The 57671-nt window shown below is 26.5% G+C and carries 64 protein-coding genes, 1 other RNA gene and 1 pseudogene; 7 read left to right on the top strand and 59 right to left on the bottom strand.

Going from position 1 to position 57671, the window contains the following annotated elements; translation table 11 throughout:
* Positions 1 to 37 precede the first annotated feature (37 nt).
* From A6P36_RS00820 to A6P36_RS00770, 12 genes are all read right to left on the bottom strand, one after another.
* On the bottom strand, positions 38 to 721 hold the full coding sequence (locus A6P36_RS00820; protein WP_066760308.1) for a zinc metallopeptidase: 684 nt from the start codon (positions 719 to 721) through the stop codon (positions 38 to 40).
* A 12-nt stretch (positions 722 to 733) separates the two neighbouring features.
* Positions 734 to 1687 carry a methionyl-tRNA formyltransferase gene (gene fmt / locus A6P36_RS00815; protein WP_066760307.1) on the bottom strand — a complete coding sequence of 318 codons (954 nt, stop codon included), beginning with the start codon at positions 1685 to 1687 and terminating at the stop codon, positions 734 to 736.
* An 11-nt stretch (positions 1688 to 1698) separates the two neighbouring features.
* Complete coding sequence (gene def, locus A6P36_RS00810; RefSeq protein ID WP_066760306.1) at positions 1699 to 2148, bottom strand: peptide deformylase; 450 nt, start codon at positions 2146 to 2148, stop codon at positions 1699 to 1701.
* Positions 2149 to 2165: 17 nt separating this feature from the next.
* Positions 2166 to 4388 carry a replication restart helicase PriA gene (gene priA, locus A6P36_RS00805; RefSeq protein ID WP_066760305.1) on the bottom strand — a complete coding sequence of 741 codons (2223 nt, stop codon included), beginning with the start codon at positions 4386 to 4388 and terminating at the stop codon, positions 2166 to 2168.
* Between the two features lie 84 nt (positions 4389 to 4472).
* Entirely contained in the window at positions 4473 to 4685 is a 213-nt protein-coding gene (gene rpoZ, locus A6P36_RS00800) for a DNA-directed RNA polymerase subunit omega (RefSeq protein WP_066760304.1), read from the bottom strand.
* 20 nt (positions 4686 to 4705) lie between these two features.
* Positions 4706 to 5323, bottom strand: a complete 618-nt coding sequence (gene gmk, locus A6P36_RS00795; protein WP_066760303.1) for a guanylate kinase — start codon at positions 5321 to 5323, stop codon at positions 4706 to 4708.
* 6 nt (positions 5324 to 5329) lie between these two features.
* A complete protein-coding gene (remA, locus tag A6P36_RS00790) occupies positions 5330 to 5614 on the bottom strand; it encodes an extracellular matrix/biofilm regulator RemA (protein WP_066760302.1) in 285 nt (94 codons plus the stop codon).
* Positions 5615 to 5796: 182 nt separating this feature from the next.
* Positions 5797 to 5955 carry a hypothetical protein gene (locus A6P36_RS08165; protein ID WP_191336400.1) on the bottom strand — a complete coding sequence of 53 codons (159 nt, stop codon included), beginning with the start codon at positions 5953 to 5955 and terminating at the stop codon, positions 5797 to 5799.
* A gap of 62 nt (positions 5956 to 6017) precedes the next feature.
* Positions 6018 to 6467 carry a ribose 5-phosphate isomerase B gene (rpiB, locus tag A6P36_RS00785; RefSeq protein WP_066760301.1) on the bottom strand — a complete coding sequence of 150 codons (450 nt, stop codon included), beginning with the start codon at positions 6465 to 6467 and terminating at the stop codon, positions 6018 to 6020.
* Between the two features lie 135 nt (positions 6468 to 6602).
* Positions 6603 to 6947, bottom strand: a complete 345-nt coding sequence (locus A6P36_RS00780; protein WP_066760300.1) for a hypothetical protein — start codon at positions 6945 to 6947, stop codon at positions 6603 to 6605.
* Positions 6948 to 7210: 263 nt separating this feature from the next.
* On the bottom strand, positions 7211 to 7618 hold the full coding sequence (gene ytfJ, locus A6P36_RS00775; RefSeq protein ID WP_066760299.1) for a GerW family sporulation protein: 408 nt from the start codon (positions 7616 to 7618) through the stop codon (positions 7211 to 7213).
* Entirely contained in the window at positions 7599 to 8159 is a 561-nt protein-coding gene (locus A6P36_RS00770; protein ID WP_242861590.1) for a DUF2953 domain-containing protein, read from the bottom strand. The genes ytfJ and A6P36_RS00770 overlap by 20 nt, the downstream gene beginning before the upstream one ends.
* A gap of 155 nt (positions 8160 to 8314) precedes the next feature.
* Between A6P36_RS00770 and A6P36_RS00765 the strand changes: the two genes are divergently transcribed.
* Together A6P36_RS00765 and A6P36_RS07890 are read left to right on the top strand one after the other, a co-directional pair.
* Positions 8315 to 9391: a D-alanyl-D-alanine carboxypeptidase family protein gene (locus A6P36_RS00765; RefSeq protein WP_066760313.1), complete on the top strand. Its 1077-nt coding sequence runs from the start codon at positions 8315 to 8317 to the stop codon at positions 9389 to 9391.
* A 68-nt stretch (positions 9392 to 9459) separates the two neighbouring features.
* Positions 9460 to 9645, top strand: coding sequence for a hypothetical protein (locus tag A6P36_RS07890; protein ID WP_082917510.1), 186 nt, complete (start codon positions 9460 to 9462; stop codon positions 9643 to 9645).
* A gap of 43 nt (positions 9646 to 9688) precedes the next feature.
* Here A6P36_RS07890 and A6P36_RS00760 read toward each other — a convergent pair whose 3' ends face one another.
* The 32 genes and pseudogenes from A6P36_RS00760 to mnmH all read right to left on the bottom strand — a co-directional run bounded on the left by A6P36_RS00760 (position 9689) and on the right by mnmH (position 38824).
* Complete coding sequence (locus A6P36_RS00760) at positions 9689 to 10243, bottom strand: hypothetical protein (RefSeq protein ID WP_066760312.1); 555 nt, start codon at positions 10241 to 10243, stop codon at positions 9689 to 9691.
* A gap of 136 nt (positions 10244 to 10379) precedes the next feature.
* Positions 10380 to 11375, bottom strand: a complete 996-nt coding sequence (locus A6P36_RS00755) for a flagellar hook-basal body complex protein (RefSeq protein WP_066760298.1) — start codon at positions 11373 to 11375, stop codon at positions 10380 to 10382.
* A 77-nt stretch (positions 11376 to 11452) separates the two neighbouring features.
* The gene (locus A6P36_RS00750) at positions 11453 to 11791 is read right to left on the bottom strand and encodes a hypothetical protein (RefSeq protein ID WP_066760297.1); all 339 of its coding nucleotides are present in this window, start codon (positions 11789 to 11791) and stop codon (positions 11453 to 11455) included.
* A 46-nt stretch (positions 11792 to 11837) separates the two neighbouring features.
* Positions 11838 to 14228 carry a flagellar filament capping protein FliD gene (fliD, locus tag A6P36_RS00745; RefSeq protein ID WP_066760296.1) on the bottom strand — a complete coding sequence of 797 codons (2391 nt, stop codon included), beginning with the start codon at positions 14226 to 14228 and terminating at the stop codon, positions 11838 to 11840.
* Between the two features lie 18 nt (positions 14229 to 14246).
* Complete coding sequence (fliS, locus tag A6P36_RS00740) at positions 14247 to 14627, bottom strand: flagellar export chaperone FliS (protein WP_066760295.1); 381 nt, start codon at positions 14625 to 14627, stop codon at positions 14247 to 14249.
* A 41-nt stretch (positions 14628 to 14668) separates the two neighbouring features.
* Entirely contained in the window at positions 14669 to 14896 is a 228-nt protein-coding gene (csrA, locus tag A6P36_RS00735; protein ID WP_066760294.1) for a carbon storage regulator CsrA, read from the bottom strand.
* A 7-nt stretch (positions 14897 to 14903) separates the two neighbouring features.
* The gene (locus tag A6P36_RS00730; RefSeq protein WP_066760293.1) at positions 14904 to 15311 is read right to left on the bottom strand and encodes a flagellar assembly protein FliW; all 408 of its coding nucleotides are present in this window, start codon (positions 15309 to 15311) and stop codon (positions 14904 to 14906) included.
* A 99-nt stretch (positions 15312 to 15410) separates the two neighbouring features.
* Complete coding sequence (locus tag A6P36_RS08285; protein WP_242861588.1) at positions 15411 to 15596, bottom strand: flagellin; 186 nt, start codon at positions 15594 to 15596, stop codon at positions 15411 to 15413.
* Between the two features lie 50 nt (positions 15597 to 15646).
* Positions 15647 to 16429: flagellar hook-associated protein FlgL (gene flgL / locus A6P36_RS00725; RefSeq protein WP_242861587.1), on the bottom strand; the 783-nt coding region annotated here is incomplete at its 3' end.
* A gap of 17 nt (positions 16430 to 16446) precedes the next feature.
* Positions 16447 to 18249 (bottom strand): flagellar hook-associated protein FlgK, encoded by a 1803-nt coding sequence (gene flgK / locus A6P36_RS00720; RefSeq protein WP_066760292.1) that lies wholly within the window; start codon positions 18247 to 18249, stop codon positions 16447 to 16449.
* 34 nt (positions 18250 to 18283) lie between these two features.
* Positions 18284 to 18694, bottom strand: a complete 411-nt coding sequence (locus A6P36_RS00715) for a flagellar protein FlgN (protein WP_066760291.1) — start codon at positions 18692 to 18694, stop codon at positions 18284 to 18286.
* Positions 18695 to 18750: 56 nt separating this feature from the next.
* Positions 18751 to 19845 (bottom strand): flagellar motor switch phosphatase FliY, encoded by a 1095-nt coding sequence (fliY, locus tag A6P36_RS00710; protein WP_066760290.1) that lies wholly within the window; start codon positions 19843 to 19845, stop codon positions 18751 to 18753.
* Positions 19835 to 20839: a flagellar motor switch protein FliM gene (fliM, locus tag A6P36_RS00705; protein WP_066760289.1), complete on the bottom strand. Its 1005-nt coding sequence runs from the start codon at positions 20837 to 20839 to the stop codon at positions 19835 to 19837. Before fliM ends, fliY begins: the two co-directional genes overlap by 11 nt.
* Positions 20840 to 20853: 14 nt before the next feature.
* Positions 20854 to 21270 (bottom strand): chemotaxis protein CheW, encoded by a 417-nt coding sequence (locus A6P36_RS00700; protein ID WP_066760288.1) that lies wholly within the window; start codon positions 21268 to 21270, stop codon positions 20854 to 20856.
* A 10-nt stretch (positions 21271 to 21280) separates the two neighbouring features.
* Positions 21281 to 21640 (bottom strand): response regulator, encoded by a 360-nt coding sequence (locus A6P36_RS00695; protein WP_066760287.1) that lies wholly within the window; start codon positions 21638 to 21640, stop codon positions 21281 to 21283.
* A gap of 31 nt (positions 21641 to 21671) precedes the next feature.
* Complete coding sequence (locus tag A6P36_RS00690; protein WP_066760286.1) at positions 21672 to 22262, bottom strand: chemotaxis protein CheC; 591 nt, start codon at positions 22260 to 22262, stop codon at positions 21672 to 21674.
* A gap of 27 nt (positions 22263 to 22289) precedes the next feature.
* Positions 22290 to 24416, bottom strand: a complete 2127-nt coding sequence (locus tag A6P36_RS00685) for a chemotaxis protein CheA (RefSeq protein WP_066760285.1) — start codon at positions 24414 to 24416, stop codon at positions 22290 to 22292.
* Positions 24417 to 25187, bottom strand: a complete 771-nt coding sequence (locus A6P36_RS00680; protein WP_066760284.1) for a CheR family methyltransferase — start codon at positions 25185 to 25187, stop codon at positions 24417 to 24419.
* A gap of 23 nt (positions 25188 to 25210) precedes the next feature.
* Positions 25211 to 26206 (bottom strand): chemotaxis protein CheB, encoded by a 996-nt coding sequence (locus A6P36_RS00675; RefSeq protein ID WP_066760283.1) that lies wholly within the window; start codon positions 26204 to 26206, stop codon positions 25211 to 25213.
* A 4-nt stretch (positions 26207 to 26210) separates the two neighbouring features.
* Positions 26211 to 26702, bottom strand: a complete 492-nt coding sequence (locus tag A6P36_RS00670) for a chemotaxis protein CheD (RefSeq protein ID WP_066760282.1) — start codon at positions 26700 to 26702, stop codon at positions 26211 to 26213.
* Between the two features lie 2 nt (positions 26703 to 26704).
* The gene (locus tag A6P36_RS00665) at positions 26705 to 27157 is read right to left on the bottom strand and encodes a chemotaxis protein CheW (RefSeq protein WP_066760281.1); all 453 of its coding nucleotides are present in this window, start codon (positions 27155 to 27157) and stop codon (positions 26705 to 26707) included.
* Positions 27158 to 27279: 122 nt separating this feature from the next.
* Positions 27280 to 28071: an aminotransferase class IV gene (locus tag A6P36_RS00660; RefSeq protein WP_066760280.1), complete on the bottom strand. Its 792-nt coding sequence runs from the start codon at positions 28069 to 28071 to the stop codon at positions 27280 to 27282.
* Between the two features lie 4 nt (positions 28072 to 28075).
* Complete coding sequence (locus A6P36_RS00655; protein WP_066760279.1) at positions 28076 to 28720, bottom strand: HAD-IB family hydrolase; 645 nt, start codon at positions 28718 to 28720, stop codon at positions 28076 to 28078.
* A gap of 61 nt (positions 28721 to 28781) precedes the next feature.
* Positions 28782 to 29069 carry a DUF1292 domain-containing protein gene (locus A6P36_RS00650; protein WP_242861586.1) on the bottom strand — a complete coding sequence of 96 codons (288 nt, stop codon included), beginning with the start codon at positions 29067 to 29069 and terminating at the stop codon, positions 28782 to 28784.
* 84 nt (positions 29070 to 29153) lie between these two features.
* The gene (locus tag A6P36_RS00645) at positions 29154 to 29363 is read right to left on the bottom strand and encodes a DUF1450 domain-containing protein (RefSeq protein ID WP_066760277.1); all 210 of its coding nucleotides are present in this window, start codon (positions 29361 to 29363) and stop codon (positions 29154 to 29156) included.
* 170 nt (positions 29364 to 29533) lie between these two features.
* Positions 29534 to 30118, bottom strand: coding sequence for a hypothetical protein (locus A6P36_RS00640; protein WP_066760276.1), 585 nt, complete (start codon positions 30116 to 30118; stop codon positions 29534 to 29536).
* Positions 30119 to 30200: 82 nt separating this feature from the next.
* Positions 30201 to 30814: pseudogene (locus A6P36_RS08280) on the bottom strand (glycoside hydrolase family 3 N-terminal domain-containing protein); the annotation flags it as partial.
* Between the two features lie 2 nt (positions 30815 to 30816).
* The coding region (locus tag A6P36_RS08470) for a glycoside hydrolase family 3 N-terminal domain-containing protein (protein WP_369815399.1) at positions 30817 to 31252 on the bottom strand (436 nt) is incomplete at its 3' end.
* Positions 31253 to 31460: 208 nt separating this feature from the next.
* Complete coding sequence (gene nifJ, locus A6P36_RS00630) at positions 31461 to 35015, bottom strand: pyruvate:ferredoxin (flavodoxin) oxidoreductase (protein WP_066760275.1); 3555 nt, start codon at positions 35013 to 35015, stop codon at positions 31461 to 31463.
* A gap of 151 nt (positions 35016 to 35166) precedes the next feature.
* Positions 35167 to 36501, bottom strand: a complete 1335-nt coding sequence (locus A6P36_RS00625; RefSeq protein ID WP_066760274.1) for an MBL fold metallo-hydrolase RNA specificity domain-containing protein — start codon at positions 36499 to 36501, stop codon at positions 35167 to 35169.
* An 88-nt stretch (positions 36502 to 36589) separates the two neighbouring features.
* Entirely contained in the window at positions 36590 to 37657 is a 1068-nt protein-coding gene (locus A6P36_RS00620; RefSeq protein WP_066760273.1) for a hypothetical protein, read from the bottom strand.
* An 84-nt stretch (positions 37658 to 37741) separates the two neighbouring features.
* Positions 37742 to 38824 carry a tRNA 2-selenouridine(34) synthase MnmH gene (gene mnmH, locus A6P36_RS00615; protein ID WP_082917508.1) on the bottom strand — a complete coding sequence of 361 codons (1083 nt, stop codon included), beginning with the start codon at positions 38822 to 38824 and terminating at the stop codon, positions 37742 to 37744.
* A 159-nt stretch (positions 38825 to 38983) separates the two neighbouring features.
* Between mnmH and A6P36_RS00610 the strand changes: the two genes are divergently transcribed.
* Both A6P36_RS00610 and A6P36_RS00605 read left to right on the top strand, forming a co-directional pair.
* Positions 38984 to 39523, top strand: a complete 540-nt coding sequence (locus tag A6P36_RS00610; protein ID WP_066760271.1) for a hypothetical protein — start codon at positions 38984 to 38986, stop codon at positions 39521 to 39523.
* Between the two features lie 262 nt (positions 39524 to 39785).
* Entirely contained in the window at positions 39786 to 41336 is a 1551-nt protein-coding gene (locus A6P36_RS00605; RefSeq protein ID WP_066760270.1) for a DUF4214 domain-containing protein, read from the top strand.
* Between the two features lie 15 nt (positions 41337 to 41351).
* On the opposite strand, the gene A6P36_RS00600 is transcribed toward A6P36_RS00605, so the two are convergent.
* The 3 genes from A6P36_RS00600 to A6P36_RS00590 all read right to left on the bottom strand — a co-directional run bounded on the left by A6P36_RS00600 (position 41352) and on the right by A6P36_RS00590 (position 43938).
* Positions 41352 to 42713 (bottom strand): APC family permease, encoded by a 1362-nt coding sequence (locus A6P36_RS00600; protein ID WP_082917506.1) that lies wholly within the window; start codon positions 42711 to 42713, stop codon positions 41352 to 41354.
* A gap of 105 nt (positions 42714 to 42818) precedes the next feature.
* Positions 42819 to 43424 carry a hypothetical protein gene (locus A6P36_RS00595; RefSeq protein WP_066760269.1) on the bottom strand — a complete coding sequence of 202 codons (606 nt, stop codon included), beginning with the start codon at positions 43422 to 43424 and terminating at the stop codon, positions 42819 to 42821.
* Positions 43417 to 43938 (bottom strand): RNA polymerase sigma factor, encoded by a 522-nt coding sequence (locus A6P36_RS00590; RefSeq protein WP_066760268.1) that lies wholly within the window; start codon positions 43936 to 43938, stop codon positions 43417 to 43419. Before A6P36_RS00590 ends, A6P36_RS00595 begins: the two co-directional genes overlap by 8 nt.
* Positions 43939 to 44111: 173 nt before the next feature.
* Here A6P36_RS00590 and A6P36_RS08025 point away from each other — a divergent pair, with 173 nt between their 5' ends.
* Complete coding sequence (locus A6P36_RS08025) at positions 44112 to 44429, top strand: hypothetical protein (protein ID WP_156507945.1); 318 nt, start codon at positions 44112 to 44114, stop codon at positions 44427 to 44429.
* An 81-nt stretch (positions 44430 to 44510) separates the two neighbouring features.
* Here A6P36_RS08025 and ilvE read toward each other — a convergent pair whose 3' ends face one another.
* Together ilvE and A6P36_RS00575 are read right to left on the bottom strand one after the other, a co-directional pair.
* Positions 44511 to 45383, bottom strand: a complete 873-nt coding sequence (ilvE, locus tag A6P36_RS00580) for a branched-chain-amino-acid transaminase (protein WP_066760266.1) — start codon at positions 45381 to 45383, stop codon at positions 44511 to 44513.
* 124 nt (positions 45384 to 45507) lie between these two features.
* Positions 45508 to 47430 carry an ATP-dependent helicase gene (locus A6P36_RS00575; RefSeq protein ID WP_066760265.1) on the bottom strand — a complete coding sequence of 641 codons (1923 nt, stop codon included), beginning with the start codon at positions 47428 to 47430 and terminating at the stop codon, positions 45508 to 45510.
* A 152-nt stretch (positions 47431 to 47582) separates the two neighbouring features.
* Between A6P36_RS00575 and A6P36_RS00570 the strand changes: the two genes are divergently transcribed.
* Positions 47583 to 49037, top strand: coding sequence for a nicotinate phosphoribosyltransferase (locus A6P36_RS00570; protein ID WP_066760264.1), 1455 nt, complete (start codon positions 47583 to 47585; stop codon positions 49035 to 49037).
* 52 nt (positions 49038 to 49089) lie between these two features.
* On the opposite strand, the gene A6P36_RS00565 is transcribed toward A6P36_RS00570, so the two are convergent.
* Positions 49090 to 49536 (bottom strand): hypothetical protein, encoded by a 447-nt coding sequence (locus A6P36_RS00565; RefSeq protein WP_066760263.1) that lies wholly within the window; start codon positions 49534 to 49536, stop codon positions 49090 to 49092.
* 152 nt (positions 49537 to 49688) lie between these two features.
* Here A6P36_RS00565 and A6P36_RS00560 point away from each other — a divergent pair, with 152 nt between their 5' ends.
* On the top strand, positions 49689 to 51071 hold the full coding sequence (locus A6P36_RS00560; RefSeq protein ID WP_066760262.1) for a dockerin type I domain-containing protein: 1383 nt from the start codon (positions 49689 to 49691) through the stop codon (positions 51069 to 51071).
* 40 nt (positions 51072 to 51111) lie between these two features.
* On the opposite strand, the gene rnpB is transcribed toward A6P36_RS00560, so the two are convergent.
* The 9 genes from rnpB to dnaG all read right to left on the bottom strand — a co-directional run.
* Positions 51112 to 51451, bottom strand: an RNA gene (gene rnpB, locus A6P36_RS00555) — RNase P RNA component class A.
* 40 nt (positions 51452 to 51491) lie between these two features.
* Entirely contained in the window at positions 51492 to 52031 is a 540-nt protein-coding gene (locus A6P36_RS00550) for a hypothetical protein (RefSeq protein ID WP_082917504.1), read from the bottom strand.
* Positions 52032 to 52102: 71 nt separating this feature from the next.
* Positions 52103 to 52879 (bottom strand): alpha/beta hydrolase, encoded by a 777-nt coding sequence (locus tag A6P36_RS00545; protein WP_066760261.1) that lies wholly within the window; start codon positions 52877 to 52879, stop codon positions 52103 to 52105.
* A gap of 36 nt (positions 52880 to 52915) precedes the next feature.
* Positions 52916 to 53713: a Nif3-like dinuclear metal center hexameric protein gene (locus tag A6P36_RS00540; protein ID WP_066760260.1), complete on the bottom strand. Its 798-nt coding sequence runs from the start codon at positions 53711 to 53713 to the stop codon at positions 52916 to 52918.
* Positions 53710 to 54417 (bottom strand): tRNA (adenine(22)-N(1))-methyltransferase, encoded by a 708-nt coding sequence (locus tag A6P36_RS00535; protein WP_066760259.1) that lies wholly within the window; start codon positions 54415 to 54417, stop codon positions 53710 to 53712. Before A6P36_RS00535 ends, A6P36_RS00540 begins: the two co-directional genes overlap by 4 nt.
* 43 nt (positions 54418 to 54460) lie before the next feature.
* Positions 54461 to 55534 carry an RNA polymerase sigma factor RpoD gene (gene rpoD, locus A6P36_RS00530; protein ID WP_082917501.1) on the bottom strand — a complete coding sequence of 358 codons (1074 nt, stop codon included), beginning with the start codon at positions 55532 to 55534 and terminating at the stop codon, positions 54461 to 54463.
* Between the two features lie 22 nt (positions 55535 to 55556).
* Complete coding sequence (locus tag A6P36_RS08275; protein WP_255363888.1) at positions 55557 to 56021, bottom strand: DnaB-like helicase N-terminal domain-containing protein; 465 nt, start codon at positions 56019 to 56021, stop codon at positions 55557 to 55559.
* A 75-nt stretch (positions 56022 to 56096) separates the two neighbouring features.
* The coding region (locus A6P36_RS08270; protein ID WP_242861591.1) for a hypothetical protein at positions 56097 to 56266 on the bottom strand (170 nt) is incomplete at its 3' end.
* Positions 56267 to 56394: 128 nt separating this feature from the next.
* Positions 56395 to 57356, bottom strand: a 962-nt coding sequence (dnaG, locus tag A6P36_RS08265) for a DNA primase (protein ID WP_242861585.1), incomplete at its 3' end; no start/stop codon positions are given.
* Positions 57357 to 57671: the final 315 nt, after the last annotated feature.

Raw genomic sequence — 57671 nt, 5'->3', positions numbered from 1 at the left:
ATACTTAAATATCTAGGATTTTTTTTAGTCATATATACTAATCTCTCCTTGATACTAATGCTATAAGTCTTAACAAACTCATAATTGACATTAACGCCGCTGCTACATAAGTTAATGCTGCACAAAAAAGAACATTTTTTGCACCGCCAACCTCTTCTCCACTCAACAAGTTCATACTAGCTATAGACTTTATTGCTCTATTTGATGCATTTAACTCAACAGGAAGAGTTACAAGTTGAAATACAACTGTAAAAGAAAACAATACGATTCCAATAAGCAAAAGAGGTTTAACACTCAATATCAATCCCATAAAAAACAACACCCATGAAAAACTAGATCCAAAATTTACAGCCGGAACTATCTTATTTCTTAAAATAAGCGGGGCATAATTAATATTATGCTGTATAGCATGACCCACTTCATGAGCTGCTATTCCAATTGAAGCTATTGAAGTTCCATAAAAAACATCTCTTGATAATCTAAGTTTTTTTGCTCTTGGATCATAATGATCTGTCATTTGACCACTTACTAATTCAATATCAACATCATAAATTCCATTTGCTCTTAGTATACTTGAAGCAGCTTGTTCACCCGTAATTCCTCTTTGACTATCTATCCTTGAATATTTTCTATATGCTTGAGAAATTTTATACTGAGCAATAGCTGATACAATCAATGCAGGTAACAATAAAATTAAAGTTGAATCATAATAAAAAAACATAAAAATCACCCCTTAATTTAATTTTAATTCTTTTATAGTATTACCATTTAAAAAAGATTTAACTGACATAGCTTTCTTATTTTCAAATTGTAAAAAAGTTATCATTATCCCCCCCTGTCCACATTTAACTAATATTCCTTCTTTATCTACATTTAATATCTGTCCATACTCAAAATCCACATATTTTTTTTCGTCAATATCACAATTTTTAGCTTTATAAATTTTCATTTTTTTTTCTTCATATAAACAATATGCAAGTGGCCAAGGATTTAAACCTCTTATTAAATTTACAATTTCTTTAGACGATTTAGAAAAATCTATATGTCCAAATTCTTTTGTAAGCATTGGAGCATATGTGCTATTCTTATCATCTTGTTTTTCTCTTGTCAATTCATTTTTTTCCAACTTCAACAGCGTATCTCTAATTGCATGTGCACTCAAATTTTTTAATTCATCGTGAAGTTCTCCAGCAGTCATACCATCAATTATATCAAACTCATATTTATTGATAATGTCTCCGGTATCTAAACCTTCATCCATAAACATAGTTGTAATTCCAGTCTTTGTATCACCACTAATTATTGAAAAATTTATAGGTGATGCACCTCTATGTCTAGGAAGTAATGATGCATGGGAATTTATACATCCAAATTTCGGAGAATCTATAATTTCTTTAGGTAAAATCTTACCATATGCAACAACAATAATCACATCTGGTTTCAATTCTTTAATTTTACTAATAAATTCAATATTACCTTTTATTTTTTCAGGCTGATAAACATCTATTTGCTTTTCTAATGCTACTTCTTTAACTGGTGAAAATTTCATATTATACCCTCTACCAGTTGGTTTATCTGGTTGTGTAACAACCGCTATCACATCATAATTTTCAATTAAAATTCTAAGAGTAGGTACAGAAAATTCAGGTGTACCCATAAAAATTATTTTTAGTTTATTTTTATTCATCGTAACACCTACTACTTTTCTAAAATTTTGTCTGTAAATAAAATACCATTTAAATGGTCAACTTCATGACAAATAACTCTTGCATATAAATCTCTCGCTTCTTCTTCTATAATTTCACCATCTAAATTCATGTACCTAACTCTTAAAACATTAGGTCTTCTCACAATATCTTCAACCCCTGGAACACTTAAACATCCTTCAGCTCCATCTTGCATTTCTGTATCACTTTCATAAATTATTTCAGGATTTATCATAGCTCTTTTTAAAACTTCTATATCAATAACTATAACTCTTTTCAACACACCTATTTGTGGTGCTGCTAAACCTACCCCATCTGCATCATACATAGTCTCAAACATATCTTCAACTAAAATTTTTATATCTTCATCTATATTATCAACTTTCTTACTTATTTTTCTTAAAATTTCATCGCCATCAACCCTAATTTGTCTTAATGCCATTATAAATTTCCTCCTATTTAAAATATTGAATACGGATTTACATCAAAGCTAACCTTATATTCAAATTTAAAATTTTGTAGATTTTCATAAATCATTTCTTTAATTTTGTTATAAACTTCAAAATCGTATTTTCCTTTAATAATAATTTGCCATCTATAATAATCATTAATTTTAGAAATCATGCAAGAAGATGGGCCAAGAATCTGATACATACTAGAAAATTCATTTTTTAATTTTTGATATAAATATATAATAACTTCATCATAAAATTTTACATCTTTAGATTGAAATAATACATTCAAAATATCCGTAAAAGGCGGATAATTTAAAGTTTTTCTTATTTTAATCTCTTCATCATAAAAAGATTTATAATCATTATTTCTAGAATGTCTTATAACATAACTATCAGGATCATATGTTTGAATACACACTTCCCCCAATTTTTCCCCACGTCCTGCTCTTCCAGATACTTGATTCAAAAGTTGAAATGTTCTTTCGTACGCTTTATAGTCTGGAATATTCATACTTAAATCTGCTGCTAAAACTCCAACAAGCGTAACATTTTCAAAATCAAATCCTTTAGCAATCATCTGAGTACCTATTATTATATCAACTTCTTTATTTTTAATTTTATCATAAATTTCACTATAAGAATTTTTTTTTCGAGTTGTATCAAAATCCATTCTTAATATTCTAGCATTTGGAAAAAATTTTTTTGAAAGAAGTTCAACTTTCTCAGTACCTATACCAAAATATTTAACATAATTGCTTCCACACTTAACACATTGATTTTTATTTTTCTCCCCATAACCACAATAATGACACATTAAATATTTACTAGCACCATGATATGTCAAAGTTATATCACAAAATTTACATTTATATACATAACCACACGACCTACAGGAAACAAAACTCGAAAAACCTCTTTTATTTAAAAAAAGGATTGTTTGCTCCTCTTTAAAAATTCTTTCATTAATTTTAGAATACAACGTCTTACTAAAAATTGATTTATTACCCTGATTCAATTCATCTTTCATATTAATAATTTCAATTTTAGGAAATTTTCTAAAATTAACTCTATTTTTAATTTCAAGAAGCTTATATTCATTAATTTTCGCTTTATAATAAGATTCTATACTAGGTGTAGCTGAACCTAAAATAACTTTCAAATTGTCTTTTAGCTTAGAATATTCAATAGCAACATCCTTAACTATATACTTAGGATCACTCTCTGATTTATAAGTACTTTCATGTTCCTCATCAATAACAATACAAGATAAATTTTTAAATGGTAAGAATAAAGCAGATCGAGTTCCAATAGCAACCTTAACCTTACCTGAAATAACTTTTTCCCATTCAGTATAACGTTCATTAACTGTAAGTTTACTATGATAAACAACTACATCATTATTAAATCTACCTTTTACTCTTTCTATCATTTGTGGAGTTAAAGAAATTTCTGGAACAAGAATTATGCAATCTCCACCATTTTTTATAAAATGTTCAAAAATAGCCAGATATAATTCAGTTTTACCACTGCCAGTAACACCATGAACTAAAAATACTTTGTCTTCTCCTTCTATTATCTCATTATAAACCTTTTTCTGTTCATAGTTAAGACATTTTTTTTCATAATTGTCACAATTAATAAATGAAGCAACAGATAATTCTTTTGATTTTATTTTTAAAATACCATGCTTTATAAGCGTGGATATAGAACTTTTTGAAAATTTATTCATTTTACTAAGTTCACTTTTATCATAAATATTTTGATTTTCATAAACAAATTTTAATATTGAAGTATATGGTTCTTTCTTAAATTTGTTTGGAACTTCAACATCAGTATCTAGAAAAATATAATCTTTAATTTTTAAACTTGCATCATCTAAAAATTTACTTGGAATAAACAAACTTATAGCTTCATAGTACGAACAAAGATATTTTTGTTTTATATACTTTATCAATTCCAAAGATTCATTACTCAAAAAAAATCTGTCATCAACAGATTTTATGCTTTTTATGTTTTTTAAATATTTTCTATCACTTTCTAAAAGCTCATTTTCATCTAAAATTTCAAATACAAAACCAAAAACTATTTTATTATGATTTCCAAAAGAAACTTTGACAACACTACCCAAAAAAATATTTTCCATAAATTCATTTGGTATTAAATATGTAAAAAATCTATCAAGCTTATCACTTAACGACTGAATAATTATTTTTGCATACTTTTTCATCAATTCTCCTTTTGAATTTAACCTATATAAATAAAATACTTAGGCAACAAAAATTACCTAAGTACAAAACTTAATCAAACTTTTTTACTCAACATCAATCATTTTATATTGAACTTTGTCTTCGTATATTTGTCTCACAGATTGAGTAAGATAATTAATGTGTTTTTCTTGCTTCACATCTTTATCCTTATCTATATTTTGTCTAGCAACTCTTGCAGAAAGTATAACAAGCGAAAATTTATTATTTACTTTCTTAAGCAATTCACTTATAGATGGTTCAACAATAGAATCTTTCATAAGATTACCTCCCTTTGAATTTAAAAAATGTATTCTTCAAGAAATTTATCCAAATTCATCCTACTTATTCTGTTCATTTCCGTATTTATTATACTATGTACTTTCTCTACCGCACTATCTAAATCATCATTTATAACTGCATAATCATAACTATTCATATACTTAAGTTCCTCACCCACTGATGAAAATCTTAAATTAAATGAAGATTCAGTTTCACTTCCCCTTTTTAAAATTCTATTTTTAAGCTCATTTATAGAAGGTGGCAATAAAAATATATAAACAGCATTTTTATAAACCTTTTGTACTTGAAGAGTTCCCTGAATATCAATTTCAAGAATAATATTATTTCCCTTATTCAGCTCATCTTCAACACCTTTTTTAAGAGTTCCATAATAATTTCCATAAACCTGAGCATATTCTAAAAATTCATCTCTAGACAACTTTTCCTCAAAACTCTTCTTGTCTAAAAAATGATAATTCACACCGTCAACTTCTCCTTCTCTTGGTGACCTTGTTGTGGCTGAAATAGAAATATTATAATTATATTTTTTCATGAGTTCCTTACAAACAGTTCCTTTTCCTGCACCAGATGGTCCAGAAATAACAATCAGCAACCCCTTATTATATATCTCACTCATAAACTACTACTCATCCTCTTCTATCATCAATTGTTCCTTAATATTTTGTTCTTTCATATCAAGTCTATTTGCTACAGTATCTGGTTGTACAGCTGAGAGTATAACATGATCACTATCAGTAACTATAACCGCTCTTGTTCTTCTTCCATATGTTGCATCTATAAGCATTCCCCTACTTCGAGCTTCTGTTACTATTCTTTTGATAGGAGCTGACTCTGGACTTACTATTGCAATAAGTCTATTGGCAGATACTATATTCCCAAAACCTATATTAATAAATTTAATACTCATCTAAAATCCTCATCCTTCTACCCAGCTTAAAAAAATAAAATCAAATTTAATTCTGTATATATGCTTTTTTAATAGATTTATTATATAAATAAAAATAGTTAAATTCAATAAAAAATATTTTAAAAAAAATGGATTATTTCTTAGTAAAACACAAATAAGAAATAATCCAAATATCTTTAAAACTAACTATTTTTTTCACCAATATTGTTATTTGTTCTGTTTAAAATATTAAAATTTCTGTTGGCAGAATTTATGATTTCTGCAATTCCTACTCCTTCTTTCAAAAGCTTACTAGCCCTTCTAGCAACCTTTCCATAATCCTTTTTTTTCAAAGTTTCCATCTTGTAAATCCCCCTTAAATTGCTACGAGTATAGTTTGTACATTTTTTTTATTAATATTCTATTAATTTTTTTGTTCTATTCGCTTTATAAGCTCTAATCTTGAAGCATGTCGTCCACCCTCAAAATCACAATTTATAAAATTTTTAACAATTTCTGTAGCAACACCAAAACCAATTACTCTTGAGCCAAGAACAAGAACATTTGAATCATTATGCTGTCTTGAAAGTTTCGAAGTAAAAATATCATTACATAGAGCTGCTCTAATTCCTTTAATTTTATTAGCTGAAATACTCATTCCAATTCCTGTTCCACAAATAAGAATCCCTAATGAATTTTTATCTTTTAAAACGTTATCACACACCTTTTCTGCATATTCAGGATAATCTACAGACTCATCAGAATATGGTCCACAATCAAATACATCATGATCACTAAAATTTTTAAGAATAAATGAAACTAAATTAAATTTAAGCTCATATCCTGCATGATCTGAAGCGATATATATATTCATAATAAAATTCCTCCATTTATCAAAAATTTATTTTATGTAATAATAAAAATTTTATAATATTACAACAAAGTTTTATACATTTTTTTTAAAAATAAAAACATGTTAAACAATCCTAGTTAACATGTTTTTATTAAACTAAACATTTAAAATTTTCTTTACCTTACTATACAATTCATTTATCCTATTTATGGTTTCCCCTAATTCACTAATCAATTGTTCTTTATCCGATTCAATCGGCACCGTCGTATTTGTTTTTGTTTTTTTATTATTAGCAACGCTTTTTAAAAAATATTCATTTCTATAAGCTATATATAATTTTTGAATAAATTCTTCTACTGGAACATCATCTTGATATTTTCTAAGTTCTTCTTCATTCATATTATAAAATTCCATAATAGCTTGACCTGCTTTTTTTCCTTTTTCACGATCATTTACATAAGCCACAAGTTCATTTTTGATTTGCTTGCTTAATCTTGCCATTATTAACCTCCTAAATTGTTAAGACACATTTACTACAATCTCAAATTAACTATTTCTTTATCCATTATTCTCCAACTTGTAAATTATAAAGTATTTTAAAAATAAAAATAAATTTGGCTTTTGTAATAAATTTATAACGGTTTTTTAATAATCATACTTTACATATTTATGTATTTTTTCTTTATTACAGAACTTATTTGTAACAAAAAAATATAGCTTTTTTATACTTCAATAAAAAAGCTACAACTTTTATTTAATAATTTTTACTTAAAACTTTCATTAACATTTTTATCTTGTTTTACAACCATTCCTTTAAATGTTTCTATCAATTGAGGTATCGAATCTATTATTTTTTCATACGAATTGTTATGATCTATAGGAAGAAGTCTTATTATATCTTCTCTTACAACCAAAAACGCTACGGGTTTTATAGAAACTCCTGCCCCAGCACCTCCACCAAATGGATTCAATCGATTTGATTCACATTGTCTATCTACAGAATTAAATTCTGATCCTCCAGCTGCAAAACCAAAACCAACTTTAGATATTGGAATTATTGTAGTTCCATCTTGAGTATATACAGCATCACCAATAATTGTATTTACATCAATCATATCTTTTATATTTTCAAGTGTGTTTTTCATTAAATTTTCAATTGGATGTTGATCCATTTAACTTCCTCCCTAAAGTAATAAATAAAAAACTTATATATATAATTTGAGCTATTCTAATTTGTAATATACCTTGGAAATAAAATTTTAAAAAATTAGAATTGTAACGAGGAATAACATTAATTTTTGTTTCTTTTAAATCAACATATGTAGAAATTCTTCCTAAAATAAAATAAATAAAACTTGTTAAATGTCCATATAAAATTGCCGTTATATCTGCTTCATCAAGTCCAAACTCCAAATAATTTTCAATAATAAATCTAGGTTTTCGCTTTAAAAATTTAATTTTATTCAAAATTTCCAGCAATAAATTTAATGATATTTGAAAATCTAATCGTTTCTTGTTTGTTTCGTTTTTTAAAACTTCATTATTATGATTTAATTTCTTTTTATCTTTTTCCATAAATTTAGTTATATCAAATTTATATAAATATACATCAAAATTAATATTACTTTCAGAATAGTTAAATATAAATTTAATTTCCACTTTAATAAACATCAAAATTATTAGAAAAATTACAAAAATAAGAATAATAATCATTTAAATTACCACCATCTATATTTTAAAAATAGTTGTTTCCAAAAAATCCTCTATTATCCAAATTTTTAAATATAGAATAGTTTTTATTTTATTTAATCATAATATATTAATGTACTTTCAATAAAATTAGGCGGTGATTTAACTTGAACCTACTCATAAAAATATTTTCTAAAATCTTAGTATCAACCTTATTAATTTCAAATTTACATATCGTTGCATATTCACAAACTAAAAAAGAAAAACCTTACGACTTAAACGCACGAGCTGCTGTGGTAATTGATTCTAAAACAAATAGAATTCTTTTTGATAAAAACGCCCGTGAAATTATGCCAATGGCTAGTACTACAAAAATTCTCACTTCACTAGTTGCTTTAAAATATGGAAATCTTGATAAAAAATTTAAGATTTCATCACAAGCATCTTCAGTTAAAGGTTCAAAAGTTGGTTATAAAAAAGATGAAGAAATATCTCTAAGGGAATTACTTTATGGATTAATGTTTAAATCTGGAAATGATGCTGCAATTGCAATTGCAGAAGGGATAGCTGGGTCTGTAGAAGAGTTTTGCAAACTTATGAATGAGTATGCAAAAGAAATAGGAATTTTCGATTCTCATTTTGAATCTCCTCATGGGCTTGATAGTCAAAATCATTATTCAACAGCTTACGATTTAGCTATATTGACTTCCAAAACAAAACAAATCGACTTTTTCAACGAACTTTCCAAAACAAAACAATATTCAGATACGGGTTTTTCAAGATCCTATCAAAATATAAATAAAATTTTATACATGGTCCCACAAGCCACAGGTACTAAAACTGGGTATACTGGTCAAGCTGGAAAATGTTTAGTTTCTTCATTTAATATGGGAGAAAATAATGAAATAATTGTTGTAGTTCTAAATTGTACTCCAAGATGGAAATCTAGCGAATGGCTTTACAATCACACCAAAGAAAACTTTGAATTCAAAAAACTTTTTTCAAGTAATGACATTGTAATAAATGAATCTCTTGAAAATGGATTACAAATTGAAGGTTTTGTTGAAGATGATATAGTAGTTCCAATAACAAAAGGCGGGGAAGCAAACACAGTAATAACTTTAAATGAAAATGTTAAAAATTCTGATCCAAAAGAAATTGAAAATCTTGAACATTTAGGTACTTTAAAAGTATTTGAAAATAATGAACAAATTTATATAGTCCCTATATTAAATAAAAATTATAAATCTATGTAGCACTTTTTTTTCTTTTTCCATAGTATGTATTATAAATTAATACTATATTTTAAAAGGGGATAAGTAATATGTGTTGTTCTTCTAATTCAGGATATTTTTTAAATCCAGTAAATTGCGGATGTTGCAATCCATGTAACTACAACTGTTATTACACACCACACTGCGGATGTAACAACAACGGTTTATTTGGATTAGGTGGAGGTTGTGGATCTTCACTAGGCTTAATTGCTCTATTTGCTTTACTTTGTAGATAAATATAAATAATAAAGGAATGTTTTAAATCTAAACATTCCTTTATTAAACTATTTTTTTATAAATTATAGGTATATCATATCCAAATGTCTTTTTACCATTACTTTCCATAATTTCTGAAACTTCTAATTTTTCTTCTGAAAATTTCTCAAATAATTTAAATTTAGTGGTTGGAGAAAACATACTAACGCTTCCTCCTTCCCATACACCATTTTTAAATTTATAAATTGCTGGTTCAAACTTTTCAGAAACTTTAAGATTATGATAATCTAATTTTTCTATATTATCATAAATAAAATTAGATTTATTATAAGGTTCAGGAATTTCATAAGAAATCAACTTAACATCTTCATTTTCTTGAACAAAAAGAAATAAATGATGTAAATTACGAGTTTTTCCATTAATCGTATAATAACTCTCTTCAACAATGAAAATTCCTTCAAAATCTGCAGGAAGATTGACAATTTTATCATTACAAATATTGTTAACATGTTCAGCATATGGATAATCAAATATATTTTTATTATTCAATTCTTTCAATTGTTCAGAATTATCAAAATTTCCACAAATAAGCTTAACAAAATCTTTTAAAATACTCATCATAATTAACCCTCCTATAGTTTTTTAAAATTACAAATATATTAATCAACAATTCATTTTAAATAATCAAATAATTTTTACAAAAAAATAGAAAATTGATTAAGAAACCAATTTTCTATATAAAATTCCATATTAATTATCTTTTCAAATTAACAACATCTTGAAGAATTTCATCACTTGTAGAAATAATTTTTGATGAAGCCTGAAACGCCCTACTAGTTACAATAAGATCTGTAAACTGCTCAGCTATATCAACGTTTGACATCTCTAACATTCCTTGTACTATTTCCCCATTTGTTCTAACCTGATCTGGATCAGCACCAAATCCTGAAGAAACTAAAGGAGCTCCTGAGTTTGAAGAATTTAAATACATATTATTTCCCACAGCTTCTAATCCTTCTGGGTTCTTAAAACTAGCTGTTGCTAACTGACCTAAAACAGCAACCTCTCCACCTTCAACTACTGCAGTTATAAGTCCATCTTTACCAATAGAATAAGACATAACTTTTCTTGTAGATCCATCATCCATCTCTACAGAATCTGGTATTCTAAGTGTTTTTAAATCCTCAGCAGCCTCTAAATCAGGATCTTCTGAATCAATAAAATTTATTTTTCCATCTGCGTCCATACCTTGAGTTCCGTTACTCTCCATCGAATATCCCAAAACTCTTTCTCCACTAGACGTAACCAAATAACCTTCAGAGTCTAATGATAAAGAACCATCTCTTGTATAAAAAATTTCTCTTCCACCAGCATCTTCAATAGTTCCATCTGCACTTAACTTTATATCATCATCTTGATGAGCAACAGGACCTTTTGCTACCATAAAAAATCCTTCTCCATCCATCGCAACGTCTAGTGCTCTTCCAGTTGGTTGCATCATACCTTGACCCATAATTCTATCAATACTTCCGATACTAACACCAAGTCCAACTTGTTTAGCATTACTTCCTCCTAGATTATTAGAAGCACCTACAGCATTTGAAGAATTTTGATATAGCATGTCCTTAAAAACAACTCTTGAACTTTTAAACCCTGTTGTACCAACGTTAGCTAAATTGTTTCCAATTACATCTAATTTTGTTTGCTGAGATTTCATACCACTAATACCTGCATACATACCTCTAATCATAAAAATTACACCTCATTTATATAAAATTTTACTCAAAAAATAACAAAACCCACTCTAACAAATTAGAATAGATAAAATTAAACTTCATATGCAAATACTGAATACTGTTCATAATTTTTGTTATTATATGCTTGTACAGTTTTTCTCTCTAGATTTAAATTTTTTATTTCATTATATATATCACTTATTTTGTTTTTCATTAGAGTTTCTAAAAGCAAATCCATTTTTAAAATTTCTAATTCCTTAGAACATTTCATAAATAAATCTCTATCGCAACCTTCAAGCTCATTTAATATTATTTGTCTTTGATCTAAAAGATCCAAAACTAAATCTGTATCTCCGAAATTCACTGCATCAATAAGGCTCATTGTTAAATTCTTAAACGACTTCAATTGATTATAAATAAATTCTTCCATAAAATTCACCTCTAATCTCAAACTTAAACAATCATAAAACTAACAATTAATAAGAAAAAATAGAAGATTGTGATTGTAATTTTGATAACGCAGTTTCCATTCTCGTAAATTGTTTATAATATCTTTCTTCCCTTCTAGTAATAAAATCATTAAGTCTATCAATTTTCTTTTCATGTTCCTGCATGGCTCTTGAAATGACATTATCATTTAAGGTTGAATCTCCAGATATTCCAGCTATTTCAATAAAAATACCTTTTTTACCATCATTATTTCTAGTTGTTCTGGTAAAATCATTCAATACATCATTAATTCTTCTAAATATTCCTTGGTCAGCATTCTTAGCTTGTCTCTGTTCTGCAGTTAAATTAGGATCATAATTTTCATAACCACTATCAGATGTTTTAGTAAAAATATCTGATATCATTTGTGGGTCATTAGCTAGTGCTTTTCTAAATTTTTCTTCATCAAACTTTATTTTTCCGCCTTCTCTATAATCATTTGATGTATCAAAACCTATGTCTTTTAAGTTTACAGCAACTCCTTCAACGGGTGTAAATACAGCACTTCTTAATTGATACATAAAATTTTCAATTTCAGATTCATTTCCAAGTATACCTTCTTTTGCTTTTTTCTCCCAAAGCTCAATTTCTTTTTCAGTCATTTCATCTTTTTGGGCTTCTGTTAAAGGTTTATACTTTGAGTTTTTACGTTCCTTAGTTTTAGTATTAAGGTCGTCCATTATTTTGTTAAAATCTTCAACAAATCCTTTTACAAGTTCAACAGTTTTATCAGTATCACTTACTACTGAAACTTTTATAGGTTCTGTTGGCATACTTTTTATGTCAAAATTTATTCCTGATAAAGTAAAATTGTTTGATGAAAACTCAAATGTATTTTTATTTCCCTCACTATCTGAAAACTCAACAACTGCACTTTCTCCTTGAGCTTTTAGAGTGTTTGTCCCAAATAATGAATTTAAAAAATTTCCACTAACATCTGAACCTTCAAGACTAACTTCTTTACCTGTGCTCTTAGATTCAATAGAAAAACTTCTTGAAATTGAATTATAGGAAATATTCACTCCTGCTTTACTAGAAATATCAGAAAAAACTTGTTTTACTGTTAAATTTTTTCCAGCTTTATATTCATCTGTATCTTCTGTAGCACCAAAATCATATTTAAATGTTTGTCCATTAATTTTAAACTCAACTTTTTTATCAGTTGCACCATCAAAGTTTAATAAATTACTCATTTTTTCTTTGTTAATATCTAAAGTAATATCCAAACTATTTCCGATTCCAATTGAATTTGCAGCATTCCCACTAATTATAATTTGCTCTTTACTATCAGTTTTAAAAACAAGTTTTCCATCAATAACTTCTGATTTAACAACAGTTGATTTTTCATTTATTTTTTCTGAAACTCTTTTTAAAACTTCCTCATTAGTTCCATTTGTATCAACACCAGATAAATCTACAATAACAGGCTCTTGTCCTCTAACACTTATAACTAACTCAGAATTTTTACCACTTATAAAACCTTTTGTATATTCTAACTTATTTGATTTTGAGGCAGAATTATTTTCTATAGAAACAGTTGGTACATCAAATTTAAACTCTTTATCTGAAGTTGCTCCTTCAATTACTACTTGTCCATCTTTGACTTCAATCTTAACATCAGAATTATTAAATTTTTCCCCATCACTTCCTACTGAATTTTTAAGTTTAGATTCAATTTCTTTCGCAAGTTCACTTGCAATACAACTTTTTTGTGATAACTCTAATTCATAATCAACACCATTGGTAGTAATTTTCATCTTAGAATTTTCATCTGTTATAGAAATTTTGCTTAAAACTTCAAGCTCTCCACTATCATTAATTTCTACCTTATATTTATCTTTTAATTTCTCACTATTTTGTATCTTTGAATTAATCTCCTTTGCAAGATCTGTAGGACTTGAAAATGCTTTATTTTCAATTTTTATTTTTTCCCCATCTATAGTTATTTCATCATTTGTTTCATCTATTATAATAGGAATTTTTAATTCTCCCTTAACAGTTGACTGATTAATAACATTTGTTCCTGTAACTTTAGCCGGCTTTGCAATTTGAGATACATTAAGTTCAAAATTTCCTGGTTTCGCATCATTACTAGCCAAAACACCAACTATAGTACTGTCTGTTGTAGTTGTTGCCTTAATTCCTGATAATGATGAAGAACCCATTATATATGTTTCTTTATTTAAAGGGTCAAAATACTTCTTTGTAAAATTTCTAACATTGGTAATCATTTCTCTGTATAATTCTTGTCGCCACTCTAGGATTTGCTTATCTTGATTTATTCTGTCTACTTTACTTTTTTCAGTTTGAAGCATACTTTCAACAATAGCTTTAGTATCAAGTCCAGAGGCCATACCAGTCATCTGAATAGATGCCATAAAATTCCCCTCCTTACCTTACTTTGATTGCTGTAATTTATCATAAACCTCATGCCACATATCACTAACTTCTTGGACAACAGGAAAAACTTCATCAAGTATAGCTTCACTTTTTTCAATATTACATCTTGAAAGTCTATCTATTATAAAAGCATATATACTTTTCAAATTTTCAGCCCAAACTCCACCTTTACTAGTATCAAGGGTTATCATAAGTTCATAAAAAATATCTTGAGCTTTAACTAAATTTGTATGAATCTCTTTTAAATTGTTAGTCTTAAAGGCTAGTTTTGCTATTTTACAAAACTTAACAGCCCCATCAACTAACATAATTAAAAGTTTTTCCTTAGATGCTGTGTTAATACTATTATTTTTATAAGTATCTCTTGCATTCAACATAAATACTACCTACCTATTTTCAAATAATAATTCCTTTTAAACTACTTGTTTAAATGTTCGATTTTAGAAATAACATCCATCATATTTCCTGAAACAGATTTCTTATTCTGAGCACTTACATCCTGAATTAATTCTTTTCTTAATATTTTTAATTCTTTAGGAGCATCAATAGCAATTTTAACTGAATTTTCTTCAATTTTAACAATTTTAATTTCTATGTTATCTCCTATAACTAAACTTTCCTCACGCTTACGTGAAATAACTAACACTTATAAATCACCCTCTTTTGACAACTAATGACTGTCTAACTAAATAATCTTCTCTACTCAAAATAATTTGTTCTGAATCCCCTGTGTTTATGTTAACAATTATAGGTGCTCTCAAATTAATAGTAATTTTTTCTACATCGTTATTTAATGTAACCACACTTAAAATCAAAACATCATTTGCATCTTTTATATTCAATCTACTCATTACAGAGTCATCAATTTCTACTTCATAGTTAGGAAAATACATATATGGATCAACCAACAAAAGAGAGATTTCTTTTTCTTCTGAAGAACTTAAATTAAAGAATCCCGCTTGTTCTAAAGCAACTAAATCGAAATTCTTAAGTCCATCAAACCCAGGCAAACCTTTTTTAAATACTATGCTTCCAGTTTTTAAAACAATTTGTTCTCCCATTTAACAAAATTCCTCCTACAATAAAACAATTTAAAAATACTTTTTTAAAATATTTTTAATATTATTATGGTCTTGTTTAAAAAATATATACAAATAACTTTATCTTAAATAATCAATTAAAGATGGTTGCATAATTTTTGAACTTGCTTGAAGTGAAGCCGTATACATTGTAGATGCCGTAACATATTCAATTGTTTTTTCTGCAAAATCTATATCCTCTATACTTGACAAAATTTCCTTTATGTTAAATTTTTCTTCCTCATTTCTTTCTAATGCATCTTCCATTCTATTTTGTTTTGTTTTGTTTTAATTATTTGTTTTTGTTGTTGTTTTNNATTTTGTTTTGCTCCTATTTCACCTCTAATTGACAATACATTTTGGAGTGCACTATCTATTTGACTTAAATTATCCGTTATCAACTCTTTATAAGAATCTTGATCAACAGAATCTAAATTTTCCAAAATATTATCGAAAACATCCATTAAATTAAAATCTGTTCCTTCTTTATCTTGAAATTCCAAAATTTCACCTGCATTAACTCCATACTCAACTTTAACACCTGTAGATATTTCCATTTCCAAAGATTGTTTTATTTGATTTAACTCTACATCAGTTATTGCTTGGCCATCTTTTCCGTTATAAGAAAGAGTTATATTTCCTGTGATAGCATCAGTTGAACTTTGTATAGGCTTTTCATTCGTCCTTTCACCACCAAAAATATACTTTCCATCAAATGTTGTATTCATAACATCACCCATTTTGTTTACAACTTGAGATATTTCTTGTTTTAAAGCTGCTCTTTCTTCTGAACCATAAGTAGCATTACCAGCATTTACTAAAAGCTCCCTTATTTTTTGAAGTCCATCATTTATTTGTTCTAAAGCCTTATCAGTTACATCTAAATGATTTGTTGCATCAACTATATTTTTGTTATACTGTACATTTTTCGCTATATCTTTTTTTAATCTCATTATTTTTGCAGCCTTAGCAGGGTCATCAGAAATTCTATTTATCTCTTTTCCTGTATTTAATTGTTCATCTATCTTATTCATTCTTGAAAGATTTTTATGAAGATGATGATTAAAACTTTTATGCGTCATTCCATTTGTAACCCTCATTTTTTATCCCTCCTAACTTAACTCATAAGACCATTTATAATAACATCTAATAATTTATCAACCGTAGAAATAACTTTAGCACTAGCATTATAAGCATGCTGAAAAGTTATAAGATTACTCATTTCTTCATCAAGAGAAACACCTGAAACACTCATTCTCGATATTTCAAGATTGTAAACCAAATCTTCAAAATTATCTGCTTCTCTAGAAGCTTCTTGAGATTTAATTCCTAAAGTCGTAACAATATTTTTATATTGTGATTCTATCTTTGTACCCTTACTTGAATCTCCAATAGAAAGTCCATTATTTGAAAATTCACTTCCATCCTTTGTTTGATCAAAAAAATCTTCTCTACTGTTAATAGTTTTGCCGATATCTGAAATATTAAACAAAGTTTCTCTTAAAGAAGCAATCGCCAACGCTCTTTCTCCATTGCCTTGTCCATCAAGATTATTTTTTGTACCATCTTGAAACATATGATCATTTTCTCTAACTTTTAATTTTAGAGGTTCTTCTAATAGTTCTTTATTAATACTTATATTTCCAGCATTTATTTCAACTTCACCATTAGCAACGTCAGATGAATTTATTAAATTACCATCATTATCATACTTAGCAACAGATGAATTTACAAAAAAAGGCAAAGTATCATGTCCAAATGCTCCACCGGAAGTTGCAGAACTTTGTCCACTATGAATAGCATTAACAGAAAAAACCAATGCTTTCGCTAATTGATTAATTTGATTTGTAAATGAATCAATTTCCAAATGAGATTTTTGAAGACCACCAAGTTCACCAGAACTTAAACTCAAAGAAGAAAAATTAGAATTGTCAATTTCTTTTGATGTGATTGCTTTTCCAGTTGAATCAACCGCAAAACCCTCTTGATTTGATAAAATAACTCTATTTTTTTCAAGTGACTTAAAATTTTCACTTGTCATACCTTTAATAACTAACTCAACTTTATTATTTTCATCAGTCGAATCATTGTTTTTATAATAAGTTATAGTTACATCTTTAGGAAAATCTCCACCTCCAGTCTCTATAGACTCCACAAAAGTCAACCTAAGATCATTTTCAGTATTTTTATTACTAACCAAATTTCCTAAATTTATATCTTTAGAGGTAACATTTATGCCATTGTTTTTTTTCGTGTCTATGCTTATACCCAATTTACCACTAAGTTCATCAAGTAACATATCTCTTCTATCTAAAAAATCATTTGGTTGATTTCCCATTAAAGACGTCTCTTGAATTTTTTGATTTAATTCATTAATTTCATTCAAAATAGAATTAACTTCAACTACAGAATTTTTAATTGTGTCATTTATATCATTTTTTGATTCTTGAAGCTCATTATAAATTCTATTAAATTCATCTGTCATATTAGCTGCTTCCTGAAGAACAATAGTTCTCGCATTAATGTCAGAAGGATTTTTTGAAAGTTCTTGCCAACTATCAAAAAATTTATCAAACATTTTGCTAAGCCCAACATCTCCACTTTCATTAACAAGCTTCTCTATCTCAGCCAAAACATTTTGACGAACATTAACATCAGCTAAAGCAGAATTTTCATTTCTAATTTGATAATCCAAAAATGTATTTCTAACTCTCTCAACCATTTCAACTTGAGCACCTGTTCCAATTTGACCTGCACTTCCTATAGTTGTTAAAGGTGAAGATGCTTGAACTCTAATACGTTGTCTTGTGTAATCCGATCTAGAGGCATTACTGATATTATGAGAAGTTACATTAAGCCCAGCCTGCATAACATTTATTCCACGCTTAGAAATATTTAATGTGTTAAACAACCCAGCCATATAAAACCAACCTTCTTTCAAAAAGTTTTAAAAATTAATAACTCATTTTCCTAGTATAGACATTACACTGATTAGTATTATTATTTATTGAAGATAATAATTTATTTATAAAAGTTAACGATTTTTTAATAAGGAATTGATTATCATTTTTAATCAAACTCAAACGTTCAACTTGAGAAACCAAAAAAATATAACTACCATAAAGCTCTTCATCATCTTTATTTTCCATAACAAACTCTTTTATTGTTTGCTTCCCAAGTAAATTCCTAAGTTTTATTTCAATCTCCGCAATATTCTTACAAACACTATTAATCTTAATTCCAATACTATCCAATTCAAATAATTTATTATTTTTAACACAATCTTTTTGTTTTTCTAAATCATCTTGCAAAACATTAAATAATTTAATTTGATCAATCAACATATTATTAACTTCTTTTTTCAATAAAATTACCTCCAAATAAATAAATTTCCATATAAAAAAAGTTAAAAACTAAATATTTACAAATTTAAGTTTTTAACTCGTTCTGCATTGCTTATTATAGCTGTTATTCTAACACCAAAATTTTCATTTACTACAACTACTTCACCAGTAGCTATTTGTTTTCCATTAACTAAAATATCAACTGGCTCTTCCGCTAATTTTTCCAATTCAACCAAAGAACCTGTTCCAAGATTTAAAATATCTCCAACATTTTTTTTAGTTCTTCCAAGAACAACCGATATTTCTAACGGAACATCTAAAATTAAATCTATATTATTCGAACCTTTAGGATTTGAACCTTGCGTTAATGGCATTAAAACTGCTTCGCTAACATTATAATTTTTTCTCATGCTAGAAGCAGAATTATAATTATCATTAACAGCCTTTAAATTTTGATTATCTAAACTTTCATCATCATATCTTTGATCTTTAGAACCTTCTCTAAATCCATTTTGGTCATTCAACATCGTATTTATAATATTTTTTCCTGTATCAATACTCAAAATTTGTACAATCTTACTATTAATAAGATCTCCAACACTCATATGAAACTTAATTTTAACAACTTCTTCACTATTATAATCTGAAAATAACCTTTCACTACTATCAGATTTATAACTTATAATTGTTTCTGGAGTAGAAATGTCTATAGTTTTTTGAAACATTGTTGACATAGAAGTAGCTGACGACGCTATCATTTGATTCATCGCTTCAGATACAGCACTCACTTCAATTTCATTTAAATTTTCCCTATCTTCAACATTTTTGCCATCACCACCCATCATAACATCAGCAATAATAATGGCATCTTTTATACTCATAACTAAGACATTATCTCCATCAATTCCACTTAAAAATTTAACTTTAAGAGCTATATGTGGTTGAACAAATTCTTTCACAACATCTGAAATACTAACAATTTCAACGCTAGGTGTAGTTATAGTAACTGGTTTTTGTAATAATTTAGAAAAACTTGTTGATGCATTTCCCATACATATATTTCCTATTTCTCCTAGCAAGTCTTTTTCTTCATCAGAGAAATAGTTTAGTTTATTTGTGATTTTATCAGGCGAAGATTTTAAACTATCATCAACTTTTTCATCATCCTTCATTATTTATAACCTCCTCACTATAATAAACATCTAAAATCTTTATCCCCTTATTATCTCCTACCAACCCTAAAACTCCATTAAAAATCAACTTTTGTTCTATATATATTTCAATTGGACTATTACATTTTTTATTTAAAATTATAATATCATTGTTTTGAAGAGATAAAAAATCCTGAATATTAATTATTTTTTTATCTAATACAGCTTCTAACTCTATCTTAACACTATTCAATTCTTTCCTTATTAATTTTTTTACACTTTCTGCTTCCTCCGGAGTACTTGTTTTAACCATATAATCCTTATTTAATTTATCTCCTATTTTTTCAATAGATATATATGGTAAACAAATATTCATAAAATAAGCATTACCTTCAATCTCAATTTTAAACGTTACAAATAATATAGGTTCATTTGGTCCAAGCGATTGAATGGTAGATGGATTAGTCTCTAAATTAATAAACTTCGGTTCTACTTTTATTACATCTTCCCAAGAACCCTTTATAGTATTTAATATTTCATTAGAAACTTGTGTTAAAATCTTCTTATCAATATCACTAAACTCCCTAGGTATACCCAAATTTTTTCTATCATTAGAGCCAAGTAACGAATTTAATAACAATATAGATAATGATGACTCTAAACTTATATAAATATTTCCAACTAATGGTTTCATTTCAAAAGATATTATGGTGGTTGGATTGGGCATAGAAAATATAAACTCATGAAAAGTTATTTGCTCTGTTGATATTATTTCAACTTTAACCTGAGTTCCAAAAACAGAAACAAAATAACTCGAAATATACTTTGTAAAATTATCATGTATAATAGCGAGAGATTTCATATGCTCTTTTGTAAATTTTTGCGGTCGTTTAAAATCATATTTCTTAACATTTTTCTGAATCTGATATGATTTATTCGGTTCAGCGGTACCCTCAGATTCAATAACTTTTAATAACTTATCTATTTCTTCTTGACTTAAAACATTACCACCCAAACCTCATCACCTCATTAATTAATTGACACAAATTTATTAATATCTATAAGTGTAATTAGTTTATAATTTAACTCCAACACACCTTTAACAAACGGTAGTTTATTATCTATAGACTTCTTTATCAAGTTATGATCTATATCTAAAACTTCATCAACTTTATCCACTATAATACCAACTTCTTCATAATCGACATCTAATATTATTATACTGCTACTCTCACAATCAATTTCATCTACACTATGACTAGAAAGATTTAAAAGTATTGAAATATCAAGTAATGAAATTATAATCCCCCTAAGATTTATTAATCCTTTAATATATTTAGGTGCATTAGGAACCTTCGTAACACTCATCATATCATTTATACTTAAAACTTTTGAAGCTTCAACTCCAAAAAACTCTTCTCTAATTTTAAATACTACTAACTGCATATTTCAAAAATCAACCTAACACCTTTTTAACAGATTCAATAACTCTTTCTGCTTGAAAAGGCTTAACTATAAAATCTTTAGCACCTGATTTTATTGCATCCATAACCATTCCTTGTTGCCCCATAGCACTACACATAATAATATTTGCTTTAGGATCAAATGTCATAATCTCTTTTAACGCTTCAATTCCATCCATTTCTGGCATTGTTATATCCATTGTAACTATATCAGGTCTATCTTTTTTATATAATTCAACAGCCTTAAGCCCATTACTAGCTTCTCCTATAACCTGATATCCATTCTTTTCTAATATATCCTTAAGCATCATTCTCATAAAAGCAGCATCATCCACTATTAAAATTCTACTCACGTGTAATTCCTCCCAAAATCTACTTTATTATTTAATTAAATATTTTGTCTATATTTCCCTTTCTAGGAACAAAATAAAAATATACATTCATAAATTCAGAATTAAATTCATACTTAAAATCTGTTTGAATATTAATTACTTCACTATAAAACTGTTCTTCTTCCATCAAAGTATAAGATAATATTGCCGTAAGCTCATCATACAACAAACTACTATTTTCAATTTCTATTTTAATATTTAAATAATCTGCTATATTTCTAATGTAAGTTGATCCTACTATATTACATACCTCTTCTATAAAAGAAACCTTAATATCATCTAATTTATCTTGAGATAATAATTTACCTTGACCAATATTACTAACTATTTTTTTTGCTGTATCAATATCAAATAATATCAATATACTTCCTTCTATTTGTCCTTTAAGTATTAATATTTTCCCTATAACTTCAGTCTCATTAATACTACTTATAAAATCACCTATAGATTCGATATTAATATTCGGAACAGACATACTAATTCTAGCATTAAGTAATTCAGATAATGATGTTGCCGAATTTCCTAAAGCTATATTAGATACTTCTTTTATAATATCTAATTGGTCTGAAGAATACTCAAGCATAGAATCAATCCTTCCATATTTTTTCATTTAAGATATTATAGTCGCAACATCAACTATAAGAGTGACAAGACCGTCTCCAAGTATAGTTGCTCCTATATATTCTTTTAACCCTTGTAAACTTCTTCCTAAATTTTTTATAACAATCTCCTGTTGCCCTAATAAATCATCAACCAACAATGCTGCTATCTTTTCGCCAACTTTAGCAACTATTATATAATTATTACATTCATCATTCTTCTCATCATACGAATCTAAGTTAAATTTTTCTGACATTCTTATAAGTGGAATAATTTCCTCTCTATAAGATATAACTTCTTTATTGTTACTTCGCTTTATTAAATCCTCTTTCCAATTAATAACACTATCAATAAAACCAAGAGAAATTGCCATAGTTTCTCCCTTAATTTTTACAAGAAGTGCCTTTATTATTTGAAGAGTAAGTGGTAATTTTATTACAAAAGTTGAACCTTTTCCCAATTCACTATATAAATCTATTGTTCCGCCAAGTGATGATATTTTAGTTTTAACAACATCCATACCAACACCTCTGCCTGAAACATCTGTAACTTTATCATTTGTGCTAAATCCTTCTAAAAAAATAAGATTCTTTATATCATTATTTGACATTCCATCAACGTTTATACCAATTTTTTCTGCCTTTGCTTTAACTTTATCTACATTTATACCTCTTCCATCATCTCTTATCTTTATAACCGCTTTGGTACCCTCTTGATAGGCATAAAGTCTTATCCTTCCTGTTGGATTTTTTCCACTTTCAACTCTTTCTTCTTTTGTTTCTATACCATGATCAACCGCATTTCTAAGTAAATGTATAAGCGGTTCTCCAATTTCATCAATAACTGTTCTATCTAATTCAGTACTAGCACCTTCAATCAAGAATTGTATATCTTTATTTAACTCCAGTGATAAATCTCTTATCATTCTAGGAAACCTACTAAAAACAACCTCCAAAGGTAACATTCTAATTTTCATAACCAGATCTTGTAATTCAGATGTAGACCTAGCTATCTGCTCTAAAGTTTCATTAAGTTCTGGCAAACTATATGTATTGCTTATCTGCTCAAGTCTAGTTCTATGAATTACAAGTTCTGACACCATATTCATAAACATATCTAATCTTTCTAAATCTACTCTTACTGACTGTGCACCTTTTTTTTGCGTAACAGATTGCTTTTTAGGTGAAACAATCTTTTCCTTAGTTACTTGTTTATTATCTGCATTTATTTGAACTTTATTTATATTTTCATTATTAACCTTACTGTTATTTTTTGGTTTACTTTGTTCTTCTGAATTTTCTACACCATTATCCTCTTTTAACTGATTTTTTATATTTTCCTTTGCTTCTTCTAAATTTATAAAAACTTCTTCTCCATATGCTTTTTTCACATTTTCTGAATTTATTTCTTTAATGGCAACTTTGTTAATTTCCGATATTGTCTTAATAATATCTTTGAGTTTCTCTTCAGATAATGGTGTGATATATACAACATCAACTTCTAAATCAAAATTTTCTGTTTCAATATCCTGAATAGAAGGAAGTGTATGTATTATTTCACCAAATTTTTCTATCTCTCTGAAGAATATAAACACTCTAGCCGTTTTTAATAACACAGTCTCTGCTAATACTATTTTTATTTCATAAACAGAATACGGATTTTTTTCTTTATTTATGATATTCATATGATGTTCTTCTAATTTGAGTTTTTCTTCTATTGTAGGTTGTAAAGGAGTTTTATCATCAAAATTATTAATTTTACATTCGATGACAGATGATAATGAACTCATAATTTCTTCTATATCCATATCATCAGAATTTCCATCACTTATATTATTAACCATAGATTCTAGAGTATCTAAACATCTAAAAAGTATAGTCACCACATCTCTATTAACTTTTAATGTTCCATCTCTAAATTTTGATAAAACATCTTCCATCTTATGTGTCAATTCCGACATTTTCATATAACCCATAGTTGCAGACATACCTTTTATCGTGTGACTAACTCTAAAAATAGCATTTACAACATCTAAATCTTCTGGGTTTTGCTCAAGTTCTAAAAGACAATCATTTAATTTGCTTAAATTTTCTAAGGATTCTTCTAAAAACATTGATAAATATTGTGAAACATCCAATTATCTCACCACCTTTTGATAAAAAAATGTACCCCATTTATTAAATCCAATCTGTTGGTAATCATATATATTTTCAGTAGCTCCAATAAAAACAATACCATTATCATTTAAAGATTTATAAAATTTGTTATATATTTTCATTTTTTCTTCTTTTTTAAAATATATAACAACATTTCTACATAAAATTAAATCCATACAAACCGGAAACTCATCTAATATTAAATCATGTCTTCTAAATACAACTTTATCTTTTATAAAATTTTTAATTTTATATTTATTTCCATATTTTTCAAAATACTTTATCAGATAATAATTCGGAACTTCTCCAATTTCATCTTCACTATAGATTCCATTATTTGCATAATCTAATACATTTTTATCAATATCTGTTGCTAAAATCTTATAATTATGTACATTTATGTTTTCAAGAATCATTGCAACAGAATAAGGTTCTGCTCCATTAGAACACGCACTACTCCATATCATATATTTTTCTTTCTTAGGTAACGCCTTTCTAAATACATCTTTAATCTGTAAAAATATATCCATATTCCTAAAAAACTCAGTGACATTTATAGTTATCAAATCCAAAAATTGCTCTTTAATAATATTATTTTTTTTACACAAATCAATAAAGTCTTTAATTGATTTTGCAGAAGTTTTTGATATGAAAAATTCAATTCGTCTATGCATTTGTACTTCTTTATATGCTTCTAACTTAATCTTAAATTCTTTATAAACATAATCATAAAGCTCATTAATATCAAACATATATAACTCCATCTTAAATAACTTTATAACTTTCCCGAATGTTTAAGTATTTCAAATATTATTTCATCTACAGACAAAACCTTATCTATTTTTCCAGTTTCGATCGCCGATTTAGGCATTCCAAAAACAACACAACTTCGTTCATTTTGTGCTATAGTAGTTCCACCACTGTTTTTTATACACTTAATTCCATGAGCTGCATCTCTTCCCATTCCTGTCAATACTATACCCAAAAGCCCCTCTTTATATACTTTTGCTGCAGAACAAAATAAAACATCAGCAGATGGTCTAACATTATTTACAGATTCATTTTGATTTAAACTTATTTTCTTTCCAAAATCAATTTGCATATGATATCCACCCGGGGCAACATAGACAACATTGGATCTAGCAACTTCTCCATCTTTACCTTCACAAAAATCATAATTACAAACTTCACCAAGTCTTTCTACAAATTGTTTCGTACATCCATCTGGCATATGTTGAACAACAAATACAGGTATATCAATTTTGGTTTCTAGCTTACTAAAAATATACTCCAAAACCTTAGGTCCTCCAGTAGATGAAGCAATAACAATTGCCTTTTGTACATCAAATAGGGCCCTCTTTACCCTGCTATTTTTTATTTTGTATACTTCATCTCTAATTTCTTCCTTTATTTGAGAAATATCTCCAAGATTTAGTTTTCCAAAATATTCTATAAATTTTATATTTTTAACACCCAGATTTTGTTGAGCAAAATTAATTCTCTCTGGCTCAATATTAGCTACAAATATAATATTAACTCCATACTCTTTAAGGTTTAATAAAATATTCAAAAGATCTTTTTTGTCAAAAATCAAATTTATAATAATGCAATCAACTATACACTTCAATTTGTCTAAAAATTCTTTCATATCATAATAATTTTTAAACATTCCAACTATTTCTATTCCAACATCTTTTGAAAATATATCAGAAATTACTTTTCTCATTAATGGGGATTCATCTAAAATTACAATTTTAGTTTTAGTTATCATATCTCTAAATCTTAACTTCCTGCTTTACCTTACCATAAATTCTCATAATAACAACTCCATTATTTAAATCAAAAAATATAGTTCTCCCCATATCTCCACCAACTTCTTCAGCTTGCACTTTTATAAAATTATTTTTCAAAAAAGTTCTTACCGCCTCAATGTTTTTCTCACCAATATTAAGAGTACCTGATTTACGTTTAAACATAGAAGCTCCACCAACTATTTTGGCAACTATATCTTTACGCTCACTTCCCATAAAAAACATTTTGTTTAACATATATGGCAAAGCATACTCCGCGTAACGAAATTTCATATTTTCACTTACATTTTCTTGAATTGAACTAGTAATTCGCGGTAACATTATATGCGCCAAAGCTCCTATCTTTTTTTTATTATCATACAATGTTACTCCAACACACGACCCAAGACCTCTAGTCTCTAAAATAAAAGGAGCTTTACTAACTGTCAAATCTCCAATACCTACATTAATATTCATAACTAGTTTTCTTCTAACTCCATTTCAACTATCCTAGATATAGAAAGATAAATGACAATTTCATTATTAATCAGTATCATATCTTTAACATATTTAAAATCCAATCCTTTTAAATTTTCTGAATTTTTTACATCAATTTTTTTGTCAAAATCTTCCTTATTATAATTAAACACTTCTAATACTTCATCAACTACAATCCCAACTAATACATCATTATTTTTAACAATTATTATTTTTTTATGTGTTCTATCATCATCACTTTCTATGCCTAATCTTTTAGCTAAACTATATATTTTTATCACATTTCCTTCATGATTGTATAATCCTTCCAATGTAGGTTGAGTTGAAGGTAAGTATGTTAAATTTTCATATTTTATTATTCTATCTACACAAACCGTATTACAGGCATACTTTCCATTTCCTAATTTAAATATTAAAAGTTTACTCGTTAACATTTAAAACTTAGTTCTCCTTCGTATAAATTTAATAATTATCAACAAAACCAACTATATCGACATAAAAAATAAAGACCATTTGTTTTTATTATTTCACAAATAGTCTATAATATTATCTTAATTTATTTTTTTAAATATTCTTCAAAAGAATACATTACTTCTTTCAAATACATATTAGACAATGAATTCATACACAATCCATCAATTTTATTAACTGGCAAAACATTTGAAGAAGTGCTTGTTAAAAAGCATGCATCAAATTTAAAAATATCTTTTTTAAAAACACTTTCTTCAACCAAAACAAATCCTAATTCATTTATTATTTTATTTACTTTCATTCTAGTAACACCCTTTAAAACAATATTTTCAGGTGCAGTAAAAAAACAATTATCTTTTATAAAGTAAACATTAGTTCTACTTCCTTCCGTAATAAAACCTTGCTTATTCACCAATACAATTTCATAAACATTATTTTCATTAATAATTTTTTGTACCTTAGTTTTAAAGTCATAATTATAAGTTTTAACATTGGGATTTTCTCTCTCAATATTAAAAGTAATTACATCAACTCCCATTTCTTTATCAGGATAATAAAATTTAATAGGATAAATATATAATTTACACTTATAATCATCAAATACAAATTCAATCTTTAAATTCCCTGAATCAATTTTATTTACATTAATTACAATATTTATTTTTTGAAGTAAATCATCAATTCCAATATCTTTTCCATTAAATTTAAAAATCGAATTTTTTAATCGCTTAAAATGATCCTCCCAAAACAAAATATTTGAGTCCATAATTCTAATAACTTCATACACATTATTTGAACTGTAACAATAAACTTTTAAAAACTCTTCTTTATCTAAAATTTTATCATTAAATAAAAACTTATCACCAATTAAATCCATAGCATTACTTCCAATATAAATTCACAATATTATCAACTTTATTTTTACTATTAATTAAAAATCTATTTCCAACCAAATTAAAAAGAGGTAAATCATTCAAAGAATCCGAATACATACATGAATTTTGAAAATCAACATTTTCAATATTGTTTTTATGTAAAAATTCATACAATCTTAATACTTTTTCTTCTCCCTTATTGTTATAACCTAACATCTTACCTGTATAAAATCCATCTTTTATTTCATACCTCGTTCCTAAAACATAATCAATAGAATACAATTGATTAAAATTATTAAGATAAAATTCTGGAGAAGCAGATATCAATATAACTTTATATCCTTTACTTTTACATTTTTCAATTTCTAATATACCATCTTTATATAACAATTTTTTTAATAAATGTTCTTCAAAAAACTTTTTTGAAAATTCATTAACCACATCAACAGATAAACCATTTAAAAAAGATAAATATTGTTCTTTAGATTTCTTTTCATCATAGAATTTCAAACAATACATTAAACCCGCATGTACAACTTTATTAAAATAAATTAAAAACCTTTTATCTTGTTTACACAAAAATTTATAAAATTCAATAAATGTATCTTTAGAAGTTAATGTTAAATCAACATCAAAAATAGCAAACCTCAATTTTCAAAACCTCCTTAATTTTAAAAATAAAAAGTGCCCTTTTATAAAAGGACACTACAAACTAATCTTCATCCACTATACTATCATAATAAGCAGCAACTTCATCAAATTCTTTTTCATCTGGTACAACCAATTCATCTTCATCTGTCAATCTAAAAACATAAGAAGATCCATCTTCGTTATTACAAACAACGCAATAGTTTTTACCTTTATATTCAAATCCATCAACCACTTCACATCTTATAGTGTTATGATTTTCATCTTCAAATTCAACAAATACTGGCTCATCTACGCCATCTTCTATATGTTCATTCTCATTTAAAATTTCTTTTTCGTTATCGTTATTCATCATATTAATCCTAAAAAGGAATACACCTCCACTCTAAAAACTAGGATTTATATTTTATGCTTTCCAAAACAACAATCAAATATGTTATTTTTTTATTTCTTCAATCAAATTTTCAGCAGAGTCAGATGAAACAAACTCACCATCTAATAAAACAAACGGAGTTTCACAACACTCACCACAATGACCTAAACAACCATGAACTTCAACCTCAAAATCATTAGATTTCTCTAACTCATCTTTTACCTTCTCAGTTCCTAAAACAAAATTACATTCACAAATATCAACTTTTTTCATAATTTCACATCTCCATTTTTAAAATTAAAGTGTTAAAAACTTTTATTTTTATAATGACAATTCTATTATATATATATTCATTAGTCAATTAAGTTTTTTTGCAAATATAAAACTTCTAGTAAAACCTTAAAAAACTAGAAGTTCCATAAATCATTTTTTTGTTATTTTTTTCAAGAAACCAATATTTTTTGTTCTAACATTTCAATCTTAATTCTAGCTTCTTGTAATTCTTTATTAAGCTGAGTAATAATTCTTTCTTTTTGCAAAATAGATTCAAGTTCCATCGCCTTTTCATATACTTCTTGAATTTTATCAATTTTTAGAAATAAATTTTTGAATTGTTGAGATTTAAAATTATTCCACAAATTAAAATAATATTTAGAATTTAATTTAGACGATCTGTTCTTTATAGAATAATAATGAGAAGCTATTGCTTTCGGATGTCTATTTAATTTTTCCGATAAAATATTAAATATTTCTATTTTCTTCTTATTTTTATATTGTTCCATAAAACTAAACAAAGTCTCATTTTCTTCCTGAGTCCAAACTCTTTGTGAATATTTCTTTTTAAAATTCTCAGTTTCATTTATCAATTTATAATAATAAACCCTAGCTTGCCCCGAAGTTATGTGAGGATTAATTTTCGAAAACTCATGTGCAGCATCCTTAATTGTAACTCCTCTTTTTTTTAACTCCGATACATGTTTTAAAAGACTTTGTTTCTCATATTCTGTCCATTCTCTTTTAACTGCCATTAACTCACCTCTTTTAAAAACATTGCAATGTACCAAGATTATAGCATATTATTAAAATTATGTAAATACTTTGTTATTTTAGTTAATTTTTATTTAATATTTCTTTTATTTTACTATTTATATCGATAACATTTACTTCGGAAATTTCGTTATTATTTATCATATAATCTCTTTTAACTCTCAAAATATTATAAACTTTCCTATCTATTTCAAATTCATCTATTTCTCCATCAAATACTGCCTGTTTAATCCTTTGAATAGAATTAGAAATATTTTCATAACCAGATCCAATTAATAAAATATCTACTCCTGCTTTAAGAGCTTTAAGAGAAGCCTCTGATATTGATTCAGTATCAGTAAGTCCTTTCATTATCATATCATCTGTTATAACAATACCTCTAAATCCTAATTCTTTTCTTAAAATTTCATACAAAAAAATCTTTGATAATGTAGCAATATTCTCAGAATCTATTTTTTCATATAATAAATGCGATACTAAAACAGCATCCAAACCATTATTAATAGCTTGCTCAAAAGGATAAAGTTCAATATTACGAACTCTTTCATAATCATGTTCTAAAATTGGCAATTCATAATGTGAATCCTCACTAGTATCTCCATGCCCTGGATAATGTTTACCAACAGCTATAATATTACTATCTTTAAACCCTTTAATCGTTGCAACACCCAATTTAGNNAAAAAGCTCTTGAACCAATAACTTCATTATTAGGATTTGTATAAATATCAAGCACAGGTGCAAAATTCATATTAAAACCTATTGAATATATTATACTTCCCATAAGTTTTGCAATATCATAGGCATATTCTTCATCATTTTTTTCACCAATAACACTTGCTTTATGAAATTTAATTATTTCTTCAGGTAATCTAGTAACCAATCCTCCCTCTTGATCAAGAGATAAAAATAAAGGTACATTTCCATTCTCAGAATTAATAGTTTTAATTTTATTAATTAAATCTACTGTTTGATTTGCTGTAGTAATATTTCTCCTAAAAAATATTAATCCACCAACTTTAAAATCTTTTATTAAAGAAATATCTTTTTCACTAAGTGAAGTATTTCCATCAAAACCAACTATAAATAATTGACCTATTTTTTCATCCAAACTCATATTCATAACCTTATTTAAAATCTCATCTTCTTTTATTTCAGAAACTTTAGTAACTTTTTCATCAGCTTGATTTTTTTCATATAAACATGAATTTAAAACAAACACACATAAAAATATGTTAATTAAAATTTTACCAAGTATAACTACCATCTCCTTAAAAAATAAGTGTGAGTTATAAAACTATAACTCACACATACAAAATTTAAATCTATTCTAATCCTGCAAGATTTCTATATTGTCTATTTTTCTCTTCAACGTCTTTAGCCGCTTGATCAAAAATTTCTTCTACTTTATCTGGAGCAACCTTAGATAAAGCACTAAATCTTATCTCACTTCTCATATATTCTTTGAAATCTTGAGTTGGCTCTTTAGAATCCAACATAAACGGATTTTTACCTTGCTCTTTTAACTCTGGATTATATCTAAATAAAGTCCAGTGTCCAGCTTCTATAGCTCTCTTAGCTTGTTTTTGTGCAGTACCCATACCTGTCAAGATACCATGACTTATACACTGACTGTACGCAATAACAATTGATGGACCAGGATAAGCTTCAGCTTCCTTTATAGCCTTCAATGTTTGGTTAAAATCAGCACTTAATGAAACTTGAGCAACATAAACATATCCATAACTCATAGCCATAGCAGCAAGATTTTTCTTTTTAATTCTCTTTCCTTGAGCTGCAAACTTAGCAATCGCACCAAATGGTGTAGACTTAGAAGACTGACCACCAGTATTTGAATAAGTTTCAGTATCAAATACCAATATATTAATATCTTCATTTTGAGCAATAACATGATCTAATCCACCAAATCCGATGTCATATGCCCAACCATCTCCTCCAAAAATCCAGTTAGACGTCTTTACTAAAGACTCCTTATTATTTAAGATTTCTCTTACTATATTATTTCCAGATTCTTTTTCTAAAAGAGGAACTATTTTTCTATAAAGCTCTAAAGTACGATCTCCATCATTAAAATTATTCTTCCATTCACCTAATAAATCTTTTAATTCAGATGAAACACTAGAATCATTTATCAAACTTTCAACTAATTTAACATTTTGATATCTCTTATTCTTAGATGATAAATACAAACCATATCCAAATTCTGCAGCATCTTCAAATAATGAATTTGCCCAAGCTGGACCTCTTCCTTCATGATTCTTAGTATAAGGCATAGCTGGTACAGAACCTCCCCAAATAGAAGAACACCCTGTAGCATTAGAAATAATCATTCTTGGACCGAATAACTGAGTTACAAGTTTAGAATAAGGTGTCTCACCACAACCAGCACAAGCTCCACTAAATTCCATTAAAGGCTCTTCAAACTGACTAGCTTTAACAGTAGTAAGTGGAAGTGGATTTTTCTTAACTTTAACTTTAGACGAATCAAATGAATAATCGTAATGTCCTTGTTTATTTAACGAACGTTCTTCATCTGTAGATACCATCTCTAAAGATTTTGGTTTTGATGGACAAACATCAACACAGTTACCACATCCAGTACAATCTTCTATAGAAACCTGCATAGAAAAGCTTAATTTCTCATCAGTTTTTATGCCTTTAGCATCTGCAGATAAATAACCTTCAGGAGCATTTTTTATTTCCTTATCGTTTAATAAAAATGGTCTTATAACTGCGTGAGGACAAACAAAAGCACACATGTTACACTGTATACAAGTTTCTGGGTTCCATCTTGGAACGGTAACAGCAATACCTCTTTTTTCAAATTTAGAAGTACCGTGATCAAATGTACCATCTTCTCTATCTTTAAATACACTAACTGGAAGACTATTACCTTTAAGACTATTAACAGGCTCAAGTATATTTTTAACAAAATCAGTTTTTACCATACCTGAAGTACAAGTTTCTACATTTTTTTCATCCACAGCATTTTTCCAACTTTCAGGAACATTAACTTCAACAAGTGCATTAACACCAGCATCTATAGCATCAAAATTCATCTTAACAATTTTCTCACCTTTTTTGCCATATGCTTTCTCTGCTGATTCCTTCAAATATTTTATAGCATCTTCAACTGGTATTATATTAGCAAGTTTAAAGAAGGCAGATTGCATTATCATATTTATTCTTCCACCAAGTCCTAAATCTCTTGCTATTTTTACAGCATTTATTGTGTAAAATTTTATATTGTTTTGTGCAATAATTCTTTTAACATGAGCTGGTAATTTTTGTTCCAACTCTTCAACAGACCAAAGAGTATTTAACAAGAATGTTCCACCATTCTTAACACCTGAAACAATATTGTCATATTTACTCATATAAGCTTGATTATGACAAGCTACAAAATCTGCTTTCACTATTCCATAAGTTGATCTAATTCTGTTATCTCCAAATCTTAAATGTGAAATTGTTATTCCACCAGATTTCTTAGAATCATATTCAAAATAAGCTTGAACGTGTTTCTTCGTATTATCTCCGATTATCTTAATTGCCATTTTATTAGCACCAACAGTTCCATCTGAACCAAGTCCCCAGAATTTACAGCTAATTAAAGAAGAATCTTCAGCAACAACATCATCTATCAAATCAATACTTGTATTTGTAACATCATCTACAATACCAACAGTAAATCCGTTTTTAGGATTATCTGATTTTAAAATTTCAAAAACAGAAGCTAAATGAGTAGGTGTAACTTCTTTAGAAGCTAATCCATATCTTCCACCAACTATTATTGGATGTCTATCTGTTCCATAAAAAGCTGACATTACATCTTTATAAAGTGGCTCTCCCTCAGCCCCTGGTTCTTTTGTTCTATCCAAAACAGCGATTTTCTTTACACTTGATGGAATCTCATTTAATAAATGTTTAACACTGAAAGGTCTATATAAATGAACTATAAGAACTCCAACTTTTTCACCTTTTGAAATCAAATAATCAACAGTTTCTTCAGCTGTTTCTGATGCAGATCCCATACAAACAATTATTCTTTCAGCATCAGGAGCTCCATAATAGTTAAATAACTTATAATTTTTACCTGTAAACTCATTGATTTTATTCATATAACCTTCAACAACTTCTGGTAAATTCTTATAAAAGTTATTTGACGCCTCTCTAGCCTGGAAATAAATATCAGGGTTTTGAGCTGTCCCCCTAGTAACAGGATTACCTGGATTCAATCCCCTTTGTTTAAACTCATTTAAAGCATCTAAATCAACTAATTTTTTCAAATCATCGTATTCAAAAGCTTCAACCTTTTGAACTTCGTGTGAAGTTCTATACCCGTCATAAAAAACCATAAAAGGAACTCTACCTTTTATAGCAGATAAATGTGCTACTGGTGCCAAATCCATTATTTCTTGCACACCACTAACTGCTAACAAAGAAAATCCTGTCTGTCTAGTAGCCATAACATCTTGATGATCTCCGAATATTGATAAAGCTTGTGCTGCTATTGCTCTAGCTGTTACATAGAAAACTCCTGGAAGTAATTCACCAGCAATTTTATACATGTTAGGAATCATCAATAATAATCCTTGAGAAGCAGTATATGTCGACGTCAAAGTACCACCTTGTAACAATCCGTGAACAGTACCTGAAGCACCTGCCTCAGATTGCATTTCTACAACATCAACTACTCTATCAAAAATATTTTTCTTACCTTGTGATGCCATCTCATCTATGTTCTCACCTATACCACTTGAAGGCGAAATTGGATATATAGCCGCAACTTCAGTAAACGCATACGCAACATACGCCGCAGCTCCATTACCATCAACAGTAACTGTTTTTCTTTTAATCACTTTAATTCCTTCTTTCCATACATTTCATATCAATTTAAGAATACTACTCTTAAAACCCTAATTATTTAACTACAGAGCAAGTATAACAAAATTATATTGATTTTTTTTTAATAAATTGTGTATTTTTTGTTAAGTAAGTTATTTTTTTAATCTATTTTAATTCATATCTTTTCAAAAATTTAGTATATTCAACATTTTTAAAATTCAAATTTTCTCTTAAATCCATTTGGTTTTTCCTATCACCATGTACTAAAAATATTTTTTTAGGTTTTTTATTCATTGAACAAACATAGTCAACTATAGTATTTCTATCTCCATGACCTGATAAGCTTGGAAAATTATAAATTTCCGCCTTAACTTTAAACTTATCTTTAAAAATTTTAATTTCTTTACTTCCTTTAGATAATCTACAACCTAATGTTCCATGAACTTGATTTCCTACCAATATAATTGAATTTTTAGGATTATCAATTTGTTTCCTCAAATGATAAATTACTCTTCCACCTTCACACATTCCACCTGCAGATAAAACAACATATGGTTCTTCATTTTCTTGAATTTCAATTGATTCTTCTTTTGTGATTATATAATTTAAATTTGTAAAATCTAGTGGATTATCTCCATTATTTAATTTCTCTTGCGCATCTTCATCGTATAGATATTTACATTTTTCATAAATATCAACAACCTTTGAAGACATGGGACTGTCTATATAAACTTTATACTTTAAATCATTTTCTTCAAAAATATCATTTATTAAATATAAAATTTCTTGCATCTTACCAACAGTTGATGAAGGTATTATACATTTTCCACCTCTTTTAAGAGTGTTAATTATTATATTTTTAAACTCATCAAAGAACTCATTTGACTCATGTTTCTCTAAACTTCCATACGTACTTTCAATAATCGCATAATCAGCTCCAGTAATTTTTTCAGGATCTTTTAAAATAGGTGTGTTCAATTTTCCTATATCGCCGCTATAAAATACACTTTTATCTTTTATTTTCACAAGTATTGAAGCTGATCCAAGTAAATGTCCAGCATCAAATAATTCTATAAAAACGTTATCTAAAATTTTTGTAGTTTTTCCATAATCTACTTTGACATAGTTATCTAAAAACATTTGAACATTTTCTAAATTAAATAACTTATAGCTTTCCCCTGAAAATTCTTCAAATATTTTTGAACTCTCTTCCAATACTATTTCAGATAAAAGTTTTGTAGCTTCAGTTCCATAAACTTTTCCCCTATAACCCATCTCATATAAAATAGGAATTCTTCCGCAATGATCAATATGAGCATGACTTAATACTACAGCATCTACTTCTCTAGGATCAAAATACATTTCTAAATTTGAATAAATTTTTCTATCTCTTCCTTGAAAAAGTCCACAATCTAACAAAATATTTCCAAATTCTGTATTTAGCATATGGCAAGCTCCTGTAACTCCATCAGCTCCGCCATAATTTATATATTTAATCATACTTTATACCCCAAATAAATAAATGGACATCAGATTATACTGATGCCCATTTATTATTGACTTTTTTAAACCCTATTAAACATAATTTCTAAAATAATCTATTTAAAATTTCCTCATCAAAATCTTTGACAATTGTTGAGAATTTTATTTTACCATTTAAGTCAAAACCTGAAACAATAATATTTTTCACATTTTCACCATCTATATTTTCAAAAACTTCCCCAAAAACAATAACATTTTCATCATCATTAACAATTTTTAAAGCTGTTATTTCATTTTCGTTGGCAACACTATTTTGCCAAATAATATTTCCGTAACTATCATATTTTAATAAAACTAAATCTTTATTCAATGGATTATTTATTGTTATTGGAGCTTTAACATCTCCATCATTATTACTAACTTCTGCTAATACAATTATTTCTCCGTGATCTAAAGCTACCACATCTTTAAAATCATCTATATGAGATGAACCATAAAATTCTTTCCAAATAAAATTTCCATCTCCATCAAATCTAGCTATAAAACCATCTGTCCATTCTGAATTTCTATATCCAGATGCTATAACACAATATTCATCTTCTGAAATACTTATAATTTTGTTGAATTTATTAATTTTTGAATCTTCAAACATTTTTCCCCAAACAATTTTATTATTACGATCAAGTTTTAAAATATAACTATCCTTACTTTCTTGAAGTTTTGGTTGTGTAAATATTTTACCAACAAAAATTTTGTTTGCCGAAGTATCATTGTAAACTGTATCAACAGAAACATTTTTTATCTTGTATTTTGAATCTATAGAAATACTTTTTTGAAACTCACTTTCAGAAAATATGTACACTTTTCTATTTTTTACTATTTTTTTACCAAATATGTCTTTATACTCATAAGTAAGTACATTTTCAAAATTATTCAATAACTCTCTACAATTTGATTCTGTAACTTCCTCTTGTTTGTCATTAAATATACTAACATAATTAACATCTATGCCTGCTTGCTTTAAAAAATCGTCCTTTAAATGCTTATATTCAAAATTATCAAAAACAATAATATCCATTATTTCTATATTTCTAACAAACACTTTGGACTGAACACAAACACTCGATATTAAAATAAAAATCAATGCTAGAACAAAACTACTTACTTTTTTCATGAAAATACCTCTTGAAAATTTTTTGAAAACTTAATTGATAGTATTATCATATCTAAATAATTTTATCCAATTACACAGTAAAATTTATACATAATCATATATTTTCTTCATTTCATTCAAAAATTCATCAATTGTGGAAACTTCTAGATTAAATTTAAATTCATGTTTTTTCATAGAATTGATATATTTTGAATCATAATAATTTTCAATTAAAGATACTGCAAGTTCTTCATAATTTTTTTCTTTAAAAAGAGAAAAATATCTTTGCATATCATTTTTAGAAGAATACTTCTGTAAGAAAAACATATTATTTTCAAAATCATCTAAAATATTTTTTCTTACCTCATAATCTTTTCTTTTTAAAGAATCTTCATCGATTTTAAAATAATCTTCCATCAAATTTTTAACTCGCACATCAATAGGTAAATCTACACATATATGAATTCCATGGTTCATTGCACTAAATATATACTCAGGTATAATTATTTTTCCTATACGTTTACTTTCACCTTCAATGAAAACATTAATTTTTTCATTTTCTGAAAACCTTTTATTACCAACTATTTCTATAACTTTATGAAAAACAGTAGATTCAAATTGTTTTTGTGAATTTTGTTCACCAAGATTTACACCACCTAAAAAAGAAGATCTATGATTTGCTGCACTTTCAAGATCTATAACAGGATACCCTTCATTCTTTAACATATTTAAAACTTTTGTTTTTCCAATACCTGTTTTTCCATGTATAACAACAAAATTTATTTTTTGCAAAATTTCAGGAAATTTATCTCTTAAAAATTTTCTATATCCTTTATATCCTTTATCCAGTTTATAGTTTTTAATTCCGATTGAATTAAACAAATTATGTACACTAAAACTTCTCATACCGCCTCTGGCACAAAATACAATTATGTTTTTATTCAAAGAAAATTCATGTGAAATTTTCTCAAAAATACTTTCTAATTTATATCCTGCATATCTAAGACCAAGTTTTTTCGCTTCGCAAACACTTTTATTAACATATACATAACCTACTTCTTCCCTCTCTTTATCATTTAAAATCGGGATATTTATTGCTCCGTATATTGTTCCATTTTTATACTCACTCTCAGACCTAAGATCTACAATATAACTATTTTCAATTTCAAAAATTTTTTCTGCACTTATATTCCTACTAAAAATGATATTTTACCTCCCATCTATGAACAAAAATTTTCCAAATATACAAAATACAAAAATAACTTAAACAAATTTATTAAAAAAATATAATTAAATTATAATTATATCATAACAATTTTTAAGTTTTATAAACATAGGAGAATTTTTATGTATTTAAATTTTATAAAAAAATCCATCGTGTCTACTATAATATTTTTCATAACTCTTACAATTAATGGAATAATAAATTTACCTGTACAAATCGTTCGAGCTTATGATGAACAAAGATTTATATCTCTACATCCTTCTGTAACAGAATTCACAACTTATGATGGACAAAATGCCGCAATTATTCCTATACCTGAAAACATATTTATTTTTATTAAAGATGTTAGTTTACAAGATAAACCTGACTATTTAAATGAGACATTTATCAATAACAATATAATAATATACGGGCTTAAGCCTGGAGAAACATATAATGATATTTTTCTTATAATAGAAGTTTCAAATGATACTCAATTTATATATAAAATTCCTAGCTTTACTTTTAATACTGAAAATACAAATGGAATCTATCAACCAAATAATGATTTAACAAATATAGAACAAACAAATTCAAATAAACAAACTCTTTTGAATCATTTTAAGAATTTTTTTAAATCTATAGGAAAATTTTTCAAACAACTTTTCACTGGTAAAAATTAATATAATAAACTCCAGTTTTTTTTAATGATTTTAACTATTTAGTAAAAAATAGAAAAAAGCATACAAAATAAGGGATATATTTTAAAATATACCCTTTGTTTTTTCAAAACTTAATTCACCATAAATTTCCATATTAACAAAATAAGTTTACATATTGACACTGTATTTTCATATAATATATAATGTATTTGTAACTGTTTTTTAATTATTATTTCAAATTGATTACGTTATTATTTTTTTAATCAGGAGGATTTATCCCTTTATGAAAAAAAATTTTTTAAAGTTATTAATTGTACTAGCGGTATGTCTATCAACAAACGTTGGTGCTGATATAAACACTAACAATTATGCATCAGCTCAAGAAATTCAAGCAATATCTACTCACTCAGATAATTTAAATATTAAATTCTTCGTTCATGAAGGAGATATAATTGTTGGTCAACTTATTTTCACTGATAAATACGACTTTGTTAAAGCTGAAGTTTCTGACGATTCAATAATAGTTGATATTGTTGATGGACAAGTTGAACTTTATGAACTAAAACCTGAAACGGATTATAAAAATATATCTGTGACTTTAACAGACTCTTCTGGAAAAGATCACACATTTAAAATAAATGATTTCAAAACTCCAAATAAAAATTTTATAGGTTACTCAAAGGTATCAGTTAACTTACACGAAGGAGATTTTATTGCTCGTGTAGATTTACCTCAAAACCCTTCAAAACCTATTGAACAAATTAAATCTGTTGAAATTTCTGATGATTCAATAGTTGTTGATCTTGCTGATGGCGTAATAACTCTTTACAATCTAAAAAATGATACAACTTATTCAAATTTAACGATAAATATAATTGATAACAATAACAATTCATTTAACTCAAAATTAAATACAATTTATGTTCCAAGTAAAGAAATTAAATCTCTAGATGTAAAAGTTTCATCTTATAAAAATAACTATAGCGGAGAAATTTTAATTCCAGAAGATATTACTCCAATCAGTGCAGAAATCTCTGATAAAAATTTACTTATTGACACTGTTGATGGAGACGTAACAATTCTTGAATTAAAGCCAGAAACAACATACACAAATTTAATAGTAACTATAACAGATGATAAAAATCAAAAGCACATTTTTAAATTAAATACATTTTCAACACTAAACAAAAATTTTAGCTATGCTGACGCCGAAGTAGTTAAAAATGGTGATAATGTAAATGTAAAGATTTTATTACCTGAAGATTTAAAAATTTCAAATGCAAAAATTTCAGATCCAAATATAAAATTTGAAATAAATCAAAATCAACTTATCTTACTTAACTTAAAACCTAACACTCTATACAATGATTTAAAAATTATTGTTCAAGATAATGAAAATAAATTACATAATTTCGTTATAAATGAATTTTCAACTTCTATGGCTAATGTTAATTTAGAAAAGCTTTCATCTTACATTGAAAATGCTTATAAAAAAGCTTTTGATAGAGATGAGATCGATAAAGATGGTTTTGATTTTTGGATGGAACAACTTTCTTCACACAAAATCGGAGCTAGAGATTTCATACTTAATCTTTTAAACACTAATGAATTTTTAGAAGTTTCTAAAAATTCTAGCGATAAAATCACAAGAATATATGCAGTAATGTTTAATAGAACTCCAGACCCTGAAGGTTTGAAATATTGGATTAATGAATATAACAAAGACTTTAGAAAAACAAACAGCCAAAAAGCATCAGTTACAAATGTTGTTACAGAAATGACTAATAGTGAAGAATTCAAGAACATAATATCTGAACTTGGAATAGCTTACTAAAAAAAAGAGAGTCTACTACAGACTCTCTTTTTTTGATTTATTATTTTTAAAAATTAACCCTACAAGAATTATAAGAAAAAATATACCGATATATATAAACACAGCTTTGATACCATGTGATACAAACGTTGCAAATATCATAAATATAGAACCAATTACAGCAGCAAATGGAATTAAAAATCTTTGAATAAAATTTAAATCCTTCATTACTTTCATAGTCCAAATAAAAATAGGTATATACAGAGCATACATAGTTATAACTGGAAGTTCTGAAAAATCTAAAAACATACCCCACCAACCTTTAAAACTTCCATACCAAACCAAAAGCCAACACATAATTACAATAAGTCCAACAATTCCTGAATTTACAGGTATTTTATTTTTCTCATTAATTTTAGAAAAAAACTTAGGACTAGGCCCCATATTTCTAGCAGCAAGAGAATAAAATCCTCTAATACAAGCCAAAGTTAATCCATTTAATGTACCAATACAAGATATAACAACAAATATAAATAATGTACTACCTCCAAAAGATCCTAATGTATTAAAAAATGCACGTCTAATAGAATCTTCTCCGCCTAGAATAAACTCATTTATAGACATAGAACTTGAAAGCCCTATAAAATACAATACATAAACAACAACAATAGCTATACTTCCGATTAAAAGTGCCTTAGGTAAATTTTTTCTTGAATCTTTTAACTCTGCATTTATTGTTGTTGCAACAATCCACCCTTCATAAGCAAAAGCAGTGGCAACAATAGAGGTAAATAATGGATTCGATGTTAAAATTTCATTTGTAACAAACTTAAAATTTTCAATAGTTTGTCCAGTATAAATTCCTTTAACAAGACCTACAATAGCCATAAGAACTAAAGGAATCAATTTTATAAAAGTTGCTGAAACTTGAAATTTACCAGCTAAAATTGGAGCAACAATATTCAAAACATAAATTGCAACCATATAAAATATAGCAATCAAATAAACCTGGATATTTACTCCTGGATCCCCTATATTAAATAAAACTGCTGTATATTTAGCTGAAACCCAAGATAAAACAGCTGCAAGTGCAGGATAATATATAGTTGCCATAAACCATCCTACAATATATCCATATGTTTTTCCTAATGATGCTTCAGCATAATCTACAATACCATTAACTTTTTCATATCTACCTGCCAAAATAGCGAAGGTGTAGGCACAAACAATCATTATACTTCCACTTACAACCCAAGAAAGTATTCCTAAGAACACATCTCCACCTGTTGATTGTAAAACTTTTTCTGCTTTAAAAAATACACCACTTCCTATAACGATACCAACAACCATAGCAACAGCTGTCCAAAATCCATATCTTTTTTGCAGATCATTTTCCATAATTAACCTCTCCTTTTAAAAAATGTTTAATAAATCATACGTTATTTTAACATACAGATAAAAAAATATATATAATAAGAGCCAATAAATAAAATTTACTGACTCTTATTTCAAAATGTATTCTGTTTTAAATATTTTATTTTGCAAAATTGTATCAACCCTAACCAAACTTCCCATACCGATAATTACATATGTTCCATCAAAATCAATATAAAATTTACTATTTTCATCCTCAAGTATATCTTTTAAAATTTCTTCAATTTCAACAGCTCTTACATCATCTACTAAAATATCTTTCAATTCAATCATATTTCCATTAACTTTATCAATATTATAAATTTTATCTTCAATAGTTATTTCTTTGTTACTTGGATATATTGAAATTATACTATCATTTTCAAAAATCTTATACACAGAATCTTCCTCAGATAAATAATTAGTTTCTGGAAAAACACTTCTTGTGGTTACAATTTTATTTTTATCAAGATTTACATCACCACCTCTATTTTGAAATACTGAAAACATAGCAATAGACAAACATGCAACCAATGCAAATTTCATATAAATATTACTTTTCTTGTGCACTTCCTGTGAACTTGAATTCAAAGATGACTTAGCAATACAGGTTAAAATATGATTATTTAAATCTTCTGGATAATCTTGCTCCATGTATTCATGCTTTAAAAATTCTAAATCTTTATTGCTATACATTAGCCAAATCCTCCCCAAGATTAATTTTTAATATTTTTAACGCTTTATACAAATTAGTTTTTACCGTATTTTCTTTCATATCTAAAACTTGAGAAATATCTTTTATTTTAAAATCTTCGAAAAATCTTAAAATAATTATTATTTTAAGTTTAGGAGATAATTTATCTAAAGCTTTCTTTAAAACAATTTTATCTAAAATATTTTTATTATCATCATTAGTTTTTTCAAAAACTTCATCACTTAATATTATTTTACTGTTACTCTTCAGAAAATCAAAACAATTATTTACAAGTATTCTTGTAACCCAAGGTTTTAAAGAATTTATATCTTTAAGTAATTTTATAGATGATAACGATTTATATATCGTATTTTGAACTATTTCGAATGCATCATCTGTATTTTTTACATAACTAAAAGCTATTCTATACAAATATTTTTGATTTTCTATTAAATATTCTTCAAGACGTTTTCTCTTTAAATACTGAACAACTACCTCAGAATCTTTTTCATCCATAATAAATTTCCCCCAAAATAAAATTCTAAATAAATTATACCATTTTTATATTTTGTTGTAATTTAAAATTAAAATTTTAAATATTTTTCGAAATAAAATCAATAATTTATTAAAAAATATTGAAAATTGTTTAAAATTATATTAATATTTTATTGAATAGAGGTGATAAATTAATGAATAAAAAGCTTCTAAAAATTGGGTCAGCTATTTCGATGCTAAATGTTACAGCTCCAATTCTAGCAAATGCTACTATATACAAATCCATATATACAACAAGCAGAATGGCATATACATCAAAAACTATTATTTTAGATACTACATCTGGTACTCCTGCAGCTGTCTTATCTAACTTGCGTAAAAATAGAGCTTTAGGAAGAACTACCGTATTACAGTCTACATCATCATTTTCAAGAGGAGTTGAAATTGTACAACCATACAACCCTCCTCAATCAAACAAAATACAATTTAAACATACATATTTCCCTCATTAAAACTTAATAAATATAATCTACATAAAAAATCTCTATGATAAATTTTAAAACATATCATAGAGATTTAATTTTACAATCTAATTAACAAACTTTATTTATATATTTTTTAAATTCTTCCATTATACGTTTCGTATTAATTCCAACTTTTCCATCACCTATTGTTCTATCATCTACAGAAACAACTCCTACGACTTCTGCTGCTGTGCCTGTAAGGAAACATTCATCTGCAGAATACACATTAAAACGTGTGAATTCTTGCTCATAAACCTCGTATCCTAATTCTCTTAAAAGTTTAATTACCAAAATTCTAGTTATACCATTTAAAATTCCAACATGAATTGGTGGTGTATAAACTTTATTATCTTTTATTATAAAAATATTGTCTCCTGTACACTCAGTAACAACTCCAACATTATTTAAAAAAATCGCTTCTTGTGCATTCCTTTTACTAGCTTCTATTTTTGCTAAAACATTTAACATATAATTAAGAGATTTACATTGTGGATCAAGCATTGAAGGACTCATTCTAATAAAAGACGAAAAAATAACATTAATGCCTAACTCGTAAAACTCTTTTTTGTACATGCTTATATTTGAAGCAATACAAACAAGAGTTGGATTAATCAATTCATCATCTGGCGGTGTAATTCCTAAATTATAGGAGCCTCTAGTAGCAATAAGCCTTATGTACCCATCTTTTATATTATTTATTTTTATAAGCTCATTAATGATTTCTATCAATTCTTCTTTTGTATGTTTTAAAATCATCATCGTATACTTAGCAGCATCAAAAAATCTATCTATATGTTCATTACCCATAAAAATTTTACCATTATATATTCTTATCCCTTCAAAAAAACCATCTCCATATAAAAGTCCCCTATCAAATACAGAAATTGTTGCATCACTTTTTTTAACATATTTTCCATTTACATAAACAATTAATTCATCCACTACTCTAACACTCCTAACAAAATTTTTAATTACATTATAACACTTTTCGCATCAATACTTTACCATATATTTTTTCAAAAAAATAAGGGCAATTCAATAAAATAAATTGCCTTTAAATAAAATTCTATGTGATATTTAAATAATCTTTTGTATTCATTCGCTTCTTTTTACCATTGTTATAAAATAACACTTTAGTTTTAGAAATTTTCTTGATCTTATCATTTTCATTAATTCCAAATTTTCCGTATCTAAAATTCATTAAACCTTCACCTATAAATTTTAATGGTTCATCGTTAAATTTTCCATTTATAAAATATGGTGATAAAATTCTCAATCTATCTATTGCTCTGGTTATACCAACATAAAATATTCTTCGCTCTTCTTCTTCATCGTAGAATACATTTATATTACTGTTTGTAACTTGATCTTTAAATTTTTGAGCATTTATTATATAAACGCATTTAAACTCCATACCTTTAGAAGAATGAATAGTTCCAAAATTAACTCCATGAATAGAATTAATAGAACTTACACTTTTATCAAATTCACCTATAGAATTAAATTTAAGCATTAAGTTGTAAAAATATTTTATAAAATATTTTACTTCCTCTCCATCTAAAGATTTAGAAGTAATAATGTTATTAATGTAAGTTAAATAGCCTAATTTGTTTAAAACCCCTTTTATTTTGCTTTCTAAAGGATATTTCTTTAACCTACTAATAATTTTTTCTAAATTATATATACTTCTTTTATCACTTGTGCTTAATTTATCAATATTGGAATTAACAACACTAAAAACATCTGCATTATAATCATATTTTTTTATAATATTAATTATCTTCCTACTAAAAATAAATGTTATCTTATTATAAATTTTCTCAAAATTATTTATAGTACACTCATCTATAAATAAGAGCAAATTTATTATATCTTTTATATAAAATTGCTCAAATATATTAAAATTACTATCTAAAAAATTAATTTTTATATTTCTTTTAATAAATTCACTCAATACACTGAAAGAATCACTATGATTTCTATACAATACTGCAAAATCACTTAGTTCTCCGCCATTTTTCATTATACATTCAATGTCATTAACTATATAAGTTCCTTGCTCTATATCTTCTAAAAACTTTTTACAAATAACTTCACCTTCTTCAATTTTTTTTCCAATTAATTGTTTTTCATTTCTTATTTTATTGTTCAAAATAACATTACGTGAAAAATCAATAATTGAATATTTTGATCTGTAATTATATTTCAAATAATATTTTTTACTATTTTTAAATATTTTACAAAAATTTACCATTATACTAGGATTAGCTCCCCTAAACTGGTAAATACTTTGATCCTCATCACCAACACAAAAAAGTTTAGAATTTTCACTTAACATTTTTAAAATTTTAAATTGTATATCATCACAATCTTGAAACTCATCAACCAATATGTACTTAAATTTTTCTCTATATAAATTCAAAATGTCTTCTCTTTTATCAAATAAATTTAAAACTTCAATGGCTAAATCATTGAAATCAAATAATTCATTTTTTAATTTAAACTTTTTATATTCTTTAACTATATAACTTAAAAAATCTTTAGATAAACTAGTATCAAAATCTTCAATAGACTTATTACTACTATTAAATCTATTCAATTCACAAATAACAGATTTAATCTTATATTCGGTAACAACATCAACATATTTCTTCAAACAATTTTTTAAAAATTCTTCTATTAAACTCTCATCTATTATGTCTATATCAGATTTTATATTTTCCTTAACTATCTTATAAAACAATCCATGAAAAGTATAAAAGTTTGGTAACGTTGATGTGCTAACCTTTTTAATAAATCTAGATTTCATATTTTCGCAGGCTTTTCTAGTAAATGTGATTAATAAAATGTTATCACCATTTACTCCTTCTCCAATCAATTTTATAAGTTTTTCTATAATAACTGTCGTTTTTCCACTTCCAGGAGATGCAACCAATAATACCTTATCTTCATTACAAAAAATAGCTTTATTTTGGTATTCATCAAACATGTTCTCACCTCTAACTTTTATATTTTTTAAAATTATTCCAAGAATTACAAATTTTAAACATTTTTTAATAAATATAGATAATTTTTATTGAAAATTTTTCTATTTGCAATTACTATCATAGTTATAATAATTTTTGGAGAGTGTTTATTTTTATGTTTGATAAAAATGAAAGAAATCTTTCTCTTCTAATTGATTTCTATGAATTGACAATGTCTAATAATTTTATACTTGATAACAAACAAAATAAAATCGCTTGTTTTGACGTATTTTTTAGAAGTATTCCAGATAATGGCGGATATTGTATAATGGCTGGACTTGAACAAGTTATAGATTTTATTAAAAATCTTAATTTTTCTGAAGATGATATAAATTTCTTAAGAAGTAAAAACATTTTTAATGAAAAATTTTTGGAATATTTGAAAAATTTCAAATTTTCTTGTGATATTTTTGCAATAGAAGAAGGATATCCAATATTTCCAAAAGAGCCAATTTTAACTGTTCGAGGACCTATACTTGAATGTTTATTAATAGAAACTATGTTGCTTCTTACATTAAATCATCAAATTCTCATAGCAACAAAAGCTAGTAGAATTTGTATAGCTGCAAATCATAGAAATGTTCTAGAATTTGGATCAAGAAGAGCTCAAGGATATGATGGTGCAATATATGGTGCAAGAGCTTCAATAATAGGTGGATGTATTGGAACTTCATGCACACTTGCTGAAAAAATGTTTAATGTACCTTCCTTCGGTACAATGTCCCATAGTTGGGTTCAAATGTTTGACAATGAATATGAAGCCTTCAAAACATGGGCAGAATACTCACCTAATAACTGCATACTGCTAATTGATACATATAATGTTTTAAAATCTGGGTTACCAAATGCAATAAAGATTTTTAAAGAAATATCCTCCAAATCTAAAAATTTTGGAGTAAGAATTGATAGTGGAGACATTACTTATTTAACAAAAAAAGTTAGAAAAGTTTTAAATGATGAAGGATTTAAAAATGCAAAAATTATCGTTTCTAATTCTTTAGATGAACACATAATAACAAATGTTTTATCAGAAGGAGCAGAAGTAGACATTTTTGGAGTTGGTGAGCGTCTTATAACTTCAAAAAGTGAACCTATTTTAGGTGGAGTGTATAAACTTTGTGCCTTATATGATGAAGATAACAATTTAATACCTAAAATTAAAATTAGTGAAAACAACAATAAAATAACTATTTCTGGATTTAAAACTGTTTATAGAATTTTTGATTCTTCAAATGATATGGCTATAGCAGACTTGATAACAGATTTCGATGAAATAATCGACGAAACAAAACCTCTTACTTTATTTGATCCAACCTTTACTTGGAAAAAGAAAGTGGTTAAAAATTTTTATACCATAAAACTTCACAAAAAAATATTTGATAAAGGAAAATGTATTTATAAATCTCCAAATGTTATGGAAATACAATCTATAAAAAATAGAGAACTTTCAAAGCTTTGGCCTGAAATAATAAGACTTGAAAATCCACAAACATATTTTGTAGATTTATCAGAAAAATTATGGAAAAGTAATCAAGAATTATTGAATAAACATTCAAACGATTATATATAAACATTTTTAAATTTATTATATGCTTTTTTGAAATACAAAAAAGCATATAATTTTATTTTATCAAAATAATCTTTCCATCATCATGTATAATACTACAAATTTTAAATTTTCTAGGATTCTCCTGTTTTGATATATACTTTGCAATATAAATTCCACTTTTAGTTATAACTTTATATAAAAATAATTTTTCATCTTCTTCTTTAACAATTATACAAAATCTATCTTCAATATACTTTTTGTGCTTAAACTTGAAATTACTTTCAACAATTCTATCTACAATTATTTTCAAAAAAATTATAAAAATTAAAGAAGATATTATAAAAATTACTATTTGAACTTCAACATCTTTTGTAAAAATAGCTGATATTCCAGATAAAAATGAAGCAATAGAAAAATATATAAACAATATATCTTTTCTTTTACTTTCTATAAAAAAAAATATAATAAATATCAAGAACCATATAAATACAGAAAAATTTTCTATTAAATCACCATACATTATAATCTCCAATTTCCAAAACTTGCTTATACAATTATTTTATTTATTAACAATATTTTGGTGTTTTAGTAATAATAATTTAAATTTTTTTTATTTTTTTGTAGATAATAAAACTAATAGATGTAATTGTTTTTATATTTTAGGGGGTTAATATGTTATTAAAACTACTGCCAAAAATATTTCTACTTTCATCAATAATTTATGTATTTTTTTGTACAATGCCTGCACACGCTCAAAATTTCGACCTTAATAACGATGGCATAATAGATTCAAAAGACTTAGAAACACTTTCAATTTTCTTCGGATCAAATGAAGAAAAATATGATTTAAATAGAGATGGAATAATTGATGCAGTTGACCTAGCAATACTAGCAAAGCAAATACATTCAAACGAAATTGGAGATCATGTTTTCACAGTATTCAAAAACGATTCAGTTTTAGGGACTTTTACGAAAAACAATTTACTAAACGCAATATCTCTCGCAGCACAAAATGGTGGTGTTGTAAAATCAAACGATAATTTAGTTTGGAATAATGAAAATTACTTCATATATTCAAACAATGAAGTGCACAGCACAGGAAAAAGTATACGTGAAGCTGTAAAAAATGCTTATAACATAAATAATTCAATTGTTGTATCTAAAAATGGTAACATCATTTATAATAAAAATTTAAACTATAGAAAAATAATTGGAGTTACAAGAACTTCTGTCAACTTAAGAAGTGAACCAAGAATGGATGCAAGAACGGATTTAATGATTCCAGACGGAACTCTAGTTGAAGTTAACTCTATAGTTAGAGGTTTTTATAAAGTTTCATACTATGATTCTGAAAATAATGTCCATAATGGATATATCCCAAGTTACTTAGACATAATTCAAGATGATATATCAAATTCTCAATTAGGATATATATCTGCACGAGAAGAATCAAATGGAGATCCTGGAGCAGTCGGCTTAAACCCAAATGATAAAGGAGGAGCATCTTTTGGAGTATGGCAACTTTCAAGTAAAATGGGAAGTGTTGACGAATTTTTAGATTTTATAAAAAATAAAAATTCTGAAATTTATGTGATACTTACAGAAGCTAAAAAACAAGACAAAAACACTTTTGGTGAAAATTTTATAGAAAAATGGAAAGAAGTTGCAGATAATTATTACGATACATTTTATGAATTACAAAGATCTTTTATAAAACGTAATTATTTTGACTCATTTTCAACTCTTGTAAAGAAAAACAACTTAAATATAGATTATTTATTAGATTTCAACTCTACATCTAATATGATTTGGTCAACTTCAGTTCAACATGGAGCTAGCGGAGCTGTAAATATTTTTAAAAAAATACCATTAGCTACAAATATAGAAGATATTATAGCAAAAGTATATGAAGAACGTTTAAATATGATTGCTAAATCCTACCCTCCTAACAGTACAAATCCAGGTGTAGTTTCACTATACAATGGTATAAAAAATAGATTAGAAAATGAAAAAAATGAGATTCTGAGAATTTATAAAAGAGAATTATTTTACTAAAAAAAGAGATACATTTTAATAATGTATCTCTTTTTTTAAAATTTAGAGCAAATCTATAAGCCGAGTTCTGTATTAGACAATCATCTATCTAGGTCTATTGTCACCAATAGACTCGAGCGACATACCCGATAGCAAAGCGGGCAACCTTAACGCTATCCTATTCAGTCTTGCTCCAGGTGGGGTTTACATAGCCAGTATGTCACCATACTGCTGGTGAGCTCTTACCTCGCCTTTCCATCCTTACCTATAAAATAGGCGGTTTATTTCTGTTGCACTTTCCTTAGAGTCGCCTCCACTTGGTGTTACCAAGCACCCTGCCCTATGGAGCTCGGACTTTCCTCTCCTTAAAAATCTTAAGCAGCGATTGTCTGATTTACTCTAAAATTTATTCTAACAAATAAATTAATTTAAATCAAATATTTAAATTGCTTTTATACCTAATTTATTACAATAGCTAACGACTGAACTCATTTTAACAAAATAAGTTAACATTTTTTTCAAAGCTCTCTCTTTTGATCCATATTGTCTAAGTTCTTCATTAAATACTGAAATTAATTTTGAATATTCATTAATAGTCGCCTGTCTATTTAAAACGCTTAAATATAACGATTGGGCTAAAGTTGTTGTATTCAACAAATTTATTTTAGGTGTAATAACTGAAACTAAAAAATCATACAAAGTTGATTGTTTCGCCAACAATTTATTAGTCCATAAATTCAATGTACTAGAATTAACACTACTTTTTAAAATATTTTTATAAACCCTAGAAATAACATTTTTAACTTCATCTCTACTACTAGAATTTGTAACTTTGAAAGAACTAAAATCATCATTAGCAACCAAATAATTTAATTCTGCATTATTAAATCTCATATTATTCACCATATCCATTAAAATTTTTATTCCAACTCCTGCTCCTAATAATAAAATTATTTTCATAATTCCACACTGTTTATTCATAATTTTTTCTCCTAATAAATAACAGATTCATGTAAAAATATATTATATAAAAACAAAAAAATGAATCTAATTCATTTAGATTCATTCAAAAACTTTTCAACTTCATTTAACACAAAATGCTGTTGCTGTTCTATAGAAATTGTTGCTTCACCATCATTATGTTGCTTACCATAATTACTGAAATAAGAATGATTTCCACCATCTATAAATAAATATTTGGTATCTCTATCTAAATTACTCTTATCATATTCGTATTTTTCAATATCTATAATTTTATCATTAGTCCCAACTATAGACAACATATCAATATCTCTTCTATAATTATCATTTTTAGTAGAATCGAAAATATAACTTCCATCACTATAAGAAGCTAACAAAATTATATCTTCAATTTTGTTAGATAATTCTGTCTGTTTAGAAAAATATTTAAGCATGGATGTTCCACCTAAAGAATGTCCCATTAAAACATATTTACTAAAATAATTTTCTTTAATAATCTTTTCTGCACCATCTTGATTTAAAATTGGCAACTTAAATGGTGATTTTAAAATATATACACCATACCCATCTTTACATAATTCTACCAACAATGGCAAATAAGATTTTTCATCAACTAAACCCCCAGGGTAAAAAATTATACCTGTATCAATACCCACATTATTTTTAGGTGTCATAAATATGTATCTACTATTTTCGATAAAATTCAAATACTCAGATTCATAACTATTAAATATGTTTAAATCAAATTTAGGTCTATAAATACTCAAATAAAATCCTAGAAAAGCTAACATTAAAATTATGAAACTAACCAACAAAACAGATTTAAACTTCTTTAATTTAATCTCCATTATTACCTCCAGATAAATATACTACTATCTCTTAGGTTATACGTACTTATAAACATCAGTTAACAAACTATCATAGTAAACACTAATATCTTTTTCAATTATATCTTGAATAAAATTCTTCATAACTTCGATATAAACAATATTCTCGGAATTGAAATGTCCCATATCAATCAGACTTACTTTATTTTCTATTGATTCAAATGCTGTATGATATGTAATATCTCCAGTTATAACTAAATCTATATTTTTACCAAAACAAGTTTTAATCATACTGTTTCCTGATCCGTTTATAACACACACTTTATTAATTTCCTTATTTCCAGAATCTACAAATTTTAATTTACCTATATTAAATTTTTTCTTAATCTCATCAATAATAAACATAATATCTAATGATTTTTTTAAATTTAAAATTCTTCCTATACCACATTTACTATTTATACTATTTAATTCCAATATTTCTATACTTTTATACTCAAAATTTAAAATGTCAACCAATTTATCATTCATTCCATTGATAGCAGCATCCAAATTAGTATGATAAGATATCACATTTATATCATAAGAAATACACTTCATTATTTTTCTAGATACAGATTTATCATCCACAACTTGCTTTAATGAATTAAATATAATTGGATGATGAGAAATAATAGTATTGATATTATGTCTTCTAACATACTCAATTATATCATCGTTTATATCTAAACAAACATAAATTCCAGTAATTTCACGTTCTTCGCTTCCAATTAAAAGACCAACATTATCAAAAGATAGTGCTAAATTATTTGGAATAATTCTCTCAAATTTATTTATAAACTCTTTAATATTCATCTAATACACCTCCTAAGGATTAAAATTTTATTTTTAAAACTCACATATTTATCATAATTTTTTAATTTACTATTTTTCATCTCCAACAAAACTTTTTCATACTTTCTTATCTTGTACAATATAAACTCATTATACTTGCCATCAATATTATCCATAACACATGTTGGAATATCATATCCAAATTCTAACAAAAAATTTTGATACTCTTTACTTAAAATTCCTTGTAGTTTTGGAAAAATTAGTATATACTCGTAGTATACTCCTTCACTAAACATTACATCTTCTTTTTCGATATGTATTTTTTTATTAACTAAAAATTTTCGTATATCTTTTGCATAAGAATTAGGTTGTATTAAAATATAATCCATTTTATATATCTTGCTCATATTTTTTTGTAATATATTTGCTATTGTACTCCCACCCATCCCTGCTATAACTGAACCAATATTTTCACTAACTTCATCTAAAAAATCAAACCCATTTGATTGAATACATTGTATGTAAAGTTCTAAATTGTTGTTTTTTATATTCTTTTCAGCATTTAATAATGGTAATCTATTTATATCTACTGCATAACATTTTTTACATTTATTTTCTCTAATCAAATTAATTGATATATATCCATGATCACAACCTACATCTATGATTGTATCTATAGAATTACACATTCTGATTATATGGTTTATTCTGTTACTTAATTTCATGATTTTAAATATCTCCACAAATAATAAAAGAGCAGCAAAAAAGCTACTCCAAATAATCTTTTAGTTTTTTACTTCTACTTGGATGCCTTAATTTTCTCAAAGCTTTCGCTTCAATTTGCCTAATTCGCTCCCTAGTTACCTTGAATTCTTTTCCAACTTCTTCAAGTGTTCTAGCCCTTCCATCATCTAATCCAAATCTAAGTTTTAAAACGTTTTTTTCCCTTACACTAAGAGTATCTAATACATTCATTAATTGCTCTTTCAATAATGTAAACGCAGCAACTTCTGCTGGTGCAGGTGCATCATCATCTGGTATAAAATCCCCCAAATGACTATCTTCTTCCTCTCCTATTGGAGTTTCTAAAGACACTGGCTCCTGAGCTATTTTTCTTATATCCCTAACTTTACTTTCAGACATATTCATTTCTTTTGCAATTTCTTCTGGAAGAGGATCCCTTCCTAATTCTTGTAACAACTGTCGAGAAACTCTTGTATACTTATTTATAGTCTCAACCATATGCACAGGTATTCTAATTGTTCTAGCTTGATCTGCTATAGCTCTAGTTATTGATTGTCTAATCCACCAAGTAGCATAAGTACTAAATTTAAATCCTTTAGTATGATCAAATTTCTCAACCGCTTTTATTAATCCTAAATTTCCTTCTTGTATTAAATCTAAAAAAAGCATCCCTCTTCCAACATATCTTTTCGCTATACTTACCACTAATCTTAAATTAGCTTCAGCTAGTTTTTTCCTAGCCATTTTAGATGCACTATCATTCTTTTTTATTTTCTTTGCTAAAACTATTTCCTCCTCAGATGTAAGAAGTTGAACACTTCCTATCTCTTTCAAATACATCCTAACAGGATCATCCATTGTAATGCCTTCAGGTATTACAGAATTTAAATCCAAATCTTCTACAAATTCATTAGAGAAATTATCTACAACTTCTATTCCCATTTTATCAAGAGTAATATATAATTTTTCAACATGTTCAGGAGTTAAATCTACATCCTCCAATTCATCCATTATGTCCTTGGATAATAATCCGCCTGACTCTTTTCCCTTAGTTAATAATCCTTTTAAGACAGACATCACATAACTATTATCCTTCACAGAATTGTCCTCCTTCCTACAATCACACCTCAAAACTTTTAATAAAATCTATAGCTTCCGACAATCTTCCTTCAACATCTAACTTAGAAATCATATTAAACATACTCAAATATTCAATAAACTTATTCTCATCAGCATCAGATTCATATTTTTTAATTATATGTGTAATCTTTTCTTTAAAATTACTTATTATATTTTTTCTTAAAGCTTTTATAAAGTCATCAATCTGATCAGTAATATTGTTATTATCGTAAATCATTATATTTTCTTTAAAGTATGTTACTACTTTAATTTCTTCATAAGTATTTAATTTTTTCTCTAAATATGTTAAAATTTCATCTTCTTCATCATTAAAATCAACTATAATTTTAAAAATTTTTTTGTGTGTATCAATAGAAAACAAACTCTCATCCACATTATTATTTAAGATATACATTAAATATTCTCTATTTAACATTAAATTTAATAATTGCTTTTCTGCTTTTATATGAGCTTTTTCAATTATTTTATCTTCTATCTCAAAATATTTATCATCTGAAATATTTTTAAAATTTTTATTTNNATATTTTTAAAATTTTTATTTACATAACCAATTATGAGTTCTTCTTTAATTTTCAAATTATCACTTAATAATTTAATATAATATTCTTTATCTACTAATTCCAATTGGTCAATTATACTTTTAACAATATTTAAATACTTCTTTCTTCCTAAGTTGGTCGTTACATCAATTTTTTCCTTATAAAATTCAAATATATATTCTACTAAAGTCTTACTATTTTTAATTACATCAACAAACTTTTCATTGCCATATTTATTTAAAAACTCATCTGGATCTTTAGCTCCATTAAACTGAATNNCTATTTTGATTTAAAAAATTTTTAAATATATCAAAAGTCCTTATAATAGCATTTTTTCCTGCATCATCTCCATCAAAACATAAATAAATTCTATTTGTATACTTGCTCAAAAGCTTAGCCTGTTCAAATGTAAAAGCTGTACCAAGAGATGCCACAACATTCGTTATGCCATGATTATGTAAAGCAATACAATCCATATACCCTTCCACCACTATTATGCTATCAAATAATTTTGATGATTTTAACAAAAAATTAAGAGCATATAAATTACTTCCTTTTTTAAAAACAACACTTTCCTTGGAATTTAAATATTTAGGCAATCTGTCATTAATAACTCTACCACCAAATCCAATTACCCTGCCTGAATAATTAAAAATAGGAAATATTATTCTATCTATAAACTTGTCATAATACTTTCCATTCTTATTATTAACAAGCCCAAGCTCTAAAAGAACTTTTATGTTATATCCTTTATCAAGCAAATATTTTTTTAAAGAATTAAAAAAATTAGGAGAATAACCTAATCCAAATTTAGTTATAGTAGAATCTTTCAAACCTCTATCTACCAAATACTTCTTTATCTGATTATTTTTTTTTAAATTTATGTAAAAATATTTAGCAGAATCAACAAGTATATTATAATACTCATCTAAACTATTATTTTTTACGTCTGAATCAACTTCAATACCTACCTTAGAAGCAAGAAATTTAATAGACTCGACAAAATTTAAATTTTTATATTTCATAACAAACGATATTACATTACCACTTTCACCACAACCAAAACATTTAAAAATTTGTTTCTTTCTTGATGCCACAAATGATGGTGTTTTTTCACTATGAAATGGACACAGAGCTAAATAATTATCTCCATTCCTTTTAAAGGTTAAATATTCCTCTAAAACGTCAATAATATCGTTGCTTTCACGAACTTGTTGTACTATCTCATCAGAAATTCTCATTTATAAAATCACCTTTAAAAATAATACATAAATACAACAAAAATATAAATTATTTTTTAATTTTTCCAATTTTAAACAATATTATACCTTATTAATAATTTTAATAAAAAAATATAAAAATTCATATTTCCATAATTCTACATAAAAATAACAAAAATTAACATTTAAATGTTATCTCATAGATAATATTCTATACTTAATTTAAATTTCCTTCTTAACTTAAATTATATTTTAAAAAAATAATGTATAATATAATAATTTTAAAAATATTCTAATTATATATTTATTTTTTTAAAGGATGTATAATGTATAAAA

Origin of the sequence: Candidatus Arthromitus sp. SFB-turkey (genome assembly GCF_001655775.1) — a bacterium.
Taxonomy (GTDB): Bacteria; Bacillota; Clostridia; order Clostridiales; family Clostridiaceae; genus Dwaynesavagella; species Dwaynesavagella gallinarum.
This window is presented reverse-complemented; position numbering and strand designations above follow the sequence as displayed.

Bases quoted from the DNA above. Each gene is read 5' to 3' on its own strand.
- A6P36_RS00820 (WP_066760308.1), bottom strand. From the start codon at position 721: ATGTTTTTTTATTATGATTCAACTTTAATTTTATTGTTACCTGCATTG.
- fmt (WP_066760307.1), bottom strand. From the start codon at position 1,687: ATGAATAAAAATAAACTAAAAATAATTTTTATGGGTACACCTGAATTT.
- def (WP_066760306.1), bottom strand. From the start codon at position 2,148: ATGGCATTAAGACAAATTAGGGTTGATGGCGATGAAATTTTAAGAAAA.
- priA (WP_066760305.1), bottom strand. From the start codon at position 4,388: ATGAAAAAGTATGCAAAAATAATTATTCAGTCGTTAAGTGATAAGCTT.
- rpoZ (WP_066760304.1), bottom strand. From the start codon at position 4,685: ATGAAAGATTCTATTGTTGAACCATCTATAAGTGAATTGCTTAAGAAA.
- gmk (WP_066760303.1), bottom strand. From the start codon at position 5,323: ATGAGTGAGATATATAATAAGGGGTTGCTGATTGTTATTTCTGGACCA.
- remA (WP_066760302.1), bottom strand. From the start codon at position 5,614: ATGAGTATTAAATTTATTAATATAGGTTTTGGGAATATAGTATCTGCC.
- A6P36_RS08165 (WP_191336400.1), bottom strand. From the start codon at position 5,955: ATGGAAACTTTGAAAAAAAAGGATTATGGAAAGGTTGCTAGAAGGGCT.
- rpiB (WP_066760301.1), bottom strand. From the start codon at position 6,467: ATGAATATATATATCGCTTCAGATCATGCAGGATATGAGCTTAAATTT.
- A6P36_RS00780 (WP_066760300.1), bottom strand. From the start codon at position 6,947: ATGGCAAGATTAAGCAAGCAAATCAAAAATGAACTTGTGGCTTATGTA.
- ytfJ (WP_066760299.1), bottom strand. From the start codon at position 7,618: ATGGATCAACATCCAATTGAAAATTTAATGAAAAACACACTTGAAAAT.
- A6P36_RS00770 (WP_242861590.1), bottom strand. From the start codon at position 8,159: ATGATTATTATTCTTATTTTTGTAATTTTTCTAATAATTTTGATGTTT.
- A6P36_RS07890 (WP_082917510.1), top strand. From the start codon at position 9,460: ATGTGTTGTTCTTCTAATTCAGGATATTTTTTAAATCCAGTAAATTGC.
- A6P36_RS00760 (WP_066760312.1), bottom strand. From the start codon at position 10,243: ATGAGTATTTTAAAAGATTTTGTTAAGCTTATTTGTGGAAATTTTGAT.
- A6P36_RS00755 (WP_066760298.1), bottom strand. From the start codon at position 11,375: ATGATTAGAGGTATGTATGCAGGTATTAGTGGTATGAAATCTCAGCAA.
- A6P36_RS00750 (WP_066760297.1), bottom strand. From the start codon at position 11,791: ATGGAAGAATTTATTTATAATCAATTGAAGTCGTTTAAGAATTTAACA.
- fliD (WP_066760296.1), bottom strand. From the start codon at position 14,228: ATGGCATCTATTCAGATGACTGGTATGGCCTCTGGACTTGATACTAAA.
- fliS (WP_066760295.1), bottom strand. From the start codon at position 14,627: ATGTTGAATGCAAGAGATACTTATAAAAATAATAGTATTAACACAGCA.
- A6P36_RS00730 (WP_066760293.1), bottom strand. From the start codon at position 15,311: ATGGGAGAACAAATTGTTTTAAAAACTGGAAGCATAGTATTTAAAAAA.
- A6P36_RS08285 (WP_242861588.1), bottom strand. From the start codon at position 15,596: ATGGAAGATGCATTAGAAAGAAATGAGGAAGAAAAATTTAACATAAAG.
- flgK (WP_066760292.1), bottom strand. From the start codon at position 18,249: ATGGCTGGGTTGTTTAACACATTAAATATTTCTAAGCGTGGAATAAAT.
- fliY (WP_066760290.1), bottom strand. From the start codon at position 19,845: ATGAAGGATGATGAAAAAGTTGATGATAGTTTAAAATCTTCGCCTGAT.
- A6P36_RS00700 (WP_066760288.1), bottom strand. From the start codon at position 21,270: ATGCAGTTAGTAGTATTTAAAATTAGAGAAGAGTTTTTTGGAGTTGAA.
- A6P36_RS00690 (WP_066760286.1), bottom strand. From the start codon at position 22,262: ATGCTTGAGTATTCTTCAGACCAATTAGATATTATAAAAGAAGTATCT.
- A6P36_RS00680 (WP_066760284.1), bottom strand. From the start codon at position 25,187: ATGTTTGATATTAATGAGCTTTATGATTATGTTTATAAAGAATTTAAG.
- A6P36_RS00675 (WP_066760283.1), bottom strand. From the start codon at position 26,206: ATGATAACTAAAACTAAAATTGTAATTTTAGATGAATCCCCATTAATG.
- A6P36_RS00670 (WP_066760282.1), bottom strand. From the start codon at position 26,702: ATGAATATTAATGTAGGTATTGGAGATTTGACAGTTAGTAAAGCTCCT.
- A6P36_RS00665 (WP_066760281.1), bottom strand. From the start codon at position 27,157: ATGTTAACGAGTAAACTTTTAATATTTAAATTAGGAAATGGAAAGTAT.
- A6P36_RS00660 (WP_066760280.1), bottom strand. From the start codon at position 28,071: ATGGATTTAATTGGTGATAAGTTTTTATTTAATGATAAAATTTTAGAT.
- A6P36_RS00650 (WP_242861586.1), bottom strand. From the start codon at position 29,069: ATGAATAACGATAACGAAAAAGAAATTTTAAATGAGAATGAACATATA.
- A6P36_RS00645 (WP_066760277.1), bottom strand. From the start codon at position 29,363: ATGAAAAAAGTTGATATTTGTGAATGTAATTTTGTTTTAGGAACTGAG.
- A6P36_RS00640 (WP_066760276.1), bottom strand. From the start codon at position 30,118: ATGGCAGTTAAAAGAGAATGGACAGAATATGAGAAACAAAGTCTTTTA.
- A6P36_RS00625 (WP_066760274.1), bottom strand. From the start codon at position 36,501: ATGATTAAATATATAAATTATGGCGGAGCTGATGGAGTTACAGGAGCT.
- A6P36_RS00620 (WP_066760273.1), bottom strand. From the start codon at position 37,657: ATGAAAAAAGTAAGTAGTTTTGTTCTAGCATTGATTTTTATTTTAATA.
- A6P36_RS00610 (WP_066760271.1), top strand. From the start codon at position 38,984: ATGTATTTAAATTTTATAAAAAAATCCATCGTGTCTACTATAATATTT.
- A6P36_RS00605 (WP_066760270.1), top strand. From the start codon at position 39,786: ATGAAAAAAAATTTTTTAAAGTTATTAATTGTACTAGCGGTATGTCTA.
- A6P36_RS00600 (WP_082917506.1), bottom strand. From the start codon at position 42,713: ATGGAAAATGATCTGCAAAAAAGATATGGATTTTGGACAGCTGTTGCT.
- A6P36_RS00595 (WP_066760269.1), bottom strand. From the start codon at position 43,424: ATGTATAGCAATAAAGATTTAGAATTTTTAAAGCATGAATACATGGAG.
- A6P36_RS00590 (WP_066760268.1), bottom strand. From the start codon at position 43,938: ATGGATGAAAAAGATTCTGAGGTAGTTGTTCAGTATTTAAAGAGAAAA.
- A6P36_RS08025 (WP_156507945.1), top strand. From the start codon at position 44,112: ATGAATAAAAAGCTTCTAAAAATTGGGTCAGCTATTTCGATGCTAAAT.
- A6P36_RS00575 (WP_066760265.1), bottom strand. From the start codon at position 47,430: ATGTTTGATGAATACCAAAATAAAGCTATTTTTTGTAATGAAGATAAG.
- A6P36_RS00570 (WP_066760264.1), top strand. From the start codon at position 47,583: ATGTTTGATAAAAATGAAAGAAATCTTTCTCTTCTAATTGATTTCTAT.
- A6P36_RS00565 (WP_066760263.1), bottom strand. From the start codon at position 49,536: ATGTATGGTGATTTAATAGAAAATTTTTCTGTATTTATATGGTTCTTG.
- A6P36_RS00560 (WP_066760262.1), top strand. From the start codon at position 49,689: ATGTTATTAAAACTACTGCCAAAAATATTTCTACTTTCATCAATAATT.
- A6P36_RS00550 (WP_082917504.1), bottom strand. From the start codon at position 52,031: ATGAATAAACAGTGTGGAATTATGAAAATAATTTTATTATTAGGAGCA.
- A6P36_RS00545 (WP_066760261.1), bottom strand. From the start codon at position 52,879: ATGGAGATTAAATTAAAGAAGTTTAAATCTGTTTTGTTGGTTAGTTTC.
- A6P36_RS00540 (WP_066760260.1), bottom strand. From the start codon at position 53,713: ATGAATATTAAAGAGTTTATAAATAAATTTGAGAGAATTATTCCAAAT.
- A6P36_RS00535 (WP_066760259.1), bottom strand. From the start codon at position 54,417: ATGAAATTAAGTAACAGAATAAACCATATAATCAGAATGTGTAATTCT.